Source organism: Pseudomonas sp. TKO26 (assembly GCF_003225665.1).
Classification (GTDB): domain Bacteria; phylum Pseudomonadota; class Gammaproteobacteria; order Pseudomonadales; family Pseudomonadaceae; genus Aquipseudomonas; species Aquipseudomonas saponiphila.
Window position 1 is genome coordinate 1 of the sequence record NZ_QKLN01000008.1, and the last position, 55,879, is coordinate 55,879.

General features: G+C 64.3%; 50 protein-coding genes and 3 pseudogenes (1 of these 53 cut by a window edge). 33 read left to right on the forward strand and 20 right to left on the reverse strand.

Annotated elements, in window-relative coordinates:
- Positions 1–261, forward strand: a pseudogene (locus DNK59_RS31990) (hypothetical protein); the annotation flags it as partial.
- A 102-nt stretch (positions 262–363) separates the two neighbouring features.
- Here the strand turns inward: DNK59_RS31990 and DNK59_RS13675 are convergent.
- Positions 364–1,857, reverse strand: a complete 1,494-nt coding sequence (locus DNK59_RS13675) for a CoA-acylating methylmalonate-semialdehyde dehydrogenase (protein ID WP_110723522.1) — start codon at positions 1,855–1,857, stop codon at positions 364–366.
- Between the two features lie 74 nt (positions 1,858–1,931).
- Positions 1,932–3,281, reverse strand: a complete 1,350-nt coding sequence (locus DNK59_RS13680) for an aspartate aminotransferase family protein (RefSeq protein ID WP_110723523.1) — start codon at positions 3,279–3,281, stop codon at positions 1,932–1,934.
- A gap of 124 nt (positions 3,282–3,405) precedes the next feature.
- Here DNK59_RS13680 and DNK59_RS13685 point away from each other — a divergent pair, with 124 nt between their 5' ends.
- From DNK59_RS13685 to DNK59_RS13715, 7 genes are all read left to right on the forward strand, one after another.
- Entirely contained in the window at positions 3,406–4,326 is a 921-nt protein-coding gene (locus tag DNK59_RS13685; protein ID WP_092319348.1) for a LysR family transcriptional regulator, read from the forward strand.
- Between the two features lie 130 nt (positions 4,327–4,456).
- Positions 4,457–5,851, forward strand: coding sequence for a nucleobase:cation symporter-2 family protein (locus DNK59_RS13690; RefSeq protein ID WP_110723524.1), 1,395 nt, complete (start codon positions 4,457–4,459; stop codon positions 5,849–5,851).
- Positions 5,852–5,938: 87 nt separating this feature from the next.
- The gene (locus DNK59_RS13695; RefSeq protein ID WP_092319344.1) at positions 5,939–6,607 is read left to right on the forward strand and encodes a TetR/AcrR family transcriptional regulator; all 669 of its coding nucleotides are present in this window, start codon (positions 5,939–5,941) and stop codon (positions 6,605–6,607) included.
- A 5-nt stretch (positions 6,608–6,612) separates the two neighbouring features.
- Positions 6,613–7,194, forward strand: a complete 582-nt coding sequence (locus DNK59_RS13700) for a YigZ family protein (RefSeq protein ID WP_110723525.1) — start codon at positions 6,613–6,615, stop codon at positions 7,192–7,194.
- A gap of 531 nt (positions 7,195–7,725) precedes the next feature.
- A complete protein-coding gene (locus tag DNK59_RS13705) occupies positions 7,726–9,291 on the forward strand; it encodes an ABC transporter ATP-binding protein (RefSeq protein ID WP_110723526.1) in 1,566 nt (521 codons plus the stop codon).
- Positions 9,292–9,302: 11 nt separating this feature from the next.
- On the forward strand, positions 9,303–10,409 hold the full coding sequence (locus tag DNK59_RS13710) for an ABC transporter permease (protein WP_110723527.1): 1,107 nt from the start codon (positions 9,303–9,305) through the stop codon (positions 10,407–10,409).
- The gene (locus tag DNK59_RS13715; RefSeq protein WP_110723528.1) at positions 10,409–11,335 is read left to right on the forward strand and encodes an ABC transporter permease; all 927 of its coding nucleotides are present in this window, start codon (positions 10,409–10,411) and stop codon (positions 11,333–11,335) included. Before DNK59_RS13710 ends, DNK59_RS13715 begins: the two co-directional genes overlap by 1 nt.
- Here DNK59_RS13715 and DNK59_RS13720 read toward each other — a convergent pair.
- Positions 11,332–11,769, reverse strand: coding sequence for a hypothetical protein (locus DNK59_RS13720; protein ID WP_110723529.1), 438 nt, complete (start codon positions 11,767–11,769; stop codon positions 11,332–11,334). The genes DNK59_RS13715 and DNK59_RS13720 overlap by 4 nt on opposite strands.
- A gap of 329 nt (positions 11,770–12,098) precedes the next feature.
- Between DNK59_RS13720 and DNK59_RS13730 the strand changes: the two genes are divergently transcribed.
- The 3 genes from DNK59_RS13730 to DNK59_RS13740 all read left to right on the forward strand — a co-directional run bounded on the left by DNK59_RS13730 (position 12,099) and on the right by DNK59_RS13740 (position 15,452).
- Positions 12,099–12,782, forward strand: a complete 684-nt coding sequence (locus DNK59_RS13730) for an SDR family oxidoreductase (protein WP_092319332.1) — start codon at positions 12,099–12,101, stop codon at positions 12,780–12,782.
- 189 nt (positions 12,783–12,971) lie between these two features.
- A complete protein-coding gene (locus DNK59_RS13735) occupies positions 12,972–14,330 on the forward strand; it encodes an 8-oxoguanine deaminase (RefSeq protein ID WP_110723531.1) in 1,359 nt (452 codons plus the stop codon).
- A 201-nt stretch (positions 14,331–14,531) separates the two neighbouring features.
- Positions 14,532–15,452, forward strand: a complete 921-nt coding sequence (locus tag DNK59_RS13740) for an SUMF1/EgtB/PvdO family nonheme iron enzyme (protein ID WP_110723532.1) — start codon at positions 14,532–14,534, stop codon at positions 15,450–15,452.
- Here the strand turns inward: DNK59_RS13740 and DNK59_RS13745 are convergent.
- Positions 15,449–16,537, reverse strand: coding sequence for a calcium:proton antiporter (locus DNK59_RS13745; RefSeq protein WP_110723533.1), 1,089 nt, complete (start codon positions 16,535–16,537; stop codon positions 15,449–15,451). The two genes, DNK59_RS13740 and DNK59_RS13745, sit on opposite strands and share 4 nt — an antisense overlap.
- A gap of 326 nt (positions 16,538–16,863) precedes the next feature.
- Here DNK59_RS13745 and DNK59_RS13755 point away from each other — a divergent pair, with 326 nt between their 5' ends.
- The 3 genes from DNK59_RS13755 to DNK59_RS13765 all read left to right on the forward strand — a co-directional run bounded on the left by DNK59_RS13755 (position 16,864) and on the right by DNK59_RS13765 (position 20,110).
- Positions 16,864–17,946, forward strand: a complete 1,083-nt coding sequence (locus DNK59_RS13755) for a BMP family ABC transporter substrate-binding protein (protein WP_110723535.1) — start codon at positions 16,864–16,866, stop codon at positions 17,944–17,946.
- Between the two features lie 66 nt (positions 17,947–18,012).
- Positions 18,013–18,978, forward strand: a complete 966-nt coding sequence (locus DNK59_RS13760) for a 2-oxoglutarate and iron-dependent oxygenase domain-containing protein (protein WP_110723665.1) — start codon at positions 18,013–18,015, stop codon at positions 18,976–18,978.
- Between the two features lie 178 nt (positions 18,979–19,156).
- On the forward strand, positions 19,157–20,110 hold the full coding sequence (locus DNK59_RS13765) for an adenosine deaminase (RefSeq protein ID WP_016966700.1): 954 nt from the start codon (positions 19,157–19,159) through the stop codon (positions 20,108–20,110).
- Positions 20,111–20,171: 61 nt separating this feature from the next.
- Here the strand turns inward: DNK59_RS13765 and DNK59_RS13770 are convergent, their stop codons facing one another.
- Both DNK59_RS13770 and DNK59_RS13775 read right to left on the reverse strand, forming a co-directional pair.
- Positions 20,172–21,548, reverse strand: coding sequence for an MFS transporter (locus DNK59_RS13770; RefSeq protein WP_110723536.1), 1,377 nt, complete (start codon positions 21,546–21,548; stop codon positions 20,172–20,174).
- Positions 21,549–21,671: 123 nt separating this feature from the next.
- The gene (locus tag DNK59_RS13775; RefSeq protein ID WP_110723537.1) at positions 21,672–22,580 is read right to left on the reverse strand and encodes a LysR family transcriptional regulator; all 909 of its coding nucleotides are present in this window, start codon (positions 22,578–22,580) and stop codon (positions 21,672–21,674) included.
- A 117-nt stretch (positions 22,581–22,697) separates the two neighbouring features.
- Here DNK59_RS13775 and DNK59_RS13780 point away from each other — a divergent pair, with 117 nt between their 5' ends.
- The 3 genes from DNK59_RS13780 to DNK59_RS31925 all read left to right on the forward strand — a co-directional run bounded on the left by DNK59_RS13780 (position 22,698) and on the right by DNK59_RS31925 (position 24,356).
- On the forward strand, positions 22,698–22,991 hold the full coding sequence (locus DNK59_RS13780; RefSeq protein WP_110723538.1) for a putative quinol monooxygenase: 294 nt from the start codon (positions 22,698–22,700) through the stop codon (positions 22,989–22,991).
- A gap of 30 nt (positions 22,992–23,021) precedes the next feature.
- Positions 23,022–24,035, forward strand: coding sequence for a zinc-binding alcohol dehydrogenase family protein (locus DNK59_RS13785; protein ID WP_110723539.1), 1,014 nt, complete (start codon positions 23,022–23,024; stop codon positions 24,033–24,035).
- A gap of 144 nt (positions 24,036–24,179) precedes the next feature.
- Entirely contained in the window at positions 24,180–24,356 is a 177-nt protein-coding gene (locus DNK59_RS31925) for a hypothetical protein (protein ID WP_177431243.1), read from the forward strand.
- Between the two features lies 1 nt (position 24,357).
- On the opposite strand, the gene DNK59_RS13790 is transcribed toward DNK59_RS31925, so the two are convergent.
- Together DNK59_RS13790 and DNK59_RS13795 are read right to left on the reverse strand one after the other, a co-directional pair.
- Positions 24,358–25,554, reverse strand: a complete 1,197-nt coding sequence (locus DNK59_RS13790) for a multidrug effflux MFS transporter (RefSeq protein WP_110723666.1) — start codon at positions 25,552–25,554, stop codon at positions 24,358–24,360.
- A 92-nt stretch (positions 25,555–25,646) separates the two neighbouring features.
- A complete protein-coding gene (locus tag DNK59_RS13795) occupies positions 25,647–25,844 on the reverse strand; it encodes a heavy-metal-associated domain-containing protein (protein WP_060837380.1) in 198 nt (65 codons plus the stop codon).
- Between the two features lie 145 nt (positions 25,845–25,989).
- Between DNK59_RS13795 and DNK59_RS13800 the strand changes: the two genes are divergently transcribed.
- The 3 genes from DNK59_RS13800 to cueR all read left to right on the forward strand — a co-directional run bounded on the left by DNK59_RS13800 (position 25,990) and on the right by cueR (position 29,323).
- A complete protein-coding gene (locus DNK59_RS13800; RefSeq protein WP_110723540.1) occupies positions 25,990–26,373 on the forward strand; it encodes a hypothetical protein in 384 nt (127 codons plus the stop codon).
- A 152-nt stretch (positions 26,374–26,525) separates the two neighbouring features.
- Positions 26,526–28,922, forward strand: coding sequence for a heavy metal translocating P-type ATPase (locus DNK59_RS13805; RefSeq protein ID WP_110723541.1), 2,397 nt, complete (start codon positions 26,526–26,528; stop codon positions 28,920–28,922).
- The gene (gene cueR, locus DNK59_RS13810) at positions 28,919–29,323 is read left to right on the forward strand and encodes a Cu(I)-responsive transcriptional regulator (RefSeq protein ID WP_092319308.1); all 405 of its coding nucleotides are present in this window, start codon (positions 28,919–28,921) and stop codon (positions 29,321–29,323) included. Before DNK59_RS13805 ends, cueR begins: the two co-directional genes overlap by 4 nt.
- A gap of 78 nt (positions 29,324–29,401) precedes the next feature.
- On the opposite strand, the gene DNK59_RS13815 is transcribed toward cueR, so the two are convergent.
- Entirely contained in the window at positions 29,402–30,298 is an 897-nt protein-coding gene (locus DNK59_RS13815; RefSeq protein ID WP_092319306.1) for a PA4780 family RIO1-like protein kinase, read from the reverse strand.
- A gap of 681 nt (positions 30,299–30,979) precedes the next feature.
- On the opposite strand from DNK59_RS13815, the pseudogene DNK59_RS32490 reads away from it, so the two are divergent.
- Together DNK59_RS32490 and DNK59_RS32495 are read left to right on the forward strand one after the other, a co-directional pair.
- Positions 30,980–31,819 (forward strand): annotated as a pseudogene (locus DNK59_RS32490) (cache domain-containing protein); the annotation flags it as partial.
- A gap of 261 nt (positions 31,820–32,080) precedes the next feature.
- A pseudogene (locus DNK59_RS32495) lies at positions 32,081–32,677 on the forward strand (methyl-accepting chemotaxis protein); the annotation flags it as partial.
- Between the two features lie 75 nt (positions 32,678–32,752).
- On the opposite strand, the gene DNK59_RS13825 reads toward DNK59_RS32495, so the two are convergent.
- On the reverse strand, positions 32,753–34,030 hold the full coding sequence (locus tag DNK59_RS13825; protein ID WP_110723543.1) for an acetyl-CoA C-acetyltransferase: 1,278 nt from the start codon (positions 34,028–34,030) through the stop codon (positions 32,753–32,755).
- A 133-nt stretch (positions 34,031–34,163) separates the two neighbouring features.
- On the opposite strand from DNK59_RS13825, the gene DNK59_RS13830 reads away from it, so the two are divergent.
- Complete coding sequence (locus DNK59_RS13830; protein ID WP_110723544.1) at positions 34,164–35,516, forward strand: 3-oxoacyl-ACP reductase; 1,353 nt, start codon at positions 34,164–34,166, stop codon at positions 35,514–35,516.
- Positions 35,517–35,518: 2 nt separating this feature from the next.
- Complete coding sequence (locus tag DNK59_RS13835; RefSeq protein ID WP_110723545.1) at positions 35,519–36,373, forward strand: MaoC/PaaZ C-terminal domain-containing protein; 855 nt, start codon at positions 35,519–35,521, stop codon at positions 36,371–36,373.
- 7 nt (positions 36,374–36,380) lie between these two features.
- Here DNK59_RS13835 and DNK59_RS13840 read toward each other — a convergent pair whose 3' ends face one another.
- A complete protein-coding gene (locus tag DNK59_RS13840; RefSeq protein WP_092319296.1) occupies positions 36,381–36,830 on the reverse strand; it encodes a DMT family transporter in 450 nt (149 codons plus the stop codon).
- Between the two features lie 414 nt (positions 36,831–37,244).
- On the opposite strand from DNK59_RS13840, the gene DNK59_RS13845 reads away from it, so the two are divergent.
- Together DNK59_RS13845 and DNK59_RS13850 are read left to right on the forward strand one after the other, a co-directional pair.
- Positions 37,245–38,828 carry a collagen-like triple helix repeat-containing protein gene (locus DNK59_RS13845; protein WP_110723546.1) on the forward strand — a complete coding sequence of 528 codons (1,584 nt, stop codon included), beginning with the start codon at positions 37,245–37,247 and terminating at the stop codon, positions 38,826–38,828.
- 190 nt (positions 38,829–39,018) lie between these two features.
- Positions 39,019–40,695, forward strand: a complete 1,677-nt coding sequence (locus tag DNK59_RS13850; RefSeq protein ID WP_110723547.1) for a ShlB/FhaC/HecB family hemolysin secretion/activation protein — start codon at positions 39,019–39,021, stop codon at positions 40,693–40,695.
- Positions 40,696–40,853: 158 nt separating this feature from the next.
- Here DNK59_RS13850 and DNK59_RS13855 read toward each other — a convergent pair whose 3' ends face one another.
- The 3 genes from DNK59_RS13855 to DNK59_RS13865 are packed head-to-tail and all read right to left on the reverse strand — an operon-like array spanning position 40,854 to position 41,795.
- Positions 40,854–41,267: a response regulator gene (locus DNK59_RS13855; RefSeq protein WP_110723548.1), complete on the reverse strand. Its 414-nt coding sequence runs from the start codon at positions 41,265–41,267 to the stop codon at positions 40,854–40,856.
- Between the two features lie 57 nt (positions 41,268–41,324).
- Positions 41,325–41,531 (reverse strand): Flp family type IVb pilin, encoded by a 207-nt coding sequence (locus DNK59_RS13860; RefSeq protein ID WP_047301497.1) that lies wholly within the window; start codon positions 41,529–41,531, stop codon positions 41,325–41,327.
- A 57-nt stretch (positions 41,532–41,588) separates the two neighbouring features.
- The gene (locus tag DNK59_RS13865) at positions 41,589–41,795 is read right to left on the reverse strand and encodes a Flp family type IVb pilin (protein WP_092319288.1); all 207 of its coding nucleotides are present in this window, start codon (positions 41,793–41,795) and stop codon (positions 41,589–41,591) included.
- 330 nt (positions 41,796–42,125) lie between these two features.
- Here DNK59_RS13865 and cpaB point away from each other — a divergent pair, with 330 nt between their 5' ends.
- Genes cpaB through DNK59_RS13890 form a run of 5 tightly spaced genes read left to right on the forward strand, consistent with a single transcriptional unit; the run spans position 42,126 to position 47,346 of the window.
- Complete coding sequence (gene cpaB / locus DNK59_RS13870) at positions 42,126–43,064, forward strand: Flp pilus assembly protein CpaB (RefSeq protein ID WP_110723549.1); 939 nt, start codon at positions 42,126–42,128, stop codon at positions 43,062–43,064.
- Between the two features lie 39 nt (positions 43,065–43,103).
- Positions 43,104–44,291, forward strand: coding sequence for a pilus assembly protein (locus DNK59_RS13875; RefSeq protein WP_110723550.1), 1,188 nt, complete (start codon positions 43,104–43,106; stop codon positions 44,289–44,291).
- Complete coding sequence (locus DNK59_RS13880) at positions 44,288–45,562, forward strand: CpaF family protein (RefSeq protein ID WP_092319282.1); 1,275 nt, start codon at positions 44,288–44,290, stop codon at positions 45,560–45,562. The genes DNK59_RS13875 and DNK59_RS13880 overlap by 4 nt, the downstream gene beginning before the upstream one ends.
- Before the next feature lie 16 nt (positions 45,563–45,578).
- Positions 45,579–46,460, forward strand: a complete 882-nt coding sequence (locus DNK59_RS13885; RefSeq protein ID WP_110723551.1) for a type II secretion system F family protein — start codon at positions 45,579–45,581, stop codon at positions 46,458–46,460.
- Between the two features lies 1 nt (position 46,461).
- Positions 46,462–47,346, forward strand: coding sequence for a type II secretion system F family protein (locus DNK59_RS13890; protein ID WP_092319278.1), 885 nt, complete (start codon positions 46,462–46,464; stop codon positions 47,344–47,346).
- 58 nt (positions 47,347–47,404) lie between these two features.
- Here the strand turns inward: DNK59_RS13890 and DNK59_RS13895 are convergent, their stop codons facing one another.
- Positions 47,405–48,196, reverse strand: a complete 792-nt coding sequence (locus tag DNK59_RS13895) for a response regulator transcription factor (RefSeq protein WP_110723552.1) — start codon at positions 48,194–48,196, stop codon at positions 47,405–47,407.
- Positions 48,197–48,321: 125 nt separating this feature from the next.
- On the reverse strand, positions 48,322–48,792 hold the full coding sequence (locus DNK59_RS13900; RefSeq protein ID WP_092319274.1) for a prepilin peptidase: 471 nt from the start codon (positions 48,790–48,792) through the stop codon (positions 48,322–48,324).
- 73 nt (positions 48,793–48,865) lie between these two features.
- On the opposite strand from DNK59_RS13900, the gene DNK59_RS13905 reads away from it, so the two are divergent.
- Together DNK59_RS13905 and DNK59_RS13910 are read left to right on the forward strand one after the other, a co-directional pair.
- Positions 48,866–49,315 (forward strand): TadE/TadG family type IV pilus assembly protein, encoded by a 450-nt coding sequence (locus DNK59_RS13905; protein ID WP_092319272.1) that lies wholly within the window; start codon positions 48,866–48,868, stop codon positions 49,313–49,315.
- Entirely contained in the window at positions 49,312–52,077 is a 2,766-nt protein-coding gene (locus tag DNK59_RS13910; protein ID WP_110723553.1) for an ATP-binding protein, read from the forward strand. The genes DNK59_RS13905 and DNK59_RS13910 overlap by 4 nt, the downstream gene beginning before the upstream one ends.
- Here DNK59_RS13910 and DNK59_RS13915 read toward each other — a convergent pair.
- From DNK59_RS13915 to DNK59_RS13930, 4 genes are all read right to left on the reverse strand, one after another.
- Positions 52,062–54,080 (reverse strand): pilus assembly protein TadG-related protein, encoded by a 2,019-nt coding sequence (locus tag DNK59_RS13915; RefSeq protein WP_110723554.1) that lies wholly within the window; start codon positions 54,078–54,080, stop codon positions 52,062–52,064. The two genes, DNK59_RS13910 and DNK59_RS13915, sit on opposite strands and share 16 nt — an antisense overlap.
- A 166-nt stretch (positions 54,081–54,246) precedes the next feature.
- Complete coding sequence (locus tag DNK59_RS13920; RefSeq protein WP_092319264.1) at positions 54,247–54,804, reverse strand: DUF4136 domain-containing protein; 558 nt, start codon at positions 54,802–54,804, stop codon at positions 54,247–54,249.
- A gap of 36 nt (positions 54,805–54,840) precedes the next feature.
- Positions 54,841–55,449 carry a DUF4136 domain-containing protein gene (locus tag DNK59_RS13925; RefSeq protein WP_110723555.1) on the reverse strand — a complete coding sequence of 203 codons (609 nt, stop codon included), beginning with the start codon at positions 55,447–55,449 and terminating at the stop codon, positions 54,841–54,843.
- A gap of 11 nt (positions 55,450–55,460) precedes the next feature.
- Positions 55,461–55,879: the 3' portion of a methyltransferase gene (locus DNK59_RS13930; protein ID WP_110723556.1), read on the reverse strand. It continues 331 nt past the right edge of the window; 419 of the gene's 750 nt are visible here — the last part of the coding sequence; the start codon falls outside the window, past its right edge — the gene reads right to left on this strand; its stop codon occupies positions 55,461–55,463.

Below are 55,879 nucleotides of genomic sequence, written 5' to 3' on the forward strand. Positions count from 1 at the left end.
ACTTCAACCACTTGCGCTTTCGATCTCTCGTTAGCGGGAGGCGAATTCTACAGCGTTACACGCTGCTGTCAACACCTCTTTTCAACCGCTTTCGACCGAGAGGATCGAATCGTTAACAAGGCGAAAAACACTGCCTTGCCAACTGCTTCTGGCTTCGATGAACTGAAGCGTAACCGCTGTCGAAAACCGCGTAACTCGTTGAATCTCAAGGAGTTTTCCGTTTCGACTGCGCCGGAAGTGGGGCGAATTATAGACCTGTAGAATCTGCCGTCAACATCTATTTTCATAAATCTGTCATATCGGTCGCAAAGCCCATAAAAGCAAAGGCCGGCCCATCAGGGCCGGCCTTTGTTGCCTCACTACTTACAAACTAGGGAAGGCGAACTGCGACGCTTCATGGCTGGCACGTTGCGGCCAACGCTGAGTGATGGCCTTGCGGCGCGTGTAGAAACGCACGCCATCAGGACCATAAGCATGCAGGTCACCAAACAGCGAGCGCTTCCAACCACCGAAGCTGTGATAAGCCACCGGCACCGGCAGCGGTACGTTGACGCCCACCATGCCCACTTCGATCTCGTCGCAGAACAGACGCGCCGCTTCACCGTCACGAGTAAAGATGCAAGTGCCGTTGCCGTACTCGTGATCGTTGATCAGTTGCATGGCTTCTTCCAGGCTGTTAACTCGGACGATGCACAGCACCGGCCCAAAGATCTCTTCCTTATAGATGCGCATCTCTGGAGTGACACGGTCGAACAGGCAGCCACCGAGGAAGAAACCGTCTTCGTGACCGGCCACGCTCAGGCCACGACCGTCCACCACCAGTTGCGCGCCCGCGGCAACGCCTTCCTCTACATAGCCACTGACCTTGTCACGCGCCTGCGCGGTAACTAGCGGCCCCATGTCCAGACCACAGGAAGTGCCGGCACCAATCTTCAGCGCCTTGATCTGAGGCACCAGCTTGGCAACCAGGGCATCGGCCACTTGATCCCCTACACACACGGCCACCGAAATCGCCATGCAACGCTCACCGCAGGAACCATAGGCTGCGCCCATCAGAGCACTGACGGCGTTATCCAGATCGGCATCGGGCATCAGTACCGCGTGGTTCTTCGCCCCGCCCAGTGCCTGGACGCGCTTGCCGCGCTTGGTGCCTTCGGCATAGATGTATTCGGCAATCGGCGTCGACCCTACAAAACTCAGCGCCTTGACTTCCGGCGCCTCGATCAGCGCATCCACCGCCGCCTTGTCACCATGCACCACGTTCAGCACGCCCTTGGGCAGACCGGCTTCATGCAGCAGCTCGGCGATCAACAGGGTGGAGCTTGGATCGCGCTCGGACGGTTTGAGGATGAAACAGTTACCGCAAACGATCGCCAGCGGGTACATCCACAGCGGAACCATGGCCGGGAAGTTGAACGGCGTGATACCAGCCACCACGCCCAGTGGCTGGAAATCGGACCAGGCATCGATGTTCGGCCCCACGTTACGGCTGTACTCGCCTTTAAGGACTTCCGGCGCAGCACAGGCATATTCGACGTTCTCGATACCGCGCTTCAATTCACCCGCCGCGTCCTCCAGCGTCTTGCCGTGTTCCTCACTGATCAGCTGGGCAATGCGTGCCTCGTTCTGCTCCAGCAGTTGCTTGAAGCGGAACATCACCTGGGCACGCTTGGCCGGTGGCGTATTGCGCCAGGCCGGGAATGCGGATTTGGCCGAGTCGATGGCTTGCTGGATGGTTTCACGACTGGCCAACGGCACTTTATGAATCGCCTTGCCGGTGGACGGGTTGAACACGTCACTGCTACGGCCGTTGTCGCTGACCAGTTCGCCGTGGATCAGGTGTTGAATCAGACTCATGCGGGGACTCCTGAAAGGGGGGAAGGCGCAGGCACGAAACGCTTCATGCCTGCTTCTATATAAGAAGGATCGAATCAGTCGAGCTTGTTCAGCACTTCGCCGACCGCATCGAACAGACGATCAAGGTCTTGCGGCTTGCTGTTGAAGGTTGGGCCGAACTGCAGGGTGTCGCCGCCGAAGCGCACGTAGAAACCGGCTTTCCACAGGGCCATGCCGGCCTCGAACGGACGCACGATCGCATCGCCGTCACGGGCCGCGATCTGGATCGCGCCGGCCAGACCGTAGTTACGGATATCGATCACGTTCTTCGCGCCCTTGATGCCGTGCAGCGCATTCTCGAAATGCGGAGCGACTTCAGCCACGCTCTGCACCAGGTTTTCCTTCTGCAAAAGATCCAGTGCCGCCAGGCCCGCCGCACAGGCCACCGGGTGCGCCGAGTAGGTGTAGCCGTGAGGGAACTCCACTGCGTACTCGGGAGTCGCCTGGTTCATGAAGGTCTGATAGATCTCGGAGCTGGCAATCACCGCGCCCATGGGAATGGCGCCGTTGGTGACTTGCTTGGCCACGCACATCAGGTCCGGGGTCACGCCGAAGCTGTCGGCACCAAACATCGAACCGGTGCGGCCAAAGCCGGTGATCACTTCGTCGAACACCAGCAGGATATTGTGCTGGTCGCAGATTTCCCGCAGACGCTTGAGGTAGCCCTGCGGAGGCACCAGTACCCCAGCGGAACCGGCCATAGGCTCGACGAAGACCGCTGCAATGTTGGAAGCGTCGTGCAACTCGATCAGTTTCAGCAGCTCATCGGCCAGGGCAATGCCGCCCTGCTCTGGCATACCCCGGGAAAACGCGTTACTGGCCAACAGGGTGTGCGGCAAATGGTCGACATCCATCATCGCCTGACCGAACAACTTACGGTTGCCGTTGACGCCGCCCAGGCTGGTGCCGGCGATGTTCACCCCGTGGTAGCCACGGGCACGGCCAATCATCTTGGTCTTGGTCGACTGGCCTTTCAGGCGCCAGTAGGCACGCACCATCTTCACCGCGGTATCGGCGCACTCGGAGCCGGAATCGGTGAAGAACACATGGTTCAGGTTGCCCGGGGTCAGGTCAGTGATCTTCTCCGCCAGCTTGAACGACAGCGGATGGCCGAACTGGAAGCCTGGCGAATAATCCAGGGTGCCCAGCTGCTTGGATACCGCTTCCTGAATCTCCTTGCGCGAGTGACCGGCGCCGCAGGTCCACAGACCGGACAGCGAGTCATAGACCTTGCGTCCCTTGTCATCCACCAGCCAGCTGCCTTCGGCGCCGACGATCAGCCGCGGGTCACGCTGGAAGTTGCGGTTGGCGGTGTAGGGCATCCAGTGAGCATCAAGCTTGAGCTGACTGGCCAGGGACTGAGGAGCGGTTTCCGGCATGTTCATGAGCAAAACCTCGCAAGGCAATGAAGCGGCATAGGAACAAAAGCGTTGTTGCGACTAAGTTGCCACGGCTATAAAGTCGGTGAAATTCAACTTTAATAACCTTCAGTCCGGCCTCCACTAAACAATGAGCAACCGTCGAACCGATCCGCTGGCACAAGTCAGCGACTTTGATATCCGCCTGCTGCGGATCTTTCGCAGCGTGGTGGAGTGCGGCGGCTTCTCGGCCGCAGAAACCGTGCTCGGCATCGGCCGCTCGGCCATCAGCCAGCAGATGAGCGACCTTGAGCAACGCGTCGGCCTGCGCCTGTGCCAACGCGGACGCGCCGGCTTTTCCCTGACCGAAGAAGGTCGCGAGGTCTATCAATCGACCCTGCAACTGCTCAGCGCCCTGGAAAGCTTTCGCACCGAGGTCAACGGCCTGCACCACCATCTGCGGGGCGAGTTGATCATCGGCCTCACCGACAACCTGGTCACCCTGCCCCACATGCGCATCACCCACGCCCTGGCGCAACTGAAGGAACGCGGGCCGGATGTGCAGATCCAGATCCGCATGATTGCCCCCAGCGAAGTCGAGCAAGGGGTCCTCGACGGCCGCCTGCACGTCGGCGTCGTGCCCCAGGCCAGCGCCCTGTCCGGGCTGGAGTACCAGCCGCTGTATGACGAACGCTCATTGCTGTACTGCGCGGTGGGCCACCCACTGTTCTATGTCGACGACAGGCAACTGGACGATCGGCGTCTCAACGACCAGGACGCCATTGCCCCGACCTTCCGCCTGCCAGCGGAGATCCAGGCCCATTACCAGGCGCTGAACTGCACCGCCAGTGCATCCGATCGCGAAGGCATGGCCTTCCTGATCCTCACCGGACGCTACATCGGCTACCTGCCCGACCACTACGCCGCTCTCTGGGTCCAACAGGGCCGCTTGCGCGCCCTCAAGCCCAAGTCGCGCTTCTATGACCTGAGCCTGTCTTCGGTCACACGCAAGGGACGACGCCCCCACTTGGTGCTGGAGAGCTTTCTGGAGAGCCTGGCGGCAACCCGCTGAGTATCCGCCAGCCCCCGGCAAAGCCGCGCAGTCAAAGGCCCGGGGCGATATTTCCGACAATAAACTAATCACTTGGACAGCTTTTTGCACAGGCCTGGGCATCCAGAATCCTCAGCCCGAGTTGCATGCCATGTCGTCCACCCCCTCCCGCCCCACTGAACTGATCTACGGCCTCAACGATCGCCCGCGCGCCCTCGCCGCGCTGCTGGCCGCCCTGCAGCATGTACTGGCCAGCTTTGTCGGCATCATTACCCCGCCACTGGTCATAGGCTCGGCCCTGGGCCTGTCGACCCACCTGCCCTACCTGATCAGCATGGCGCTGATGGTGTCCGGGGTCGGCACCTTTATCCAGGCGCGCCGCCCGTGGGGCATCGGCGCCGGAATGATCTGCCTGCAAGGCACCAGTTTCGCCTTCCTGGGTGCAGTGCTGGCGGCGGGTTTCCTGGTCAAGCACAGAGGCGGCAGCCCGGAAGACATCCTGGCGATGATCTTTGGTGTGTGCTTCTTCGGCGCCCTGGTACAGATCGTCCTCAGCCGCTTTATCGGGCAACTGCGCAGGGTCATCACCCCGCTGGTCACCGGCATCGTCATCACCCTGATCGGCATCAGCCTGATCAAGGTCGGCATCACCGATCTGGGAGGCGGCTTCAATGCCCCGGACTTCGGCGCCCCAGGCAATCTCGGCCTGGGCCTGCTGGTGCTGCTGACCATCATTGTGCTCAACCGCAGCGAGACCCCGTGGATTCGCCTCAGCGCCATCATCATCGGCCTGGCCCTGGGCAGCCTGGCGGCCTGGTTCAGCGGCAAGCTGGTGCCCCAGCCCCTGCCCGATCTGCCGTTGATCAGCCTGCCGCAACCCTTCAAGTACGGCTTCAGTTTCGACTGGAGCGCCTTTGTCCCCGTCGCCCTGATCTACCTGATCAGCACCCTGGAAACCGTCGGCGACCTCACCGCCAACTGCATGCTGGCGCGCCAGCCCATCAGCGGCCCCGCCTACATCAACCGGCTCAAGGGCGGCGTCCTGGGGGACGGCGTCAGTTGCCTGATCGCCGCCACCTTCAGTGCCTTTCCCAACACCACCTTCGCCCAGAACAACGGCGTGATTCAGCTGACCGGCGTGGCCAGCCGCTTCGTCGGTCTGTACATCGGCCTGATCCTGTTCTGCCTGGGGCTGTTCCCGCTGATCGGCGCGTTGCTGCAACAGATCCCCAAGCCGGTACTCGGTGGCGCCACCCTGGTGATGTTCGGCAGCGTCGCCGCCGCCGGGGTACGCATTCTCGCCCAGGCGCCCCTGGACCGGCGCAGCATGCTGATCATCGCCACCTCCTTCGGCGTCGGCCTGGGCATCGCCGCACAACCGAACCTGCTGCACCTGCTGCCCCAGGTGGTGCAGACCCTGTTCGACTCGGCGATCACCAGCGGCGGCCTCACCGCACTGCTCATGTGTCTGCTGCTGCCGGAGGGCAAAAGCCTGCCGAACGACATAAATCCGGCGCCGGAAAAACCCGGCCTGAACGCCCGCTGAAGCTTTTGTCGCACCAAGGCTTGTCTGATCCACGTGGGTGCGCTATCAACGCACAGGTTGCACCCACAGACTTGCTCGGAAACCTCCATGACCTTTGAAGTCCCCGCCCACAGCGCTCCTCACCCAGGCAAACCCGCCAGCCGCATTCGGCAGAAGAATGAAGAGGCCATCATCCAGGCCGCCGAGGACGAGTTCGCCCGTCACGGCTTCAAAGGCACCAGCATGAACACCATTGCGCAGAACGCCGGGCTGCCCAAAGCCAACCTGCACTACTACTTCACCAACAAGCTGGGGCTGTACATCGCGGTGCTGAGCAACATCCTCGAACTCTGGGACAGCACCTTCAACACACTCACCGCCGAGGACGACCCGGCCGAGGCCCTGACCCGCTACATTCGCGCCAAGATGGAGTTTTCCCGTCGCCAGCCCCAGGCCTCGCGGATCTTCGCCATGGAAATCATCAGCGGCGGCGAATGCCTCAGCGAGTACTTCAGCCAGGACTACCGCGCCTGGTTCCAGGGCCGCGCCGCAGTGTTCCAGGCCTGGATCGACGCCGGCAAGATGGACCCGGTCGATCCGGTGCACCTGATCTTCCTGCTCTGGGGCAGCACCCAGCACTACGCCGACTTCGCCACCCAGATCTGCCGCGTCACCGGCCGCAGCCGCCTGACCAAGCAGGACTTCGAAGCGGCCGGCAACAACCTGATCCGCATCATTCTCAAAGGCTGTGGCCTGACTCCCGCCCAGAAAGACTGACGCCCATGCCCTTTACCCTGGCCGGCCTTTGCGAATACCGCGAGGAGATTCGCAAAAGCCGCTTCATCACCTTCGCCGCGCCCATCAGCAGCGCGGCCGAGGCCCAAGCCTTCATCCAGCAGCACAGTGACCTCAACGCCTCGCATAACTGCTGGGCGTGGAAACTCGGCGACCAGTACCGCAGCAATGACGACGGCGAACCCGGCGGCACCGCCGGCAGACCGATCCTCGCGGCCATCGAAGCCCAGGACTGCGATCAGGTCGCGGTGCTGGTGATCCGCTGGTACGGCGGTATTCAGTTGGGCACCGGCGGCCTGGCCCGAGCCTACGGCGGCGGTGCCAACAAATGCCTGCAGGGCGCCGAGCGCATTGCCCTGGTCAACCGTGTGCCACTGCGCTGCGCCTGCAGTTTCAGCGAGCTGGCCCTGGTCAAGCTGCGCATCGCCGAACTGGGCGGATTACTGCTGGATGAAGCCTTTACCGCCAACGGCGTGGAGCTGCAACTGGCCCTGGGTGAAGCCTTGATCGACACCCTGCAACAGCAACTGGCCGACCTCAGTCGCGGACGCATCCTCTTGCAGCGCTGAACGCACCAAGCCGGCCCAGCCACCTTGTGCATAACCTCGACGCCCCGGGCGCAGTTGCCCACATCGGCTGTGCACCCGACTGTGGATAACCTGAGCACATAGCGCTGTAACCCTTCTGCAACGTGGCTTTGCGGGCATTGCTCAGTTTTCGTCCAAAAACCCCAGAGCCAGGCTTTTTGTACTGGAAAACAGCAGCTTAGGACGGTTTATCGCGGTTCGGAAACAACCGCCCCGGGCTTATGCCCAAGCCGGAGGCTTGCACACAATTACTGTGGAGCAAGCTGTGGATAACCCGTGCAAGGCTGCTCCAGCCCCTGACGCCGCAGGGCCTGCAGGCAACTGATCATTTTTCGCTCACCCGCCAGCGGACAAAAAAGGCGCCGTTTCAAGCACTTTGCCCCTAACTGGTGCTCGCCCCGGGTCTTGGCTCATCGCTCAAGGTGCATGCCAGAGCGGGCTCCAGGTTTTTCTGACCCCCTGGCCAGGAAATTGCTTTATCCACAGGCACACCGCCAAGCCGTCGAGCCAGCCATGCCCAATTCCGCCCTGCCCATTGACCCCACGCCGCGCCTGCAACTGCGCCAGATCAGCAAACGCTACCCCGGCTGCCTGGCCAACGACGCCATCGACCTGCGCATCGCTCCCGGGGAAATCCATGCCTTGCTGGGGGAAAACGGCGCCGGCAAGAGCACCTTGATGAAGATCATCTACGGGGTGATCCAGGCCGATTCCGGGGACCTGCTCTGGCAAGGGCGCCGTCAGTCCATCGCTCATCCGGCCCAGGCCCGGAGCCTGGGCATCGGCATGGTGTTCCAGCATTTCTCGTTGTTCGAAACCCTCAGCGTGGCGCAGAACATCGCCCTGGCCCTGGGCCGTGGCGAGGGCACGCCAAGCCAGCTGGAAGGCAGGATCCGCGAGGTTTCCCAGCGCTACGGCATGCCCCTGGAACCCCAGCGCCTGGTGCACAGCCTGTCCATCGGCGAGCGCCAGCGGGTAGAGATCGTGCGCTGCCTGATGCAGGACATCCGGCTGCTGATCCTCGACGAACCGACCTCGGTCCTGACGCCCCGGGAGGTCGACGATCTGTTCACGACCCTGCGCCGGCTGGCCGACGAAGGCTGCAGCATCCTGTTCATCAGCCACAAGCTCGCCGAGGTGCGCGCCCTGTGCCACAGCGCCACCGTGCTACGCGCGGGCCGAGTGGCCGGGCACTGCATTCCTGCGCAGTGCTCGGACCCGGAGCTGGCGCGGCTGATGGTGGGCGACGCCGCGGCGATGATCAGCGATCACCCCAAAGCCCAGGGCAGCCATGAGTTCCTGCGCATCGACCAGCTGAGCTGGCACAGCCCGGATCCCTTCGGCTGCTCCCTCAAGGCCATCGACCTGAGCCTGCGCAGCGGCGAGATCGTCGGCATCGCCGGGGTCGCCGGCAACGGCCAGGACGAGCTGCTGGCCCTGCTCAGCGGCGAGCAGCGCCTGGCAGCCGACGAGGCCCGACGCATCTGCTTTGCCGGCCAGGCCGTGGGCCACCTGTACCCCGATGCGCGGCGCCGCAAGGGCCTGGCCTTTGTCCCCGCCGAACGCCTGGGGCACGGCGCCGTGCCGGAGCTGAGCCTGGAAGACAACGCCCTGCTCAGCGCCTTTGGGCAGGGACTGGTGCGCCACGGCCTGATTCGACGATCCCGGGTCCGGGCCCTGGCCGAAAACATCATCCAGCGCTTCGGGGTCAAGACCGGCGACGCCCAAAGCCCGGCCCGCAGCCTGTCCGGCGGCAACCTGCAGAAATTCATCCTCGGGCGCGAAATCCTCCAGCAGCCACGCCTGCTGATCGCCGCGCACCCGACCTGGGGCGTGGACGTGGGCGCCGCGGCCAGCATTCACCAGGCGCTGATAGCCCTGCGCGACGCCGGCGCGGCGATCCTGGTGATCTCCGAAGACCTGGATGAACTGCTGCAGATCAGCGATCGCATCGGCGCCCTGTGCAGCGGTCGCCTGTCGGCGCTGAAGGACTGCGCCGACACCTCCCTGGTGGAAATCGGCGGCTGGATGGCCGGCGATTTCCCCCTGTCCCCTTCAGCCCCCGCTTCTGCGGCGTAACGGAGTCGCCCATGCTGCTTTCACTCGAACCCCGCGGACGGCAATCGCGCCTGATGCTCGGCTGCTCGCCCCTGCTGGCCGCGGTGCTGACCCTGGGCTGCGGCGCCCTGCTGTTCATGGCCCTGGGACAGGACCCGATACTGACCTTGCACACCTTGCTGATCGCTCCGGTCAGCGACCTGTATGGCGTCTGTGAACTGCTGGTCAAGGCGCTGCCGATCCTGCTGTGCGCCCTGGGCCTGGCGGTGGCCTACCGGGCCCGCATCTGGAACATCGGCGCCGAAGGCCAACTGCTGCTCGGGGCCCTGGCCGGCAGTGCCCTGGCGGTCAACCTCATCGAGCTGCAAAGCCGCTGGGCGCTGGTGCTGATCCTGCTCACCGGGACCCTGGCCGGGGCCGCCTGGGCCGGGCTCACCGCCTGGTTGCGCACGCGCTTCAACGCCAATGAAATCCTCACCAGCATCATGCTCAACTACATCGCCCTGAACCTGTTGCTGTATGGCGTGCACGGTCCCTTGAAGGACCCCGCCGGGTTCAACTTTCCCGAGTCGGCGATGTTCAGCGACTTCAGCCGCCTGCCGCTGTTGATGGAGGACGGCCGGATTCACGCCGGGGTGTATTTCGCCCTGCTGGCCCTGGTGGCGGTCTGGGTGTTGCTGCAGAAGAGCTTTGTCGGCTTCCAGATCAAGGTGCTGGGCCTGGACCCGCGCGCCGCCGGTTTCGTCGGCTTTCGCCAGAAGCGCCTGATCTGGCTGGCGCTGTTGATCAGCGGCGCCCTGGCGGGCCTGGCCGGAGTCTGCGAAGTCAGCGGCCCCATCGGCCAACTGGTGCCGCAAGTCTCCCCCGGCTATGGCTATGCAGCGATCACCGTGGCCTTTCTCGGGCGCCTGAACCCGATCGGCATCCTGTTCTCCAGCCTGCTCATGGCGCTGCTGTACATCGGTGGCGAAAGCGCGCAGATGAGCCTCAACCTGCCCCAGGCCATCACCCAGCTGTTCCAGGGGATGATGCTGTTCTTCCTCCTGGCCTGCGACGTACTGATCCTCTACCGGCCACGCCTGAACCTGCGCTGGGCACGCCGCGACACGCCCCTCAGCGCAACCGCCGGAGCCCTGTGATGGACATCGATCTGCTGAGCAATATCTTCTACGCCATGGTCCGCTGCGGCACGCCCTTGCTGTTGGTGGCCCTGGGCGAGCTGATCTGTGAAAAAAGCGGGGTTCTCAACCTCGGCCAGGAAGGCATGATGCTGTTTGGCGCGGTGGTGGGGTTTATCGTCGCCCTCAACAGCGGGCAGCTGTGGCTCGGAGTGCTGCTGGCGATGGCGGCGGGCATGCTGCTGTCGGCGCTGTTCGCCCTGGTGGCCCTGGTGTTCAACGCCAATCAGGTGGCCAGCGGACTGGCCCTGAGCATTTTCGGCGTCGGCCTGTCGAGCTTCGTCGGCTCGGCCTGGGTCGGCAAGCCCCTGGCCGGGTTCGAGCCCCTGGCACTGCCGTGGCTCAGCGACATCCCGCTGATCGGCCGCATGCTGTTCGCCCAGGACCCGCTGGTGTACCTGTCCTTCGTCCTGTTCGCCCTGGTGGCCTGGGTCATCCTCAAGAGCCGGATCGGCCTGATCATCCAGGCCGTCGGCGAAAACCCCGACGCCGCCAGCGCCATGGGCCTGCCGGTGCTGCGGGTGCGCACCCTCGCGGTGCTGTTCGGCGGCGCCATGGCCGGGCTGGCCGGGGCCTACCTGTCCCTGGCCTACACGCCGATGTGGGCCGAGAACATGAGCGCCGGTCGCGGCTGGATCGCCCTGGCCCTAGTGGTGTTCGCCAGCTGGCGCGTGTGGCGCCTGTTGCTCGGCGCCTACCTGTTCGGCCTGGCCAGCATCCTGCATCTGGTGGCCCAGGGCCTGGGGCTGGCGATACCGTCCAACCTGCTGGCGATGCTGCCCTATGCCGCGACCATCCTGGTGCTGGTGCTGCTGTCCCGGGACGCCGTGCGCACCCGCCTGTACGCACCGGTGTCCCTGGGCCAGCCATGGCAGGCGGGGCATTAAATGAGCGACGCACGCCCCACGGGAGCCGGCTTGCCAACGCAGCCTTTGACCGGCAGCAACTGCGCCACGCACCAGGCCAGTTCGACCAACAGGATCCCCCAGATCAACGCCGTGGCGCCGTGCATCAGGGCGTACACCTGCCAGCTGGCGAAAAGGATGCGTCCCACCGCGTCATAACGGCCAAACGCCTGCTGCGGATCGCGAATCCGCAGCACCGCCCACACACAGACAATCGAGCCCATCAGGTTGGCCATCAACAGGTGTGTCGGTTCGAAAGGCGGCAGGCTGCCCGCCAGGTGCAAGGCCTGGGCCGTGTCCTGCAGCAGCCCGTGCAGGGCCATGAAACTCCAGGGGGTGACAAAGGCCAGGGTCACCAGCAAGTCATACCAGCCGCTGGCCCGGACCAATGTCCGATACTGCTCGGTCGTCCACATAGATGTCGCTCCATCGATTCAAGGAGCGCGCAGGCTAAAGCCTGGAGTATGCTCCAGGGTCAAGCCCTTTCGAGCCCCATGCATGCGCATCGCAGAACTGGCCGCAGCCGGCGCCGTCAGCCGCGACACCCTCGGCTTCCGCCCGCGGCGCGGACCGATCGCGTCCCAGCGCCAAAGGTTGTCGCGACTGACCGCCCGAGAGGCTGCCATTGCGGCTCTGCATCAAGACCGTACAAGCGAACCGGGACACTTGCGCCAGAAGCGGCAACTGCGGCTCGGCCAAGCCTGTCCATTGAATCCGTGATCCTCATTTCTCAAGGAGCCTCCTCATGTCCAAGGCAAAAACCGCTCTGATCATCGGCGCTTCCCGGGGCCTGGGCCTCGGCCTGGTCCAGCGCCTGCTCGAAGACGGCTGGCAGGTCACTGCCACCGTGCGCAACCCGCACAAGGCCGAGGCCCTGCAGGCCCTGGGCAAGGTGCAGATCGAACAGCTGGACATGGACGATCAGCAAGCCGTGATCGCCCTCAGCCACAAGCTCAAGGATCAGGTGTTCGACTTGCTGTTCGTCAATGCCGGGGTCAAGGGCCCGGACAACCAGTTGCCGGGGCACGCGACCCTGGCCGAAGTCGGCCAGCTGTTCTTCACCAACGCCGTGGCGCCGATCAACCTGGCCCAGCGCTTTGTCGGGCAGATCCGCCAGGACAGCGGCGTGCTGGCGTTCATGAGTTCGGTGCTGGGCAGCGTGACCATGCCGGATGCTCCAGAGCTGGCGCTGTACAAGGCCAGCAAGGCGGCGCTGAACTCCATGACCAACAGCTTCGTCAGCCAGCTGCAACAGAAACTCACCGTGCTCTCGCTGCACCCGGGCTGGGTGAAGACCGACATGGGCGGCGAAGGCGCCGACATCGACGTGCAAACCAGCACCCGTGGGCTGATCGCCCAGGTCAACGCCTACACCGGCAAGGGCGGGCATCACTTCGTCAACTACAAGGGCGAAACCATCCCCTGGTAAAACCAGTACCCCGGGCCGCGCTTGCACAGCGCGGCCAAGGCTCTGGAACGGGGGGCATCATGCACGTTTTGTCCCCCGACCGATCTTTCGCTAGACTTCGCACCTCGCCCCTTGCGGCGACCCTGGATCAGCAGACAGGGCAACACTGAGCTGGCTAACCTGAACCCACTTTCAGAGGAGCCGGCCACCATGCCTGCGACCCGTACCTGGTTAAAAAATCCCCTGGCCATCTTCACCGGCAGTGCCCTCGACGCCCGTGGCGGCCTGGTGGTGCAAGACGGTCTGATCGTTGAAGTCCTGGGCCTCGGCCAGCAGCCTGCAAGCCCCTGCCAGCAGGTCTTCGATGCCCGCGAGCACGTCGTGCTGCCGGGCCTGATCAACACCCACCATCACTTCTACCAAACCCTGACCCGCGCCTGGGCGCCGGTGGTCAACCAGCCGCTGTTCCCCTGGCTCAAGACCCTGTATCCGGTCTGGGCCAGGCTGACCCCGGAAAAACTCGCCCTGGCGACCAAAGTGGCGCTGGCCGAACTGCTGCTCTCCGGTTGCACCACCGCCGCAGACCATCACTACCTGTTCCCCGACGGCCTGGAAAACGCCATCGACGTGCAAGTCGAGAGCGTGCGTGAACTGGGCATGCGCGCCATGCTCACCCGCGGCTCCATGAGCCTGGGGGAGAAGGACGGCGGCCTGCCGCCGCAACAGACCGTGCAAGAGGGCCAGGTGATTCTCGACGACAGTCAGCGCCTGATTCGCCAGTACCACGAGCGTGGCGACGGCGCGCAGATCCAGATTGCCCTGGCGCCCTGCTCCCCCTTCTCGGTGACCCCGGAAATCATGTCGGCCAGCGCCGAACTGGCCAACACCCTCGATGTGCGCCTGCACACTCACCTCGCCGAAACCCTCGACGAAGAAGACTTCTGCCTGCAGCGTTTCGGCCTGCGCACCGTGGATTACCTGGACAGCGTCGGCTGGCTCGGCCCGCGTACCTGGCTGGCCCATGGCATCCACTTCAACCCGGATGAAATCGCCCGCCTGGGGGCTGCCGGTACCGGCATCTGCCATTGCCCGAGTTCGAACATGCGCCTGGCCTCCGGTATCTGCCCCAGCATCGAGCTGACCGACGCCGGCGCGCCCCTGGGGTTGGGCGTGGACGGTTCGGCGTCCAACGATGCGTCGAACATGATCCTCGAAGCGCGGCAGGCGCTGTACATTCAGCGCCTGCGTTACGGCGCCGAGAAGATCACCCCGGAGCGGGTGCTGGGCTGGGCCACCCGGGGTTCGGCGAGCCTGCTGGGGCGCAGCGACATCGGCGAGCTGGCAGTGGGCAAGCAGGCGGACCTGGCGTTGTTCAAGCTCGATGAGCTGCGCTTCTCGGGCAGCCATGATCCGGTTTCGGCGCTGCTGTTGTGCGGCGCGGATCGGGCGGACCGGGTCATGATCGGCGGCAAGTGGCGGGTGATTGATGGCCAGGTCGAAGGGCTGGACCTGAAAAACCTGATCGCCGATCACAGCCAGGCGGCCCGGCAACTGATTGCCGGCACCTGATCGTTGACTCCAACGGCGAGGGAGCACATCCCTCGCCTGCGCGTTGAGCGCAATCGGCTCAAGGAAACATGTTAGTTTCCCACCCCCTCCAACGAGCCGTTAAAAGGACATTACGTGAAACAAAAGCACGGACTGGCGCTCTGCGTCGCGCTACTGATTTCGGGCTGTGGGAAACAGGAGGTTGTAGGCCCCGCCAGCAAAGTGCTCTCACCTGAAAAAGTTGCCGACATTGCTTCGACCATCAGCCGCAGATACCCGGACCTGTCCCCGCAAATCCACGATGCGGTGCTCAACACCGTCGTGCGCTCGATGGACAACATGGTGTTGATCGAAGGGGGCGAATTCCAGATGGGCGATTTCGGCTGGCCCCGGGGCTTCGACCCACAGGCCTTGTGCCAATGGCCCTGTGGCGTGGACCCGGCCAACATGGAGCGGATCAGTCTCGACATCGATGACGACTTCGTTCACCCGGTCAAATTGAGCAGCTACTACCTGTCCTCGCTGCAAACCACCTTGGGCGATTTCGATCTGTTCTTCCTGGCCCAAGGCAGGCCGCAATTCGACGCGGCACTGCGCAAACGCGAAGACATGAAACACCTCTACCAGGAAAACCTGCCCGCCCCGGCGTCTCGAAAATGGCAAGAGGCCAAGGATTATTGTGGCTGGCTGGCAGACCTCAGCGGCTATGCCGTGGATCTTCCGACCGAGGCCCAATGGGAATATGCGGCGCGCAACCGTGGCCAGCCGGTGATGTTCGCCACCGACAACGGCAATCTGGACTACGGCCGCAACTTTCCGGCGCCTGACGACAACGAAACCTTCGCCGTGGACAGGTTTGTGCCTAATCCGCTGGGCCTCTACAACCTCACCGGCAATGCCAGCGAATGGGTCAACGACTGGTACGACAAACACTACTACCGCGAATCTCCCGTGGAGAACCCGCAAGGACCTGAAACAGGCATTTATCGGGCGCAACGGGGTGCCAACAACAAGTTTGCCAACGACCCGACCTTTTCTCCTTCGGCCAGCACCGTGCGCCGTTGGCGTTGGGGCGCACTCGCGGCCTGGAATGCCCCTGGTGTCAGCTTTCGTTGCGCCATCCAGTCAGCCCGGCCGCTTTAAAGACCGAGCAGCGACAGCATGATGAAGGTCGCAAACAGCACGAAGTGAGTCATGCCCTCGATGGCGTTGGTTTCACCGTCATTGAGGTTGATCGCACTGACGATCAGGGTGATGAACACCATCACCGTCTGCACCGGGGTCATGGCCATCTGGAACGGCTGGCCGGTGTACAGGGCCATGGCTTCCATCACCGGCACCGTGAGGATCACCGTCGACAGGGACGCGCCCAGGGCCACGTTGACCACCGACTGCATGCGGTTGGCCAGGGCCGCGCGCAGGGCGGTGAGAATCTCCGGCGCGGCGGAAATCGCCGCCACCAGGATCGCCGTGATCACCGGCGGTGCGCCCGTGCCTTCCAGGCCCAGGTCCAGGGTCTTGGACATCACCTCGGCCAGGGCGCCGATCACCACCACGCCGAACACCAGGATGCCGACGCTCCAGGCCAGATTGACGGCGTGGGGTTGTTCCTGGGCCTCTTTACCACGGCGTTTTTCCGGGTAGCTGTAGCTGAAGAAGTAACTGTGCGGCCCGACCTGCATGCGCAGGAACAGGGTGTAGAGCACCACCATCGCGCCGATGGTAAAGGCCGAGTAGACCTTCCAGTCGGCCTCGGGAATGAACTCCGGCACCACCATCGACACGCCCATGGCGGTGAGGATCATCACGCTGTAGGTGCGCGCCGAATCGTCGTTGTAGGGCTGCTCGCCGTGCTTGATGCCACCCATCAGGGCCGCCAGGCCGAGGATGCCGTTGATGTCCAGCATCACCGCCGAATAGATGGTGTCGCGCACCAGGGTCGGCGAGGCTTCGTTGCTCATCATGATGGCCAGGATCACCACCTCCACCAGCACCGCGGCCAGGGTCAGGATCATGGTGCCGTAGGGGTCGCCAACCTTTTCCGCCAGCAGTTCGGCGTGATGGGCCACGCGCATCGAAGCGATGACGATAAAGCCGATCAGCAGCAACCCGGCCATCAGGGCGATGCCTTGGCCGCTATTGAGCAACAGGTGTTCCAGGGGATAGGCGGCCACGGCCGCCAGCAGCGCAAGCAGCAGAGACTGTTCTTGCTTGAGGGAAGTGAACATTGCAGTCCTTTGACGGGAATAAAAACGAGTACAGGAGATGAGTGAAAGACCGCTTCAGGTCACTAACGTTTCGTTACATGTTAGTGCACCAGCCTCAGGCGCTGCGCACCGGGATGGATCTTGCACAGTCCTTCGCCGGCAAGCCGGCTCCTACACCCGTGCCTGTCGGCGCTGGCTTGCCAGCGAAAAACGCGCGCCAAAGCCCCCGTCGAAACTGCCTCGCCGGCGCAACCGCCATCTTTGTTGTCCTCTTGGTCAGCTATTTGCATTGCCCTCCTGCGCTTGCCGACCCAGCCCCCCCTCACAACAAGATGGAGCTTCAATTCATGCATACACGCCCGTTGCACAAGCTGCTCTGCGCCCTGGCCGCCGCCGTCGGCCTGAGCGCCAGCCTCACCGCCAGTGCCGCCGATCCGCTGAAGGTCGGCTTCGTCTACATCGGCCCCATCGGCGACCACGGCTGGACCTATCAGCATGAGCAGGGACGCAAGGCCCTGGCGGAGAAATTCGGCGCGCAGATCAAGACCAACTACATCGAGAACGTGGCCGAAGGCGCCGATGCCGAGCGAGTGATCCGCAACATGGCCAAGGACAACTACGACCTGATCTTCACCACCTCCTTCGGCTACATGAACCCCACCCTGAAAGTCGCCAAGCAGTTCCCCAAGGTGACCTTCGAACACGCCACCGGCTACAAACAGGACAAGAACCTCGGCACCTACCTGGCACGCACCTATGAAGGCCGTTACGTCGGCGGCTTCCTCGCGGCGAAGATGACCAAGAGCAAGAAGATCGGCTACGTCGCCTCGTTCCCGATCCCGGAGGTGATCCGCGACATCAACGCCATCCAGCTGGCCCTGAACAAGTACAACCCGGGCACCGAGATCAAAGTGGTGTGGGTCAACTCCTGGTTCGACCCGGGCAAGGAAGCCGACGCCGCCAACGCCCTGATCGACCAGGGCGCCGACGTGATCTTCCAGCACACCGACAGCCCGGCGCCGATCCAGGCTGCCGAACGCCGTGGCGTATACGCGGTGGGCTACGCCTCGGACATGGCCCACTTCGGCCCCAAGGCGGTGCTGACGTCCATCGTCAACAACTGGGCCCCGCACTACATCCAGGCCACCCAAGGGGTGCTGGACCACAGCTGGACATCCCAGGACTACTGGGGCGGCCTGAAAGAGGGTACGGTTGAGCTGCCCCTCAGCGACCTGCTGCCGGCCTCGGTGAAAGCCGAAGCCGAGCAGATCATCGCCCGCATCAAGAGCGGCGAGTTCCACCCGTTTACCGGCCCGATCAAGGACCAGGCCGGGGTTGAAAAAATCGCCGCGGGAGTCAGCGCCAGCAACGCCGAACTGGCCTCGATGAACTACTACGTCGAAGGCCTGCGGGCGGACCTCCCGAAATAAGCTGGTCGTCGCTGCCGGACCATCCGGCAGCGACGACGGACCGCCAACCGGATGGGAGTCTATTTCATGAATCAACTGCCGATCATCGATATCAGCCCGCTGTATCAGGATGCCCAGCCAGGCTGGGAGCGTGTCGCCAATCAGATCGACCGCGCCTGCCGCGAGTGGGGCTTCTTCTACATCAAGGGCCACCCAATCAGCGCACAACGCATCGAACAATTGCTGGCCATGGCCAGGCACTTCTTCGCCCTGCCCAGCGCCGAGAAACTCAAGATCGACATCACCCAGAGCCGCCACCATCGCGGCTATGGCGCCATCGCCACCGAGCAGCTGGACCCGAGCAAGCCCAGCGACCTCAAGGAAACCTTCGACATGGGCCTGCACCTGCCCGCCGAGCATCCCGAGGTGCTGGCGAACAAGCCCCTGCGCGGCCCCAACCGCCACCCGCACCTGCCCGGCTGGCAGGCCCTGATGGAGCAGCACTACCAGGACATGCAGGCCCTGGCCCAGACCCTGCTGCGGGCCATGACCCTGGCCCTGGGCATCGAGCGCGACTTCTTCGACCGCCGCTTCCAGGACCCGGTCAGCGTGCTGCGGCTGATCCACTACCCGCCACGCCACACCGCCAGCAGCGAAGAGCAGCAAGGCGCCGGCGCCCATACCGACTATGGCTGCATCACCCTGCTCTACCAGGACGCGGCCGGTGGCCTGCAGGTGCGCAACGTCCAGGGCCAGTGGATCGACGCGCCGCCCATCGACGGCACTTTCGTGGTCAACCTCGGCGACATGATGGCGCGCTGGAGCAACGACCGTTACCTGTCGACGCCGCACCGGGTCATCAGCCCACAGGGGGTGGACCGCTACTCGATGCCGTTCTTCGCCGAACCGCACCCGGACACCCGCATCGAATGCCTGCCCGGCTGCCAGGACGCGGAACACCCGGCCAAGTACCCGGTGACCACCTGCGCCGAATTCCTGCTGTCGCGCTTCGCCGATACCTACGCCTATCGCCGCGAGCTGGAGCAGGCCTGATCGCCCATTCGGTCAGGTTTTGCCGAACAATGGCGCCGCCAGATGTAGAATGGCGGCTTTTTCGGGCCCGGTGAAAACCTGGCGATAGCCGCAACCGCGGCCCGTTCCCCCGAGAAGGGCACGGCCCCGGCAGCGCATCACTCTCGCAGCGCCCGCCTGCACCTGATGAGACCACACCATGTATGACTGGCTGAACGCCTTGCCCAAGGCCGAGTTGCACCTGCACCTGGAAGGTTCCCTGGAACCGGAACTGCTGTTCGCCCTGGCCGAACGCAACAAGATCGCCCTGCCCTGGAGCGACGTCGAAACCCTGCGCAAGGCCTACGCCTTCAACAACCTGCAAGAGTTCCTCGACCTGTACTACCAGGGCGCCGACGTGCTGCGCACCTCCCAGGATTTCTACGACCTGACCTGGGCCTACCTGCTGCGCTGCAAAGAGCAGAACGTGATCCACACCGAGCCGTTCTTCGATCCGCAGACCCACACCGACCGCGGCATCCCGTTCGAAGTGGTGCTCAACGGCATCGCCGCCGCGCTGAAAGACGGCGAGCAGCAACTGGGCATCACTAGCGGACTGATCCTCAGCTTCCTGCGTCACCTGAGCGAAGAAGAAGCACAGAAGACCCTCGACCAGGCACTGCCGTTTCGCGATGCGTTCGTTGCCGTGGGCCTGGACAGCTCGGAAATGGGCCACCCGCCGAGCAAGTTCCAGCGGGTCTTCGACCGCGCGCGCAGCGAAGGCTTCCTCACCGTGGCCCACGCCGGCGAGGAAGGCCCGCCGGAGTACATCTGGGAAGCCCTGGACCTGTTGAAGATCCAGCGCATCGACCACGGCGTGCGCGCTTTCGAGGACGAGCGACTGATGCAGCGCATCATCGACGAGCAGATCCCGCTGACCGTGTGCCCGCTGTCCAACACCAAGCTCTGCGTGTTCGACCACATGTCCCAGCACAACATCCTGCAAATGCTTGAGCGCGGGGTGAAGGTCACGGTCAACTCCGATGACCCGGCGTACTTCGGCGGCTACGTCACCGAGAACTTCCACGCCCTGTACACCGATCTGGGGATGACCCAGGACCAGGCCCGGCGCCTGGCGCAGAACAGCCTGGATGCGCGGCTGGTCAAGCCGTAACGCCTTTCGCCGGCAAGCCGGCTCCTACACCAACCGGTAGGAGCCGGCTTGCCGGCGAACCTCAAAGTCCCGCCTCGCTCAACGCCTCCAGCGTCTTGCCCCGGGTTTCCATCCCGAACAGCCAGACCACTCCCGCCGCAATCACAAAACACGCCGCCCCCAAGGCAAACACCCCACCCTGCCCAGTGATGGGAAACACCAGCCCGGTCACCAAGGGCCCCAGCAACGAACCGATCCGGCCAACGGCCGAAGCAAAGCCCGACCCCGTAGCCCGGGCCGACGTCGGGTACAGCTCGGGCGTATAGGTGTAGAGCACCGCCCACATGCCGAACAGGAAGAACTGCATAAGCAGCCCGGTGCCGATCAACAGGCTGACGTTGCCGCCAAACACCGCGCTCTGTCCGTAGAAGAACGCCATCACCCCACCACCGAGCAAGGTCACGATGCACACCGGCTTGCGCCCCCAGCGCTCCACCAGCCAGGCGGCCATGAGAAAGCCGGGAATCCCGCCCAGGGAAATCAGCACCGTGTAGTACACCGACTGGGTCACGGCAAAACCGGATGTCTGCAGCAAGGCGCTGAGCCAGGACGTCAGCCCGTAGAACCCCAGCAAGGCGAAGAACCACAGGCTCCAGATCATCATCGTGCGTTGCCGGTACAGGGGCGACCAGATCTGTTTCAGCGCGGAAAAAAAGTGCCCCGGCGCACTGTCGATGCGTGGCAGGCGCACCGGCTCCGGCAACTGCGCCGTGCCCAGGGAAGCCCGTACCTTGTTCTCGATGTCGCACAGTACGCGGTCCGCATCGGCATGCCGCCCGGCCTGCTCCAACCAGCGCGGCGACTCGGGAATGAAGAAGCGGATCACCAGCACGAACACCGCCGGAATCGCCAGCACCAGGAAGATCTCGCGCCAGCCGATCAGCGGCAACAGAAAGTACGACAGCACCCCGGAGGCCACGAAACCCAGGGGCCAGAAACCGTCCATCAAGGCGATGTAGCGTCCGCGGCGCTGCGCCGGAATCATCTCCGAAAGCATCGATTGGGCGATGGGAAACTCCATGCCCATGCCAATCCCCAACAGCACCCGGAACAGGGTCAGGCTGTCCACGCTCTGGGCGGTGGAACACAGGTAGCTGGCCAGGTCCCAGAGCACGATGCTCCATTGGAACACCGGCTTGCGCCCGAAGCGGTCGGCGAGCAGACCCGACAGCGAGGCGCCGAGCACCATGCCGAAGAAGCTGGAGCTGGCCAATAGACCGGCCTGGGCCGAGCTCAGGCCGAACTCGGTTTTGATCGAGCCGAGGAGGAAGGTCATCATCGCCAGGTCCATGGAGTCGAAGAAAAACGCCAGGGCGATGATGATGAAAATCACTCGGTGATAACCGCTGATGGGCAAGCGTTCCAAGCGCTCGGCGGCGCTGTATCCCTGTATGGCCATGCCCGTTCCCCCCGGTTGAATGCTGGACCGCTCGAGTGTGCGGGATCGAGGCCGGGACTGATTGCCGAGGGCGACCTGTTCGCGTCCGCCAGCGACGCGGGGGGTTCGCCGGCAAGCCGGCGCCTACGGGCGGCGTGCGCTGATCTGGGCGCAGCGCTCCTGGAGCATGTCCCGCAGCAGCTTGACCGGTTTGCTCAAGTGCGCGCGATGGGTGCACAAAAGGTTCAGCGAGGCGCCTTCGCAGCGCAGCTCCGGCAGCAGGATCTGCAGGCGACCGGCAAGCACATCGCCGGCCACGTCCAGCCAGGACTTGTAGGCAATCCCCTCGCCGGCCACGGCCCAGCGCCGCACCACATCGGCATCGTCGCTCAAGCGGTTGCCGCTGACGGTCAGGCTCACCTCGCGCTTGCCGTCATGAAAACTCCAGAGGTCATGGGCCCGGCTGTCGAGCATGTACAGCAGGCAGTTGTGCTGGGCCAGTTGCTCCAGCTGGCGCGGCTCGCCGTGCCGGGCCAGGTAGCTGGGAGCGGCGCACAGCACCCGGCGATTGTCCGGGGCGATCGGCAAGGCCACCAGGCTGGAATCCTCCGGCTCGCCGTAGCGCAGGGCGATGTCCACCGGCTGGCGGAACAGGTCGGCGATGCGGTCCCCCAGCAGCAGGCGCACGCTGAGCCTGGGGTGCTCGCGCTGGAATTCGTCGAGCCAGGGCAGCAGCAGGTTGCGGCCGAAGTCAGAAGGTGCGGACAGCTGCAACACGCCACTGACCTGATCCTGCCCGCTGGCCAACAGCCGCCGCCCTTCATCCAGATTGCTCAAGGCCGCGCGGGCGTATTCCAGAAAGCCCTCGCCCTCGGCGGTCAGGCGCAGGCTGCGGGTGGAACGGGCCAGCAGACGCGCGCCCAAGTGTTCTTCGATGCGCTTGAGGGCGGCGCTGGCCACCGCCGGCGACAGGTCCATGACCCGGGCCGCAGCCGACAGGCTGCCCAGGTCCGCGGCCCGGACGAACAATTGCAGGTCATCGAATCGCAGCATGGGTGTATGTCCGGACTATCAAAAAAATATTGAAAGAGACTGCTCTTTTAGCGGGTTTTATCTTCAGGAGAAATAGCCAATCATCCGCTCCATCGCCCAGCACCAGAGGAGAATCCCATGTCCCAAGCCTTTACCGCGATTGCGACCCTGATCGCCAAGCCCCAGCAGCAAGCCGTCCTCAAGCGCGAACTCAGCGCCCTGGTCCCGCCCAGCCGCGCCGAAGCCGGCTGCCAGTACTACCAACTGCATGAAGACGCCGCGCAGCCGGGCACCTTCTACGTACTGGAACGCTGGGACGATGAAGCCGCCCTGGAGTTTCACAACAACACGGCGCACTTTCAGAACTTCATCGCCCAGACCCGCGAGGCGATCGAGCACTTCGAACTCAAGCGCCTGCAACTGATCGTCTGACCCTCACTCTGCACTCAACAGGAATTCACCATGAAAGCCATCGCCTACTACGCATCCCTGCCGATCGACGACCCCAAGTCCCTGCAGGACATCGAACTGCCCGAACCGGTCGCCGGCCCCCGCGACCTGCTGGTGGAGGTCAAGGCCATCTCGGTCAACCCGGTGGACACCAAGGTCCGCCAGAACGTCCAGCCCGAAGGCGGCGCCGCCAAGGTGCTGGGCTGGGACGTGGCCGGGGTGGTCAAGGCCGTGGGCAGCGAGGTCAGCCTGTTCAAGGTTGGCGACCGGGTGTTCTACGCCGGCTCCATCGCCCGGGCCGGGGGCAACAGCGAGCTGCACACCGTGGATGAACGGATCGTCGGCCATATGCCCAAGAGCCTGGACTTTGCCGCAGCCGCGGCCTTGCCGCTGACCGCGATCACCGCCTGGGAGCTGTTGTTCGAACGCCTGCAAATCAGCCAGGAGCGCAACGATCAGGGCCAGAGCCTGCTGATTGTTGGCGCCGCTGGCGGGGTCGGTTCGATCCTCACCCAACTGGCCCGGCAACTGACCGGCCTCAAGGTGATCGGCAGTGCCTCCCGCGAACAGACCCAGGCCTGGGTCCGCGAGCTGGGCGCCCACGCGGTGGTGGATCACAGCCAGCCCCTGAGCGCCGAGCTCAAGCGCATTGGCATCAATCAGGTGACCCACGTCGCCAGCCTGACCCAGACCGACACCCACCTCGATGAGCTGGTGGAAGCCCTGGCGCCCCAGGGCAAGCTGGCCTTGATCGACGACCCGAAAAGCCTCGACGTGACCAAGCTCAAGCGCAAGAGCCTGTCGCTGCATTGGGAGTTCATGTACACCCGTTCGCTGTTCGAAACCGCCGACATGCAAGAGCAGCATGTACTGCTCAACAAGGTCGCCGAGCTGATCGACGCCGGCACCCTGAAGACCACCCTGGGCGAGCACTTCGGCCAGATCAACGCGGCCAACCTGCGTCGCGCCCATGCCTTGCTGGAGAGCGGCACGGCCAAGGGCAAGATCGTCCTGGAAGGGTTCTAAGGCCCTGGCGGGCGGTGGCCATCGTGCAGAAAAGCCCGCTGGTCGCCGTCAGTCCGAGAGTTGATTTCGGTCATATTCCTGACCGTATTCAGGTCTACACTGGCAGCCCTTGCACCGTTCTCTTTTAGCGTTAGGAGGTCAGCAATGAAGATCCTGATAAAAGAACTGGCACACCCTCAAGGCTCCCAGTGGCAGGTCCGTCTCGACCAGCACGCGGTGACTTTCCGCAGCGAGGCCGAGGCCCGGGCGTTCACCCAGACCCTGCAGGCACGCTTGCAAGCTCCCCACCAGATTCCCCTGGTTCAGCGCGCCGTCGGCTGACTCAAGGCTCGGCGGCTTGCAAGGCCCGGGCATTCTGCAAACGCCGGGTCACGACCGCCATGCTCACCGCCAGAACACCGCACAGGCAGATGACCATGGCCATCGGCATGGCGCTGCCATCGTGCAATACCCCCACCAGGTAGGCGGCAGCCGCCGCCACGCTGAACTGCAGGCAACCGAGCATCGCCGAAGCGCTGCCGGCCCGCGCGCCCTGGCCGTTCATGGCACAGGCCGCGGCGTTGGGAATGATGCAGCCCAGGCTGGCGATGCACACGAACAACGGCAGTAGCAGCGGCCAGAGCGCGCTGGTGTGCAAAGCACTGATGCCCAGCAGGGTCAGGCCTGCGGCCAGGTAGATCCATACCGTGCGGGCCAGCAGGAAGGCAGGGCCGCGCTTGGCCAGCAGGCGCGCATTGACCTGAGCCACCAGGATGAAGCCGCCTGCATTGATCCCGAAGAACCAGCCAAAGTGCTCAGCAGGCACGCCGTAGAGCTTGATGAAGACAAAGGGCGATCCGGCGATGTAGGAAAACATCCCGGCGATGGCGATGCCGCCGGTCAGGGCGTGACCAAGAAAGACCCGGTCCGCCAGCAGCAGGCCGTACTGGCGCAACGCTCCGGACAAAGGCAGGCGCGGGCGCGTGGCCGGCATGCTTTCCGGCAGGCCCAGGGCCACCGCCAATCCGGACAGGGCGCTGAACACCGTGAGCATGATGAAGATCGACTGCCAGCCATACAGGTTGACCAGCAGGCCACCGAGCATCGGCGCCAGGATCGGCGCCAGGCCCATCACCAGCATCAACTGGGAGAAGACCTTGGCTGAACCCACGGCGTCGCACTTGTCGCTGACCACCGCGCGGGAAATCACCATGCCGGCGCAACCGCCCAGGGCCTGGACAAAACGCGCACCGATCAGCCACTGCAGATTGGGCGCATAGGCGCAAGCCAGGGAGGCCAGGGTGAACAGCCCCACTCCGGCCAGCAAGGGCAGGCGCCGGCCGAAACGATCGGCCACCGGGCCATAGGCCAACTGACCGATGGACAGGCCGAGGAAATAGGCCGCCAGGGTCAGTTGGACGTGTTTTTCATCGGTGCCGAAAGCCAGGGCCATCGATGGAAAGGCCGGCAGATAGAAGTCGATGGCCAAAGGGCCGAAGGCACTCAAGGCACCGAGAATCAGGATTGTGCGCAGGTTCATGGCATCCAGGCGAGTGTGGGTCAGCGGGCGCACAGTCTAGCCGCGCTTGGACGCCTTGAACATTCCGATAGGTCGCTAACTATTAAAAAGACTCAGGCCACCTTGACCGCATAGCCTTCCTCGCTGATCAGGCTGATCACCTCTTCGTTGGACAGGCGACTCTCGACCCCCACTTCCTTGGCCGCCAGATCGACCCGCACCGTGGCCGCCGGATCCTTGCTTTGCAAGGCCTGAGTGATGGCCCGCACGCAGTGGCCGCAGGACATGCCTTGAACGTTGAATACTTGCATCACGCTTCTCCTGTATTGGGATGCACGCAGTCTTGTCCTTGCCACTGTGGCAAGGTCAAGTTGCGGATTGATCTGCCGGGCTGGAAATCGGCGCCGCGCTCCGCCAAGCTGCACGTCTTATGACATCACAGCAGGAGATTCAGCCATGCGCTGGTCCACTTTCAGCCTCATCGGCCTCCTTGGTCTGTTCGCGGCAGCGCCGCCGGCCCTGGCCGCCGGAGAAGACTACGGCGTCCTGATCATTTCCCGGGAGCGGCTGGAAGTCGCCACCTCCTGCGAGATCGGTCTGTACCTTCAGGACCAGCTCGCCGGCCGGCTGTTCCAGGAGCAGAGCGCCTCCTTCAACCTGCCACCGGGCAAGGTGTCCGTGCGCCTGAAACTGCTGCCGGGCCAGGCGCCGGGCTGCAACCCCGGCATGCTTGCCCCGGGTTCCCAGGACATCAGCCTGCGGGCCGGCGACGTGCTGAAGTTCCGCATCGCCAGCAACGCCTCGGGCATGTACCTCAAGCCCGCCGCCCTGGAATACTGAAGCCCCGCCTCCCCACACGCCTTGCGTCGGACCGCGCAAGGCGCGCTCCAACGCCCCCCTGGGACAAAATGAAGCACCCTGGCAATGCCCGCTTGACCTTGCCTGCATGGCAAGGTTGATCCTGTGGGCATCATTTACAGGGAGTGTCAGCCATGCCTGAATCAACCACCTTCGACCTGCCGATTGCCGGCATGACCTGCGCCAGCTGCGCCGGTCGTGTCGAGCGAGCCCTGGGCAAGGTCGCCGGTATCCGTGCGGTGAGCGTCAACCTGGCCACGGAACAGGCCCGGGTCGAGGCCCCCGGGGACAGCCTGCCGGCGCTGTTGCAAGCGGTGGAAAATGCCGGTTACAGCGTACCGGTGCAGTCCGTCGAATTGACCATCGGCGGCATGACCTGCGCGACCTGCGCCGGTCGCGTCGAACGCGCCTTGAACAAGGTTGCCGGGGTACGCAATGCCAGCGTCAACCTGGCCACCGAGCGCGCCCACGTCGAGCTGTTGGGCCAGGCCGACCCAACGCAGTTGATCAACGCCGTGACCCAGGCCGGCTACTCCGCCAGCCTGTGGCAAGCCGAGCAGAAACAGGGCGACGAGCAACAGCAGCACCTGCGCCGCGAACGCTGGAGCCTGGTGCTGGCAATTCTCCTGGCCCTGCCCCTGGTGCTGCCGATGCTGGTGCAGCCCTTCGGCCTGCACTGGATGCTCCCGGCATGGGCCCAGTTCGCCCTGGCCACCCCGGTACAGTTCATCTTCGGCGCACGCTTTTATGTCGCCGCCTGGAAAGCCGTGCGCGCCGGCAGCGGCAACATGGACCTGCTGGTAGCCCTGGGCACCAGTGCCGGTTATGGCCTGAGCCTGTACGAATGGGCCACGGCCGCCGCCGGCAGCATGCCGCACCTGTACTTCGAAGCCTCGGCGGTGGTGATCGCCCTGGTGCTGCTGGGCAAGTACCTGGAAAGCCGCGCCAAGCGCCAGACCGCCAGCGCCATCCGCGCCCTCGAAGCCCTGCGTCCGGAACGGGCGATCCAGGTCATCGATGGGCGCGAGCAGGAAGTCGCCATCAGCGCTCTGCGCCTGAACGACCTGGTGCTGGTCAAGCCCGGCGAGCGCTTCCCGGTGGACGGCGTAGTCATCGAAGGCCAGAGCCACGCCGATGAAGCGCTGATCAGCGGTGAAAGCCTGCCGGTGCCCAAGCAGCCCGGGGACAAGGTCACCGGCGGCGCCATCAACGGCGAGGGCCGCCTGCTGGTGCGTACCCTGGCCCTGGGAGCGGAAACCGTACTGGCGCGGATCATTCGCCTGGTGGAAGACGCCCAGGCCGGCAAGGCGCCGATCCAGAAGCTGGTGGACAAGGTCAGCCAGGTATTCGTGCCCACCGTCCTGCTGCTGGCGCTGATCACCCTGGTGGGCTGGTGGCTGTATGGCGCGCCCCTGGAAACCGCAGTGATCAATGCGGTGGCGGTGCTGGTGATCGCCTGCCCTTGCGCCCTGGGCCTGGCAACACCCACCGCGATCATGGCCGGCACCGGCGTGGCCGCCCGCCACGGCATCCTGATCAAGGACGCCGAAGCCCTGGAGCGGGCCCACGAAGTCAGCTCGGTGGTCTTCGACAAGACCGGCACCCTGACTTCCGGCACGCCGCGTATCGCCCATATGCAGGCCGTGGAAGGTGATGAAAACAGCGTGCTGCAACTGGCCGGCGCGCTCCAGCGCGGCAGCGAACACCCCCTGGCCAAGGCGGTGCTGGACCTGTGCCAGGAGCGTCACCTGCCAGTGGCCGATGTCAGCGCCAGCCAGTCCCTGACCGGACGCGGCATCGCCGGCACCCTGGACGGCCGCCAACTGGCCCTGGGCAATCGCCGTCTGCTGGAGGAGTCCGGCCTGAACCCGGGGAGCCTGGCCCAGGTGGCCAAGGACTGGGAGCACGAGGGCCGGACCCTGTCCTGGCTGATCGAACAAAACCCGCAAGCCCGGGTGCTGGGCCTGTTCGCCTTTGGCGACACGCTCAAGCCCGGCGCCTTGCAGGCGGTGCAGCAACTGCGCGCGCGGCAGATCAGCAGCCACCTGCTGACCGGCGACAATCGTGGCAGCGCCAAGGTGGTGGCCGATGCCCTGGGCATCGACGACGTGCACGCCGAAGTGCTGCCGGCGGACAAGGCCGCCACGGTGACGGCGCTGAAAAAGACCGGAGTGGTGGCCATGGTCGGCGACGGCATCAACGACGCCCCGGCGCTGGCAGCGGCAGACATTGGCATTGCCATGGGCGGTGGCACCGACGTGGCCATGCATGCGGCCGGCATTACCCTGATGCGTGGCGATCCACGGCTGATCCCGGCAGCCCTGGAAATCAGCCGCAAGACCTACGCGAAGATCCGCCAGAACCTGTTCTGGGCCTTCGTCTACAACCTGATTGGCATCCCGCTGGCGGCCTTCGGCCTGCTCAATCCGGTGCTGGCCGGCGCGGCCATGGCGCTGTCCAGCGTCAGCGTGGTGAGCAATGCGCTACTGTTGAAAACCTGGAAACCCAAAGACCTGGAGAACGCCGAATGAACATCGGCCAAGCAGCCCGAAAGAGCGGCCTGAGCGCCAAGATGATCCGTTACTACGAGTCCATCGGACTGCTCAGGCCGGCCCATCGCAGTGACAGCGGCTATCGCCTGTACGGCGACGAAGACCTGCACAGCCTGGCCTTCATCAAGCGCTCCCGGGACTTGGGCTTTTCCCTGGAGGAAGTCGGCAAGCTGCTGACCCTGTGGCAGGACCGGCAGCGGGCCAGCGCCGATGTGAAGGCCCTGGCGCGCCAGCACATCGACGAGCTGAACCAGAAGATCCGTGAACTGGCGGGGCTGCGCGACACCCTGCAAGACCTGGTGGAGCACTGTCACGGCGACCATCGTCCGGACTGCCCGATTCTCAAGGAGCTGGCGTCCGGCAGTTGCTGCGAGTCCTGAACCTGCGGCAGCGGCGACAAGCTGCCGGCTGGTTTGCGCGAATAAAAAATCCGGCCATGGCCGGATTTTTTTAGTCCATCACTGCATCCAGGGCGGAGGCGGCGGCTCTTCGGCTTTCCCCACCGGAGCCTCGTCCGCAGCACGCAAGGCCCGACGCCGTTCATCATCAAGACGCGCGGCTTCAATCTCGCGGATCACGCTGCCGACATCCGCCAGCTCCTCGGGATCGTCGAACTCGCCGGTCAGCACACTGCCCGGATGCAAGGTACCGGCCTCGTACAGGGCCCACATTTCCTTGGCATAACGGGTGCGCTTGAGCTCCGGAGCGAAACGTCCGAAGTAGGACGCCATGTTGCCCACGTCCCGCTCCAGCATGCTGAACGCGTGGTTGTTGCCCGCCGCATCCACCGCCTGGGGCAGGTCGATGATCACCGGACCGTCCGGCGTCAGCAGCACGTTGAACTCGGAGAGGTCACCGTGCACCAGTCCGGTACACAGCATCAGCACGATCTGGGAAATCAGGAAGGCGTGATATTCACGGGCCTGGTCCGGTTCCAGCACCACATCGTTGAGCCGTGGCGCCGCATCGCCGTATTCGTCGGCCACCAGCTCCATCAGCAGCACGCCTTCGAGAAAGTCGAACGGCTTGGGCACCCGCACCCCGGCGTTGGCCAGGCGGAACAAGGCCGCCACTTCGGCGTTCTGCCAGGCATCCTCGGTTTCCTTGCGGCCGAACTTCGAGCCCTTGGCCATGGCTCGCGCCTGACGGCTGTTACGGACCTTGCGCCCTTCCTGATACTCCGCCGCCTGACGGAAACTGCGTTTGTTCGCCTCCTTGTAGACCTTGGCGCAACGTAGCTCGTTGCCGCAGCGCACCACATACACAGCTGCCTCTTTACCACTCATGAGTGGGCGCAGCACCTCGTCTACCAGACCGTCTTCGATCAGCGGTTCAATGCGTTTTGGAGTCTTCATCAGCTTTTATTGTGGGTCCCTTGTTACCAAACACGCGAAAGTCACTCGTTATACGGCAATCCTCCCACCACGGGAAAGGCCCGCCGAGCCCCGAGCGACAGCAATGCACTCAATGTGCCAGATCAATCCATCGACGCCGCCGACGATCATAGCCAAGACTGCGGCGGCCAACGTCTTTGCACGCCCTCGCCGCCGGAGCCCGGCGACAAGTTTTTTTCCGTCGCCGGCTCAATATTGCCCGGCGCCAGCCGAAGCCCTCAAAGAGACAGGGAGTTTGTCCGACAATCCAATAAAGACGTCAGCCGCCGGCCAAGGTTCGACCGCCCGCGGTTCGACTTCAGCCACAGGGACGACAATCAGCGCCACCTCACAATCTGCCAATAATCCGCGAGTCGCCTGCACTTCGTGGTCATACAAAAAACTGGAGCGCGGATGAATATCAAACAGAAACTGACCTGGGCCTTCGCCGTCATTGCCTGCCTGCCCGTGGTGCTGGTGGCCACGCTGGTGGTGATCAACCTGCGCAGCGAAGCGCAAAACACCTTTGTCGACGGCAGCGGCCGCGAGATCCGCCAAGTGGCCAACGCCATGCAGCTGTTCTTCGAAGGCATCGGCCAGAACATCGATTACCTGGCGGCGCACCCCTTGCTCACCCAGGCCGGCGGCGACCTCAAGACCTGGATGAGCGCCGATGCCGCCAAGGTTCCGGAAGGCGAGCAGGACAAGCGCATCTTCGACCTGTTCGCCGCCATGGCCGCCAGCCATCCCGCTTATGCCTATGTGTCCTACGGCGTGAGCAACGGCGGCTACGTCTCCTGGCCCGCCGACCTGAAGCTGGCCAACTACGATCCCCGCGTGCGCCCCTGGTACAAAGCCGCGCTGGCCAGCCCGGGCAAGACCCTGCGCACCGATGCCTACTACTGGGCCCCGGACGATGCGGTGCTGGTCAGCACCGTGCGCTCCCTGGCCAACCAGCTAGGCTCCCAGGGCGGCGTGGTCGCGGTCGACGTGTCGCTCAAGCAGCTCACCGAAATCGTCAAGCAGATCAAGCTGGGCGAATCCGGCTACCTGATGCTGATGGAAAACAACGGCACGGTGCTGGTCGATCCCAAGCAGCCGGAGCACAACTTCAAGGCCCTGGCCAGCCTCGGCGGCGGATACGAGCAACTGGCCAAGACCGGCAAGGGCCTGGTGCAAGTGGAGCTGGGCGGCGAGCACTACATGGCCAACGTCTGGCCTTCCGAGCAACTGGGCTGGACCTTCATCGGCCTGATCAAGCAGAGCGAAGTCATGGGCTCGGCGACCCAGCTGACCTGGATCATCGCCGTGATCGCCGGGGTCCTGGCGCTGCTGTTCGCGGTGTTCGGCGCCAGCTTCGCCAGCCTCATCGTGCGCCCGATCCGCGGCGTGGCCAGCGGCCTGGAAGGCATTGCCCAGGGCGAAGGCGACCTGACCCAGAACCTGAACATTCGCGGCAACGACGAAACCGCGCAGTTGGCCAACTGGTTCAACCAGTTCCTGTCGGCGATCCGCAGCCTGATCCAGCACATCGGCCAGGCGGCGCAGAAGATTCTCGCCACCTCCCAGTCCTCGACCCAGGTGTCCAGCGACATGGCCGAAGCCGCCGGGCGCCAGCGCGAAGCGGTGGACATGGTGTCCACCGCGTTCCACGAAATGGTCGCCACGGCCAACGAAGTGGCCCGTTCCTGCAGCCAGGCCGCCGAGTCGGCGGACAGTGGCCAACGCCAGGCCCGGGAAGGCCAGCAGCAGATCGACGACGCGGTGCACAGCGTCGACCGCCTGAGCCAGGAGATCGAACAGTCGGCGCAATCGATGCAACAGCTGGAACGCGACAGCACCGATATCCAGTCGATCCTCGGCACCATCCGTTCGATCGCCGAACAGACCAACCTGCTGGCCCTCAACGCCGCCATCGAGGCTGCCCGGGCCGGTGAACAGGGCCGCGGCTTTGCCGTGGTGGCCGATGAAGTGCGGGCCCTGGCCAAGCGTACCGCCGACTCCACCGCCGAGATCGACGGGCTGCTGGGCAATCTGGCCAAGCGCACCAGCGCCGTGACCCAGCAGATGCACGCCAGCCTGGAAGTGTCCCAGCAGTCGGTGAACCGCATCGGCCTGGCGCGCAACAGCTTCGGGCAGATCCGCGAATCGGTGGACGTGATCCGCGACATGAACACCCAGATCGCCACTGCCGCCGAAGAGCAGCATCAGGTGGCGGAGGACATCAACCGGCACATCAGCCAGATCCATGGCGATGCGCAGTTGGTGGCCGAATTGGCCAACTCGGCGCGCCTGGATTCCCAGAGCCTGACGGGGTTGTCCAATGAGCTGGACGCCCTGGTGCGACGCTTCAAGACTTGAGGGCCCTTTCGCCGGCAAGCCGGGCTCCTACGGATGGGCGGCATATCTGTGTAGGAGCCGGCTTGCCGGCGAACCTCAGCGTTCGATGATCGCCGTCACGCCCTGCCCACCCGCCGCGCAGATGGAAATCAAACCGCGGCCCTGCCCCGCCACACTGAGCAACTTCGCCAGGTTGGCAACGATGCGCCCGCCAGTGGCGGCAAACGGATGCCCCGCCGCCAGGGAGCTGCCTTTGACGTTGAGCCGGGCGCGATCGATGGGGCCCAGGGGCGCATCGAGGCCCAGGCGGGTCTTGCAGTACTGCGAGTCTTCCCAGGCCTTGAGGGTGCACAGCACCTGGGCGGCGAAGGCTTCGTGGATTTCGTAGTAGTCGAAGTCCTGCAGGCTCAGGCCATTGCGCGCCAACAAGCGCGGTACGGCGTACACCGGCGCCATCAACAGCCCTTCGGCTCCCTTGACGAAGTCCACCGCCGCCGCCTCGCCGTCACGCAGGTAGGCCAGGATCGGCAGGCCACGCTCCCTGGCCCACTGCTCACTGCCCAGCAGCACCAGGGAGGCGCCATCGGTCAGCGGTGTGGAGTTGCCGGCGCTGAGGGTGCCCTGGCCGCTGTGGTCGAAGGCCGGCTTGAGGCTGGCGAGTTTTTCCAGGCTCAGGTCCGGGCGCAGGTTGTTGTCCCGGGTCAGGCCGAGAAAGGGGCTGAGCAGATCGTCATGCCAGCCTTCGGCATAGGCCGCAGCCATTTTCTGGTGGCTTTCCAGGGCCAGCTGGTCCTGTTCGCCGCGGCCGATGCTCCAGGTCTTGGCCATCTGCTCGCAATGCTCGCCCATCGACAAGCCGGTGCGCGGTTCGCCATTGCGCGGCAGTTGCGGCTTGAGGTGATGGGGCCGCAGTTGCAAGAGGAGCTTGAGCTTGTCGCCGAGGCTCCTGGCCCGATTGGCCTGCAGCAGGATCTGGCGCAGCCCTTCGTTGACCCCGATCGGCGCGTCCGACGTGGTGTCGACGCCGCCAGCGATGCCACAGTCGATCTGCCCCAGAGCGATCTTGTTGGCCACCAGCAATGCCGCTTCCAGGCCGGTGCCGCAGGCTTGCTGGATGTCATAGGCCGGGGTGGTGGGCGCCAGTCGCGAGCCCAGCACGCATTCGCGGGTCAGGTTGAAGTCCCGAGAGTGCTTGAGCACGGCCCCGGCCGCCACCTCGCCGATACGCAGGCCGTGCAGGTTGTAGCGCTCGATCAGGCCTTCGAGGGCGGCGGTGAGCATGGCCTGGTTGCTGGCCGTGGCATAGGGCCCGTTGGAGCGGGCAAAGGGGATGCGGTTACCGCCGATAATCGCCACGCGACGCAGCTGTGTCATGGAAAGCTCCCTGTTCTGTGAGTGCGACTGCGGTGAGTAGGTCCCCCTCTAGCGTAGGAGGCTTCTGGCTGATCGAACGACTCGGAGCCATTCATGGTCCACACTTTGAACCCCAGCCAATGGAGTGCGTTCCATGTCCGACCGTTATATCGACTTCGCCAATTCATCCATCGGCCAACGCCTGGTGGGCGCCCTTGGCCTGCCGTCGCCGGTGCGCCTGGAACGCTGGCAGGCCGGACGCCTGCGGCCCATCGAGGGTGCCTTGCTGGTGGGCGGCGGTGCCCTGGCCCAGCAGGTGAGCAGCCTGGCCCCGCGCCTGACCGACTCGATCTACAGCTACGGCAGCGATCCGACCCTGGCCACGCCATGGATTCCCGGACACGGCCCCAGGCTCAAGGCGGTGGTATTCGATGCCAGCGAACTGCGCCACAGCGATCAGCTCAAGCAACTGCGGGAGTTCTTCCAGCCACTGTTGCGCAGCCTTGAGCCTTGCGCCCACCTGCTGCTGCTCGGACGAGCCCCGGAAACCCTCGATACGCCCTTCGCCGCCAGCGCCCAGCGGGCCCTGGAAGGTTTCAGCCGCTCCCTGGCCAAGGAACTGCGCAACGGCGCCACCTTGCAGTTGCTGTATGTCGGCCAGGGTGCCGAGGAACAGCTGGAGGGTGCGCTGCGCTTCTTGCTGTCGCCCAAGAGCGCTTTCATTTCCGGGCAGGTCCTGCGCTTGCAGCCCTGCGCCGTCCAGGTCCAGGACTGGAGCCGTCCGCTGGCCGGGCGCAAGGCCCTGGTCACCGGCGCGGCGCGGGGCATCGGTGCGGCCATCGCCGAAACCCTGGCCCGTGATGGCGCCCAGGTGCTGTTGCTGGATGTGCCCCAGGCCAAGGTCGACCTGGAAACCCTGGCCGCGCGCCTCGGCGGGCAGGCCATCACCCTGGATATCTGTGCCGCGGACGCCGCCCCCCAGTTGCTTGAGCAACTGCCGGAGGGACTCGACATCCTGGTACACAACGCCGGCATCACCCGGGACAAGACCCTGGCCAACATGACCGCGGAGTTCTGGGATGCGGTGCTGGCGGTGAATCTCAACGCCCCGCAGGTGCTGACCCAGGCCCTGCTCGACAGCGGGCGCCTGCATGACCACGGCCGAGTGATTCTGCTGGCCTCCATCAGCGGCATTGCCGGCAACCGCGGGCAGACCAACTACGCCGCCAGCAAGGCCGGACTGATCGGCCTGGCCCAGTCCTGGGCGCCAGCGCTGCAGCCCCGGGACATCAGCATCAATGCCGTGGCCCCGGGCTTCATCGAGACGCAGATGACCGCCAAGGTGCCCTTCGCCCTGCGCGAGGCCGGGCGACGCATGAGTTCCCTGGGCCAGGGCGGCCTGCCCCAGGATGTCGCCGAGGCGGTGGCCTGGCTCGCCCAGCCGGGCAGTGGCGCAATCAGCGGACAAGCCTTGCGGGTCTGCGGCCAGAGCGTGCTGGGAGCCTGAAGATGAACAACCACTGGCACGATCTGCACCGGCCCGCCTCCCTGCCGCCGCTGTTTCTCAAGGCCGCGCTGCGGCGCGGGATCAAGAACACGCCGTTGCCGGAGCAGGGCCTGCGCTGCTGGATCAGCGTTGAGCCACGCCGGCTGGAGGCCTACCGCCAAGTCTGCGGTTACCTCGACAACGGCCTGCTGCCCGCCACCTATCCCCATGTGCTGGCCTTCCCGTTGCAGATGCAGTTGCTCACCGCCCCGGCCTTTCCTTTCCCCCTCCTGGGGCTGATTCACCTGGCCAACCGGATCCGCATTCTGCGGCCCATGGGCAATGTCAGCCGCGTGCGAGTCGCCGTCCGGGTGGGCAACCTGCAACCTCACGCCAAGGGCGCAATGTTCGATCTGCTGACCACGGTCGAGGATCTGCTGGGGCCGCTGTGGGAGGCCGAAAGCCGCATGCTCTGTCGGGGCGTGCAAGTGCCGGGCGAGCCCGGCGTCCTGTCGTCGATTGCGGGGCTGGGCTTGAACGAAGTCAGCCGCTGGCAGGCCCGGAGCGATATCGGCCGGCGTTACGCCCGGGTTTCCGGCGACTACAACCCGATTCATCTCAGTACCTGGAGCGCCCGCCTGTTCGGCTTCCCCAGAGCCATCGCCCACGGTCTGTGGAACAAGGCACGAACCCTGGCGGCCCTGAGCGACACCTTGCCGGCCGGCAATATCGAGGTGACGGTGCAGTTCATCAAACCGCTGCTGCTGCCCGGTGAAGTGCGCTTGCTGGCCAGCGCGGCGGGGTCTAGCGGTGAGCTGCAATTACTGGGCGACGGTGATCTGCTGCACATGCAGGGCGGCTGGCAACCGATCGCCTGACGCACGCTCAGCCTCGACGAATCAGCACCACGCCAGCGACGATCAGCAGCAGTCCGGCGATCTTGCCGAGGCTGACCGGTGCCTCGCGAAACCCCACCCAGCCAAAGTGATCCAGGGCCAGGGCCATGCTCAACTGGCCGGCCAGCACCAGAGCCATGAACAGCAAGGCACCGATCCGTGGCCCGGCAAATGCGGCGGTGGTGATGAAAAACACCCCCAGCAAACCGCCGCACCAGTGCCACCAGGTCAGGCCCCTGAGGGCGCTCAGCGAGGGCATCTCGCGCTGCGCCAGCACTAGGATCAACAAAGCCACGGTGCCGACGAAAAATGAAATCAATGCAGCGGCCAGCACCCCGCCGACCTGCTTGGCCAACTGACCGTTGATACCGGCTTGCAGGGCCAGAAAGGCCCCGGCGAAGAACGGCAGGCACAGCAGCCACCAGACTGGGCTAAGCATCACGGACTCCAAATGAATGTCGGGCGCGCATTATAGGCCAGGCTCAAACTGGAAGTCTGCGAAACCAACTAAGCACCGAAAAAGCTGCATAACCCTGGCCGCCCGCCCAAATAAAACCCATTAATTGTATATATATAACCTTAGTTTAACGCTCGACAAAAACGCCCAACAAAAAATGACAAATCTTTGATTAAAAACATTTTTTCAAACAATAAATCCCTGCACCCCATACTTTCAGACTAACTACTTATCAGGAGAAAAACCGCGAAACACAAGTCATTAATACCAAGTTCATAATTGTTCAAGTTCCTTCTTGCGCCTCTTATGTACGCAACGGACGAAAGTATCTCCAGCACAAGAACTGGAGAACTATCGAAGACAACGAACGTTGTAACAGGTGCAGGGATAACTATCATGAACACTCAGATTGGATGGAAAGCATGTACCGCACTGGCCTTGGTCCTGACTCTCGGCCTGACCGGCTGCAGCGGCGGTGGCGGTCACAAGAGCGGAGGTAGTAGCAGCTCATCTCCCAGCAGCACCAGCGGCAGTAGCGGTGGTGGCACTGGCGGCGGCACTGGAGGCGGAACCGGTGGCACTGGAGGCACTGGAGGCACAGGTGGTACAGGTGGCACCGGCGGCACTACCGGGCCCCTGACGACCAGCAGCCTTGTCTCCGACCTGGGCACCACCGTCAGTGGCGTCGGTACGGGTGTCAGCACTCTTGGGACCTCGCTGGCAGCCGTTCCCTTGGTCGGTGGCGTCGCACAAAGCGCGGTCGGCACAGCGGGCAACGTGGTGGATACCGTGGGCCAGGGTTTGACCGGCGGCCTCGGCCAGCTGGGCAGCGATCCCAAGGCCCTGAGTAAAACCACCGCCACCGTGGGCAATGTCGTCGGCGATGTCGGCACCGGGGTCACCGACCTCAGCGGCAAACTGGCCGCCACGACCCAGAGTGTTCCACTGGTCGGAGGCGTGGTGACTCGGGTGGCACCGGTGGTCGGTGGCGTCGGCGCCCGAGTGACCATGCTCGGCAATACCTTGAGCACGCTCACCAGCAACGGCCCGGTGGGCACCCTGACCGATGGCGTGGGCGACAACGTGCTGGTGCCCGTGGTCAGCCTGGCGGAAGGGGCGACTGGTCAAGCCGGCAGCGCGACAGGGCTCGGCGCACCGGTCAAGGGCCTGCTCAACGGCGTGGCCCAGGCGGTGGACAGCTCCGGCAACGCCGTCAACAACTCCGGAGACGGCAACCCCGTGACCGACCTGCTGGGCAATGCCCTGAGCAATACCAGCAAGGCCGTGGGCAGCGCCGGTGGCTATGTGGGCGGGTCGGGAAGTGGTTCCGGTAGCGGAGGAACTGTCGGCAACAACGGTCTGCTGGAAACCGTCGGCGGTGCCGTGGCCAACCTGAGCAACGGAATAAATACAGGAAACAGTAACGGTACAGTCAGTGCGGGCGGCGTCACCGGCAACGCAATTGGCGGCCTGATCGCCTCGGTAGGCGGTGCTCTGGGCGGCAGCGGCACCCCCAATCTGGTGGTCACCGCCCCCCTGGCCAGTGTCGGGGTGAGCCTGGGCTCGGCGCTGAACCCGGTCACCAGTTCGGTCACCGGCCTGACTCAGCAAGTGGGCGCAGCCACCGGGATAGGCGCTCAGGCCGGCAGCCTGCTGGGTCAAGTGGGAGGCGCAGTCGGCAATGTGGGCAGCACCATTGCAGGCAATAGCAGCGGCAATCAGGTTGGCGCTGCCCTGGGTGGCACCCTCGGTGCCCTGGGCGGAACTGTGGCCTCGGTCGGTGGCCTGGTCAACGGCGGCACAGCCCCCAGCGGCGGCCTGACCGGTGGACTGACTGGCGGCCTGACCGGCGGATTGACCAGTGGGTTGAATGTCGGAGCCAGCGCAAGCGGCAGCGCATCAACCGGAACCAGCGTCAATGGTGGTCTGGGTGGCGTACTGGGCGGCCTGACCGGGGCCCTGGGCGGCACCCCTAAATAAATTGCACCTGGCCGATTCGACGGCCTTACCTACAGCGCCTACGCTTGGTTGAGAGCGAGGGATTCAGAAGAATCTCTCGCTTTTTTTATCCAGAGCATGGCATCCCGACGTCTGATTCAAGACCCAGATCTTGAGCAATGCCGGGTATGAGGACTATTGGCGCCACCGCAGTTTGACCATGGAGTGTCCTATGCGCACATTGGCCAGTTTGTTGTTGATTGGATGCTGCACCTCCGCTTACGCCGACACCCTTCCCCGCTTTCTCAACAGCAACGACAGCATCAACAACCTGCCCCAGCCCAACTTGCCAGTGGACGCCTATCGTCCGGCTACTCCGCAGTTGCAGATGCCCGAGCAACCCGCCGCCCCCCAGGGGCAACAGCCCTTGATGATGGGGACCAAGGTCACGGTGCACCAGGTGCAGATCGAAGGCGGCAGCGTCTATCCCCTGGAGCAACTGGCGGCCATCTACCAGCCGCTGATCGGTCACGAAACCAGCTTCAGTCAATTGATCGAGGCCACCCGCGACATTACCCGGCGCTACCAGAATGACGGCTACCTGCTGTCCTACGCCTTCATGCCGCAACAGAGCTTCGATCAAGGCGTGCTGCGGGTGGTACTGGTCGAAGGCTATATCAAGGACTACCAGTTGCAGGGCGATATCGGCCCGGTGTCGGCCTACCTGGACAAACTGGTGAGCAAGCTCAAGGCCGAACGTCCGCTGACCCGCAAGACCTTCGAGCGCTACACCACCCTGATGAGCCGGGTACCCGGGGTGACGCTACAAGCGGTGGTGCCGCCGCCCGGGACCACTGACGGCGCAACCCGGCTGGTGGCGGTGGCCAGTCGCAAATCCATCACCACCACGCTGAACAGCACAGATGACAACCGCAACGGCCTGCAGGCCCTGGTGGGCATCATCAGCAATTCGCAAACCGCCTGGGGCGAACAGCTCAGCCTCAGCGGCCTGTTCCCCCCCGGCAAGGACAAGGAGCACTACTACCGCCTGGACTACAGCCAGTTGCTGGGCTCGGAAGGCACGCAACTGAATCTCTACGGCGCACGCTACCGAAGTGATCCGCGAAGCAATGTGCAATTGAGCAACGGCCTGGAACTTGAGCCCCACCGCGAGAACGACCGTTTTTCCATCGGCCTCAGCCACCCCTTCATTGCCTCGCCCAATCAAATGCTCAGCGTAGGAACACGCCTGTATGCGGTGAACGACAAGACCCGCTACCGGGTCAGCAACAGCCCTCTGACCCTGGAAGAGAAAACCGATATCCGCGCCCTGGCACTGGAAGGCGACTGGAGCAAATCCGATCCACGGCAACTGCGGATTCTCAGCGCCGGCCTGTACCGTGGCCTGGACAGCATGGGGGCCAAAACCAACAACGAACTCTATGACCTGGACTTCTTCCGCCTGCGCCTGGCGGGAGTACAGAGCGACCGCTTCTTCGACAACTGGCAAGGAGTGCTTTCCGGCGCCCTGTACTGGAGCAAGGACAACCTGCCCGACAGCGAACGAGCCAGCTTCGGCGGCCAGAACTTTGCTCGCGGTTACCCCGATGACCAGGCCACCGGCGACAAGGGCTGGGGCGTCGCCTACGAGGTGAACTACAGCTTCAACCGCGAAGGGCCCTGGGTCCGGGTGCTGCAGCCCTACGTGGTGCTTGACCGCTCGAAGACCTGGTTCAACCAGTTGCAGGCCAAGGGCAGCAATCTGTCGTCGGCTGCGGTGGGGTTACGCTTCGGCGATGCCAAGCACTACAACATCGCCCTGGAGGCGGCCAAGCCGATGTCCGACGAAGCCCTGGACACCTACAACCGCCGACCGCGCTATACCCTGAGCTTCAGCTACCAACTCTGAGCCGACCCAGCACCCAGGCCTGCCATTGCAGGCCTTTTTTGTGTCCGCAGGAAGCTTGGGCCACGGGCCTCGGCGAGCAGGTGCTTGAGTGGTGTTTGAAACAGGAGCCGCTGGCGCACCGGCACGCCCAAAGGCTTGAACCCGGCAGCCGTTGGCGTTCAGGGGCCGACGATATGCAACCGGGGTTGGGGAAACAGATTGTTCAGGGTTTCCAGCAGGCGCACGTGATAGATCGGCTTGCGAAACAGGTCGAGTACCTGCAGGCGCAGCAGATCGCTGACGTCGTCCATATCGGCATGACCGGACATGACGATGACCGGCAGGTGCTGTCGCGAGGTGTGTTCACGCAGGCGCTTGATCAATGACAGGCCGCTCTCCTCCGGCATGCGCAGGTCAGTGATGACCAGTGCGATATCCGGATGGCGGGTGAGGTGCTCCAGCGCCAGCTTCACCGAAGTTGCGGTGAAGCAACAGAAGCCCTCTCCTTCCAGCAGCTCGGTGAGTTCCAGCAGCGCCTCTTCTTCATCGTCGACCAGAAGCAACTGCTGGCGTTGGGGGGAAGCATTATTCATCGACATTACCTTGAACTGACTGTCCGACGACCTTCACAGCAGGAACAATCGCCGGTCTCAAGGCACGGGGCGGGTAACCGTGGCCCCTCCCATGGCAACGAGGATGTTGTTGAAGATGGCCAGGACCCGATCACCCATCGGTGTCACGAACACCACCACGACCACGGCAACCATGGCCACCACAATCGCGTACTCGATCGCCGAGGCGCCGTGGGTTCTGGCCAGGAACAGACGCGCGCGAAGCAACAGGTAGTCAAGCAGCATGAAGCACCTCCGATTTATCGATCGCAGCCATGACAGGCGAAGCACTCATGCGTCGACTCAAGGCACTGGACGGGTGACCGTGGCTCCTCCCAGGGCAACCAGAACGTTGTTGAAGATGGCCAGTACCCGATTACCCAGGGGGGTCACGAAGGCCACCACGATCACGGCGACCATGGCCACCACGATCGCGTACTCGATCGCCGAAGCGCCATCGGTACGGTCAAGAAACAGGCGTGCCCTGAGCCACAAATATTGAAGGATCATCCCAGTTCTCCTATGCGCCAGACGGCGCCGATGCAAGCGCACCGGAACACAAATCCCCGGTGCAACTTGAGCATTGTCAACAAAGTAGCGACCAGCAACTGTAAGAACGGATTAATGACTAAGTATTAATTGGAAGCCTGACGCCAAAAACTCTCCTCCAATTGAGAGCTACCTGCTTTTGTGTGCAATTTTTCCACGAGTTAATGGCATTTCGTCCTAGCTCTACTACCTTCACATAGCGAAATAGTTGCATGTTCATAGCTGCCTGGTTGCGAAGTTGACTCGTTTGCAAGCGCCGACTGGTAATGCAGCAGGATAGGGAGAGCCTTTATGAACAGCCGCGTCACCATGGGTCTGGCTGGACTTCTGCTGCTGGGTGCGGTGTTTTTCGGTTACTGGGGGCTGGTACTCAGCCGCCAGCCTGCGCCCGCCCCCGCGCCAGCACCGGCAGCCCCGAGCATGGTTGAAAAAACCACCACCAGCGCCGAAGACCAGACCCGCCAGCCGGTGGTGGTCGTGGTGCGCGATGTACCGCCTTTCGTTCCCCTCACCGCCGCCGATCTGGCGCTGGAAAAACTGCGCACCGCACCCGCCGGCAGCCTTAGCGCGATCGACCAGGCGGTGGGGCGCACGCCCTGGCGGCAGTTGAGTGCCGGGACCTGGCTCAATGCCCAGAGTTTCGACAGCGGTGGGGCCCTGGCCCGGATGATTCGCCGCGACGAACGAGCGCTGGCCGTGGCGGTGGACGAAGTGATCGGCGCCGCCGGACAACTGAGCCCGGGAGACTATGTCGACGTGCTGCTGTTCCTGCGCCAGGACACCACCAATCTGCAGCAATCGGCGCAGATCGCAGTCCCCGCGATGCGGGTGCTGGCGGTCGGCGAACAACTGGGGCTGACCAACGACGGACAGCCCGCCACCCCGGCACTGAACAACGAAGAAAAACTCAAGCAGGATCAGCGCCGGATCGCCGCTCGCACCGTGGTTCTGGCCGTCCCCGAACAACTCTTGAGCCGCCTGATGCTCGCGACCCAGGTCGGCGTGCTGCGCCTGGCGGTTCGCAGCAGTGAGGAACAGCGCCTGGCTCAATACTGGGCTGGCGACCAGAGCGCGGTCAGCCACCTCAATGCGGCCAACAGCAATTTGTTCCAGTTCACCCAGTTGGCGCTCGGCAACGCCCCCCGCAGTCAGGTTGCCCAGCAAAACGGCGCACCACGGTCGGCGGTGGAGGTGATTCGCGGCAACCAGATCACTCAACAAACGCCCTGATCAGGCGAGGATTCTCGACATGCGCAGCGGGCTATCACCATGAGTCAAAGCCTGAACCAGACCTTTCTTGCCATTACCCGCAACAGCACCGACCTCGAGTGGCTGCAAGGCGCCCTAGCCCCCCTGGGCCAGGTGGTGGGCGCCGACGGCAGTCTCGACGAACTGCTGGCGCTGGTGGACGTGACCTTCGCCAACCTGGTGTTCGTCGGCCTCGACCGCGAGCACGTGGTGGCCCAGGCCGCGCTGATCGAAGGCGCCCTGGAAGCCAAGCCGATGCTGGCGATCGTTGCCCTCGGCGACGGCATGGACAATCAGCTGGTACTCAACGCGATGCGCGCCGGAGCGCGGGATTTTGTCGCCTACGGCTCACGCTCCAGCGAAGTCGCCGGGCTGGTGCGGCGCTTGAGCAAACGCCTGCCGGCGGTCACCCCCAATACCCAGCTGGGGGGCCTGACCGTGCTCTACGGGGTCCAGGCCGACGGTGACGGCGCCCTGCTGGCCGGGCATATGGCCCTGGTGGTGCAAAAGAGCGGCCAGCAGACCCTGCTGCTGGACCTCGGCCTGCCTCGGGGCGACAGCCTGGCCTTGCTGGGGCTGGAGAGTTCCTTCCACTTCGGCGATGCCCTGCGTCACCTGCGGCGTCTGGATGCAACCCTGATCGACAGCGCCTTCACCAGTGCCGAGGCCGGCTTGCGGATTCTCGCCTACGCCCCCCACGACGAGCCTCTGGAGCACACCAGCGCCGCTGAGCTGTACATGTTGCTCAGTGCCCTGCGCCAGCACTTCCAGCACATCGTGGTGAACCTGGTGGGGCAGCCGGACAGCGAGGCGCTGCGCACCTTTGTCAGCCATTGCGACAAGCTGATCTGGTGCACCGACCAGAACGTCCTCGACTGTCGGCGCAACCTCGCGGTGCTCAACCACTGGCGCGAAAAGGGCCTGAAACTCGATCACGCACGCCTGCTGGTGGACCGCTACCTGAAAACCGTCGCGCCGGACTCGGAAACCCTGGGCAAGACCTTCGGCCTGGAAGTGATCGCAGTGCTGGCCTACAGCCCGGAAGTGCGCCTGAACGCCAAGAACCAGGGCGTGACCCTGTTTGAAATGGCCCCCCGCGAAGCCCTGACGCAAAGCCTGAAAACCCTGGGCGAGCGGCTGGCCAAGCGCTCCCAGGGCCTGCCTCAGCCCAAGGGCGGCTGGCTCAATCGAATCATGGGGGGCAAATGAGCGGAGAAAAGCTCTTCGGCGCCTCGAACCGCACGGTGACGGGCAACAGCGATCACGAAGGCCTGAAACTGGTGCTGCATCGCTACATCATCGATGCCATCGAAGAGTCGGGCAGAAACCTGCTGGAGAGTTCCCGGCAGAACCTCTCGCAGTTCGTCACCGACAAGGTGGCGGAGTACATCGCACGCATGCACCTGGCGATCTCCCGCTATGAAATGGAGCGGCTGGCCGAGGAAATCGTCGATGAGCTCACCGGCTTCGGCCCCCTGGAAGTCTTGTTGCGCGATCAGGCCGTCACCGAGATTCTGGTCAACGGCCCGCACCGGGTGTTCGTCGAACGCGAAGGGGTGCTGCACCAGAGCGACTTGCGCTTTATCGACGCGCACCACGTGGAGCGGGTCATGCAACGGATTCTCGCGCCCCTGGGCCGGCGCCTCGACGAATCCTCGCCCATGGTCGATGCGCGCCTGCCCGACGGCAGCCGGGTCAACGCGATCATTCCCCCCATCGCCCTGGACGGCCCCTGCCTGTCCATTCGCAAGTTCCGCAAAGACATGCTCAAGAGCAGCGACCTGATCGCCACGCAGACCATCGACCTGGCGATCTTCGAATTCCTTCAGGACGCCGTGGGCAAGCGTTGCAACATTCTCATCAGCGGCGGCACCGGCACCGGCAAGACCACCCTGCTGAACATTCTCAGCCAGTTGATCAACCCCTATGAACGCCTGGTCACCATCGAAGACGTGGCCGAGCTGCAGTTGGGGCATCCCCACGTGGTGCGCCTGGAAACCCGTCCGCCCAATGCCGAAGGACACGGTGAGGTCAAGGCCAGCGACCTGATCCGCAACGCCCTGCGGATGCGCCCGGACCGGATCATCCTCGGCGAGATCCGCGGCGTCGAAGTGCTGGATGTCCTGACGGCCATGAACACCGGCCACGACGGCTCCATGAGTACGGTGCACGCCAACAACGCCCAGGACGCCCTGCTGCGCCTGGAAACCCTGGTGGGCCTGACCGGGCGCCAGGTGGCCGAACGCACCCTGCGGCAGATGATCTGCGCGGCCCTGGACGTGGTGATCCAACTGACCCGCCTGCCCGACGGCCGCCGCTGCGTCAGTGAAGTGGTGGAGGTGGTGGGCATCCGCGATGACATCTACGTCACCAATACCCTGTTTCGCCTGAACCGCCGCAACGGCCTGGGCTTCGAGCGCGAGGCGCTGAACCCGGCGGGCGACAAACTGCGCCGCGAAAGCGGACTGGGCATCAACTGAACCGTCGAGGTGGCCCATGATCGGCCTGCTGCTGACCTTGATCTGCCTGTTGCTACTGGGGCTTTCCGGGTGGCTGTTCTACCACGGCGTGCGCAAGACCGAGCGCGAGCGGGTGCTCAGCCGCCTGGCTCAGGGACAACCCGAGCTCAACCCGCGGCGCCGTTCATGGACCGGCCTGGAGCAGGCCTTCGCCCGCGCCGGCCTGGGCCAGCCCACTGAGCGCCTGGGCCTGTGGCTGGCCATCTGGGCGGTACTGGCATTGCTGGGTTACCTGTTGGGAGACTGGCTTGGCTTGCTGGCTTGCGTGCTGGTGCCGCCGCTGTTGCTGCGCCTGTCCGTGGCCTGGCTGTATCAGCGCCGGCTCAAGCGCATGATCGAACAACTGCCCGCGCTGCTGGACCACAGCGTGCGCAGCCTGAAGTCCGGACGCACCCTGGCGGATGCGGTGCTGGGCGCCATCGAGGCCAGCAACGATCCGCTCAAGCAAGCCATGGGACGCATCCAGCGCAACGTGCAGTTGGGGGTCAACCTGCCGGACGCGGTCAGTGATTTCGCCGAGTTCTACGAACAGGATGAGCTGCGCATGTTCGCCCTGGGCCTGAAGGTCAATCACCGCTACGGCGGCAACGCCAGCGAGTTGCTGGAGAACCTGATCAAGCTGATTCGCGAGCGCGAACAAGGTGCCCGGCAGTTGCGCGCAATGACCGGGGAAACCCGCATGACGGCCTGGGTCCTGGGCAGCCTGCCGCTGCTGCTGGTGAGCTACTTCATGCTGACCAATCCGGGCTACATGCTGGGCATGTGGCACGACCCTTCCGGCCAGGCCATGCTGATCACCGCGGTGTGCCTGCAGATCTTCGGGTGCCTGGCCCTGTGGCGCATGTTGAGGAGTATCTGAAATGCTTCTGCTGGCTGCTGCGCTGCTGTTTCTCGGGGCCTTGCTACTGCTCAGCAACGGTCTGCTGACGCAACGTCGACGGGAGCGCCAGATAGCCCAGCGGCTGCAGGGCCACATGAGCCGCGACAATCGCCTGGGCAGTTGGCTGCGACTGCTGGGCGACAGTCGTTTCGGCCAACGCGCGGTGAACATGGACAGCGAAACCCAGACCCTGCTCAATCGCCTGGGCTGGCGTCGCGCCGCGCAGCGTTCGCTGTTTGCGGCCTGCCAGATCGGCACCCCGCTGCTGGCGGTGTGCCTGGTGCTCTTCATTCAAGAGGTGGCGTTTCCCGAAGCCCAGAGCCACTGGCTGACACCGATGCTCGCGGCCGGCGCCGGCTACCTGCTGCCCAAGCGGGTCTTGGCCTACGCCGCCCAACGCCGGCAAAAACATATCGCCCTGGAGATCTCCACCTTCATTCCCTTGCTGCGCATCCTGTTCGAGTCGGGCATGGCGGTGGAGCAAGCGCTGCGGGTTCTGAGCAACGAAGCCGGGAAACTGCTGCCGGAGCTGACCCACGAACTGCGCCTGATCCTGGCACGGGTGGATTCAGGCCTGGAACTGGGTCAGGAACTCAATCAGACCGCGACCCTGCTGGCGGTGGACGAGTTCACCGACACCTGTGTGATTCTCCAGCAACTGATCCTGCAGGGCGGCGGGGCGATGAAATCCCTGCAGGCGCTCAAGCAGTTGCTCGACGACCGGCGCCTGACCCGCTTGCAGGAATACATCTCGAAAATGTCGGCCAAGATGTCGGTGGTGATGATGCTGTTTCTGTTTCCCGCCCTGTTGATCGTGCTGGCCGGGCCCGGCTTCACCGCCATTGCCCGGGCCTTTGCCTACTGAACAGGGAAGGAGTACCACCGCCGGCGGCGAGTGGCTCGCCGCCGCAATGCCGACAGCTTCAGTGGGCGGTGACTCGCTGGCGCAGTCCCGAGTTGCTCGGCGACAAAGCCAGGGCCAGTTGCGTGCGGTTGTGCATGTGGGTCAGCCGCAGGACCTGGGAAACATAGAGCTTGACGGTGTTTTCGGTGATCCCCAGCTCACAGGCGATCTGGTAGTTGGTCTGCCCCTTGCCTACCAGTCGCGCCACATCCAGCTGGCGTGGCGACAGCTGGTTGAAGATCGCCGGCACCTCGATCGAGTCCGCGTCGCCACTGCCCTCGTCCAGGGACTCCTCGGCGCGGCTGGCGGCTGGCTTGCGCCGGACCTTGTCCAGATCCTGGTACAGGTCGTCGATGGATTCGGAAAGAAACTGCAGCTTCTGGTTCAGATGCCCCAGATGCAGGTTCTTCTGCCGCTCCTGCAAGGCGACTTCCTGACGTTGCAGACCTTCGAGGAGCTCATCCAGGTCGATGGGTTTCTGGTAGTAATCGGCGATGCCGGCACGCATGGCCTTGATCACGTCCTGCTTGTCGGACTGCCCGGTGAGCATGATGGCTTCGAACACCCGTTGCCTGCCGGCTAGGCGCTGCAGTTCCTGCACCAGTTGGATCCCGTCCATATCGGGCATGTGCAGGTCGCAGAGCACCAGGGAAATGTCCGGGTCCCTGTTGAAGCAATCAACCGCCTGGCGGGCGGACTCGCAAGGAACACAACGGTAACCGCTGTTTTCGAGAAACTCGCAAAGCTCTTCGACAATAAGCGGCTGATCATCAACCACGAGCACTTTCATCTGGGAGGTAAGTTTGTTCACGTGCGACTCCGTGCGGGCCAATCGCCGATTGACCACTCCTGTCCTGCCCGCAGGATCCGGGCAGCCACGACATAAAACCTAGACCTACTTTCCGACTATGTACATAGCATTAATCGGCCAGGCGACTAGTGGATCACGCTCACAGTTAAGACCATTCCAGCCAGGACAAAGGGCGCGAATGGGTATTTTTTTGACAGCCCCGTGACGGATGTCTCCCCTTGCGGTTCAAGCCCTTGTTCTGGCGCGGCGCGGAGCCTGGGAACAATCAGCAGCCACAGCAGGCTGCAGAACCCGGCGCCAATAAAGGCCCCCAGCAGATGCTCGGGATCGCTGGCCAATCCCAGGGCGGCCATCAATTTGACGTCCCCCGCCCCCATCCGCCCCATGGCATACCCCGGCAGGGTGAGCAGCAGGGCCAGCAACAAGGCCCAGCCGCCCTGGGCAGCCGCAGCGCCCAGCCAGGTGCTGCCAGTCCACAGCAGGTAGCCGCTGGCCAGCAGCGCGGCGCCCAATGTCAAGGTGTTGGCGATATGCCGTTGACGCAGATCCTGTACCGCGCAGAGCGCCAGCCAGATCCACAAAAGCCAGAAATGCATCAGCTGCAAAGCTCCTTTTAGCGGATTGATTCTATGCTCAATGGACACAGTGACTGTCAGGGTAGACGCACTCATGAAACCGGGCCTCCCCAGCAAGCACCCCAGCAAGCAAAAGGGCGCTGCAGCAATCGAGTTCGCGGCGGTGTTCGTGATCTTCTTCGCGGTGTTCTACGGTCTGGTCAGCTACAGCCTGCCGCTGTTGATGATGCAGTCCTTCAACCAGGCCACCGCCGAGGCCGTGCGCCGCGCCATGGCGGTCGACCCCAACAGCGCCAACTACGCCACCACGGTGCAGAACCTGGCCAACAGCGTGGTGCAGGCCCAGACCCTGTGGATTCCGTCCCTCTTCAACTTCGCCGCCACCGACTACAGCGCGGTGTACACCAATGGCGTGCTCACCGTGCGGATCGACTACCCCACCGCGAAGCTCACCCAGGTGCTACCGCGCCTGGTATTGCCGGTGGTAGGCCCGGTCCCCAACTTGCCCACGACCCTGTCCGCCCTCTCGAGCGTGCAATTTTGAACTCCAGCGACAAGCTGCTCGGGCGCCTGCTGGGCCGCCAGCCAGAGCCCGCCGACGAACCCCAGGCCCAGCTGCCGGCCCAGGCGGTCGGCCTGCAACTGGTGCTCGACCCCAAGGGCCGGATCCTCACCAGCAGCGGACCACTGCGCCATGCCCTGGCACAGTTGCCACCCTCGGACGAGCCCCACCACCTGCTGGACTACGCCCTGCCCGGCTGCGCCCTGGCCCTGGAGGGGCACCCCGCCGACTGGAGCGCACAGGTGCTGGATCTGGACCTGCGCGGACTGGGCGGCAAGACCCTGCACCTGCGCGGCTGGGTCCAGAGCTGTGGCAGCCAGTGGCTGCTGCAACTGCTGGATATCGGCGACCTGGTCCAACAGCGCCAGCAGGCCCTGAGCCGGGAGCAATGGCAGATCTTCGCCACGCAGATCAACGAGCAGATCCGCCTGTGCACCCTGAGTCGGCTGCCGGACGTGCTGCACGATCAACTCGCCGACCTGGCCCGCTACAGCCACATCCCTTGCGTGGGCCTGGCCTTGCTCGATGACGAGGAACAAACCTGGGTGCTGCACAGCGGCTACCACGCCCACGATGCCCCCCGGCTGTGGCAAGACGGCCAGGTCCTGGGCAACGGCCTGGACAGCCTGAGCGGCAATGCCCCGCTGCACCTGAATCACATCCAGGGCCTGAATGAACACCCGCGCCTGCAGGGGATCTTCGGTCATCGCGAAGGCTTCCTGGTGCCCTATCGGGACGCTCACGGTGTCGCCGCCTGGTTGCTGTGCGGCTGCTATGCCGTGCAGCAGCAGGCGCCGCACCTGCTGGAACGCGACTGGCTGATGCTCACTGCCGCCCTGGCCGAGCCCTTGCTCGGCCGCTTGCGCGAACAACACAACCACCTGCATCTGGAACGCCTGGAGGCACTGCAGGGCTTACTGGGCGCCGGCTGGTGGGAGTTGTGCCCGGAGACTGCCGAAATCCAGCTGGCCAGTCAGCTGGTCGCCAGTCTGCAGTTGCCCGACTCCCACAGCAGGCTGCCGGTCCAGGACTGGCTGGAGCTGATTCACCCTGCCGACCGCAGCGAACTGGCCAGCCGCCTGCACGCCCTGACCCTGGGCAAGCCGCTGCTGCTCTGCGTGCGCCTGCCCGGGCCTGACCCGAGCCTGCCACCACGCTGGTACCGCTTGCAGGGCCAGTCCCTGGGACGAGGGAAACAACAGCGGTTCCTGGGCTTCATGCTGGACATCAGCGATATCAAGAACCAGCAGCAACAGGCGGCTGCGGCCCATGCGCGCCTGGACAATCTGATTGCCAGCTCACCGGCGGTGATCTACGTCCAGCGCTACGTGGAAGGCGCTCTGCAACCGAGCTTTTTCAGCGCCAGCCTGCAACCGCTGCTGGGCTGGAGCCTGGAAGACTGCAGCGCAGCCAGCCTGGCGGACTGGGTGCACCCCGAGGACCAGGACCTGTATTTCCAGCGCTGCCGCCAGTTGTTGCGCGAAGGCAGCGTCCACGCCCGCTACCGCCTGCGCGACCGCCATGGGGTTTTCCATTGGGTCATGGATGAAGCCAAGCTGCTGCGCGACGACCTGGGGCTGCCGGTGGAAGCCGTCGGCCTGTGGCTGGACGTCACCGAGGCGACCCTGGCCGCCGAACAGATGCGCCAGAGCGAGGAACGCTATCGGATCCTGGTGGAAGACTCACCGGCGATGATCTGCCGCTACCGCCCGGACCTGACCCTGACCTTCGGCAACCGGCCGCTGGCGGCTTACCTGGAATGCACCGCCGAGGAACTGCCGGGGAGCAATCTTGGGCAATGGCTGTCCGCCGAACAGCGCGAAGGTTTCGAGCGGCGGATCCAACGACTGAGCCCGGAGTTTCCCCTCAGCACCGCCGAGATCTGCCTGCAGTTACCGGGCCGTGAACACGCCTGGTGGGTCTGGTCCGACCGCGGGGTCTTCGATGAGCAGGGCCAGTTGCTGGAGATCCAGGCCGTGGGCCGCGACAACACCGAAGTCCGGCGAGCCCAGTTGCAGCTCATGCAAAGCGCGAAAATGGCCACCCTGGGGGAAATGGCCACCGGCCTGGCCCACGAAATCAATCAGCCGCTCAACGTGATGCGCATGGCCATCGTCAATGTGCTCAAGCGCCTGAACAGCGGCGAAGTCCAGGTCGACTACCTCACTGACAAACTGCATCGCATCGACACCCAGGTGCAGCGGGCCGCCCGGGTGGTGGATCACATGCGGGTGTTCGGCCGACGTTCGGAGGTGGAACAGCAGCCCTTCAACCCGGCCCAGGCCATCGAGGGCACCCTGTCCCTGCTGGCCGAAGGCATGCGCGGCAAAGGGATCGAACTGCGCATCAGCGAGCTGGGGTTCGAGGTGCAGGTGCTGGGCTTCGTCGACCAGTTGGAGCAGGTGCTGATCAACCTCATGGTCAATGCCCGGGACGCGCTGCTGGGCCAAGTGCAGCGGCCTGACTTCAAGCCCTGGATTGCCGTGCATGGCCAGCGCGACGAACAGCGGGTACGCCTGTGGGTCGAGGACAATGGCGGCGGTATCGACCCGCGCCTGCTGGAGCGGATCTTCGAACCCTTCTTCACCACCAAGCCGGCGGGGGTCGGCACCGGGCTCGGGCTTTCGGTGAGCTACGGCATCGTCGAGAACATGGGCGGCCGCCTGAGCGTCAGCAACGGCGCGGACGGCGCGCGCTTTTGCATCGAACTGCCGATTGCCCACGCGGATCAGATCACCAGGTAGGCCCGGCCAGTCTGCCCGCAGGTCAGGTTAGCGCCGACCTCAACATCCATCAGGTTGATGCCGAGGGTCGCCAGCAGGCTGTTGAGCAGCGGATCGAGCAAGGGGCTCAAGAGGTTGCTGATCAGCGGCATGATCAGGCTGGTCACTCCATTGATCAGGCCACCTGCCCCAGCCACCAGCGAGCCCAGCAGATTGGCATTGACCGGCTGGTAAACCTCCAGGCTGATCCCGGCAATAGCGCCCGACAGGCTGTTGACCAGATTGTTGGTCGGTGCCGCGTTCTGGTAGCTCGGCGCCTGATTGACGTTGGGCGGCGTGGGAAACGGCGGCGTGCTGCTGGCGTACAGCAGGTCGCGCCCGACATTGGGCCCGGTCTGGCTGAGCCCCAGCGCACTGTCGACCTTGAGCCCGATGCCACCGGCGGCGAACGCCGTCCGTGCCGGTCCGCAACTGCCGATGCCGAGGATCTTGTGGCAGGTCCAGATGCCCAGGTCGACGATCGGCACCGGCGTCACCACCGGTTCCGTCGACGAGGAGAAGGCGGTACTGGGATCGATCTGCCCTATCTTGATATCGGCCAGTGACGACTCGCTGTGCACCGTGAGGCTTTTGCTGCCGGCATTGTCCGTCGGGCAGCTGTAGTTGGTGACGTAGGCCTTGGCGCCCCCCAGTTCCAGGTTGATGTCGATGCGCGCCGTGGGCAGCACCTCGGGATCGACCTGCTGGCAGCCGGCGCCCAGCAGGCAACCGACGGAGTTGATGGTGGCCGCCAGGTCCAGGCTCAGGACACTGTTGAGGGTCGGCGTCAGCGAACTCACCAGGCCCAGCAGGGCGTTGGTCATGCCGGTGATCCCGGACAATCCGCTCAGGTTGACCGACACCAGGGTGCGCACCTGGGCCGTGCGCACATAGATGCGGTTGGCGCCCAGCGGATCGAGGATCGCCAGCCGGGGGTCGCCGACCGCCGAGAACTGCGGCGGTTCTATGACCTTGACCTTGATGGTGACATTGGCCAGGCCCAGCAGGTTGGCCGGCACCACCGCCGCCACCGCGCTCTTGCTGTTGGCCAGCTGGATCATCGCTTGCATCAACTGAAAGAGTTGCAGATTGGCGTCCAGGGCGGTGCTCGCCGCACCGCTCTGCAGCTTGAGGATGTCCCCCAGCTTGAGCTGCGGTATCTGGCTGCTCACCGCCACTTGCAAGGCCCCCAGGGCCGCCAGCACATCGGCCGTCGCGCCATTGGCCTGGACCACCGTGGCGGCGGTCTGGATCAGCCGGGTCAGGCTGGCCTGAGTGTTGAGCAGCTCGCTGTAGTTGCCCGCGGCAACCCCCAGATCGATGGCCAACTGGTCGAGGTAGCGCAGCAGGTTGATGTCGCTGTTGAGCAGGCCATTCCAGCCCACGGCGCTGATGTTGAGGCTACCGCCCAGCATGTTGCCCACCAGGGCATTGAGCAGTGGCGAGTTGGCGCTGTTGACGGTGACCAGCGTGCTGCGAATGCTCAGTTGCGCCCGCGGCGGGGTGGGCGCGGCGGCAACCGCCGTGGCGCTGAGCTGGGTGTTGAGGTTGATCGGCCCCGGGGTGAACAGCGCCCCGATTCCCGACGCCACGCTGATGGGCACCGTGTGGGTCGCCACGACCCGCACCGCCGCCGATTGCGTCGGGTCGGCATTGAAGGTACGCAGGCTGTTGGCCCCGGTGGTCAGGGAGCCGCACGCGGTGGTCAGGGTACTGCCGGCGTCGACGGTAAAACCATTGCGGGTCGCGCTCTGTCCGGCATAGGTCGCGGCGCTGAGGCCGGCCTGGCAGTTGCCGCCCCGGCTCACCGCCTCCAGGGCTGCGTTGTCGGCGACTCGCTGCAACTTGCGCTGTTCCATGTACAGCCGGCCGCTGTCCACCACCACGAGCATCAGCAACAGCGCCAGTCCCAGGGTCACGGCAGCCATCAGACCAATGGCTCCGCGCTGGCGACGCGGGCCGGTAAAACGCTTCAGGGAAGACATCGGGGCACTCCTTTCCCGGTTCGCAGCCGAGCGCGCACTCCATCGATGCACAGCAGTGTAGTCAAAGGCCGGACCGTCGCTGGCAAGGTGCCAGCTCGCCTGACTGGCGGCACAGGGCTGTGCCGTCAGTCACTGTCGAGGCGTGAATCGCGCTGGGCTCAAGCCCCTAGTGCGGCGGATAGTTCTGCAAGATACGCATCACCGTATTACGCACCGCTGCGCTGCGATCCACCGGGCTCGGCGAGCTGCTGAGCAACTGCTCGTCGCTGCCGCGCCAGACCAGCTTGCCGTCCTGGCCGTCCAGCAGGTCGATCTGGATGGTCGCCACCTTGTAGGTGATGTTGCGCGTCTCGTTGTACATCGGCCCGCCCCAGTAGCCATTCCACGGGCCGCCCCAACCGCCACCGTAGTTGGTGGTGACCTGCTGCTGGCGGTCCTCGACGATCAGGTAGGCCTGGACCTTGAGATCGGCCCGGGCTGCGCCCTGAACCGGGCGCAGGCCACGCTGGTCCAGTTGCTCGGCCACGGCCTGGCGGATGCGCTGCTCGGTCAAGTCGCTCTTGATCCGCGGATCATCGGGGCGGTATTGCAGGGCGGGTTCTTTCCAGCTCCAGCTGCGGTAGGCGCCAAAGTCCCGGCTGGCGTCGAAATCATGATTGACCTGGTTGGCGGCACAGGCGCTGAGCAAGGCGGCACAGACCAGTAACGCGATTCGATGGAACATGCTGTTTCTCCGATTCAAGAACAACCACCGGTGGCCCTAACTGGGAGGATAGGCCGCCATTGCCTTTTGCACCGCCTCACGCAAGGCATCGGCTCGCTCGCTGAGGCTGCCACGGCTGCTGGTTTCAGCGCTGGCGCTCCATACCGGCTGGCCGCTGGCGCCGTCATACAGATTGACCCGAACCACCACCACTTCGACCTCGTAGGTGCGCACCACCGGCACGCTGCCGTACATGCCGTAGCCCGGGCCATAACGGTTATAACCGCCGTAACCGCCATAGCCGTAGTCGTCCTGGACCTGGCGCAAGCGCTTCTCCAGGTGCAAGTCGGCACTGACCCACAGGTCCGCCGGCCGCTTGTCATGCACCGGACGCAATCCCTGCTGGTCCAGCGCGTTGCTCACCGCCTCGGCAATCTGCGCCGAATCGGCCCAGGCCGAGCCGTTGGGCAGGCGCCCATTGAGCCAGGCCCAGTTGCGGTAGCGTCCATAATCGCGCGGCGCCGCCGGGTAGGCGCTGCGATCGAAGGTATTGGCCGCTTGCGGCGGCGCCGGCGGCAGCGGGTTGCTGCTGGCGACGTAGGGGTTGCTGCCCTGACAGGCGGCAAGCCCCGAACACAGGAAGATCAGACCCAGGCGGCGTTTCATTGCGCACTCCGTTAGACCGGCCGGCACAGCCAATGCAGATAACGCCCAAGGCCGGCGAAACTTGGGTGTCGGCGGTGAGCCAGTTCCATTTCCAGCAGGTCCGTCAGCTCGGCCCGAGCCTGGAACTCCACCGGCATGTAATCGTGGAAAACCCGCACTCCGCTCTGGGTTTCGACTCGCCACAAGCCATCAAGTTGCGCCGCCAGCTCGCGCGGATCAAGCGGTTGTTGCGGAGTCAGGCTCTGCTTTTCACCGGCCATGTCGTTCTTGCGCATCTTGCGGAAGTGGCCCTTGAGCAGGTTGCGGTAGACCAGCGCATCGCGGTTGTAGAAGGCCAGGGACAACCAGCCATCGACGCGGGTCAACTGGTGCAGTACCGGCAGGATTGCGTGGGGCTCGGCCAGCCATTCCAGCACTGCATGGCAGAGCA

Excerpts from the sequence above, each read along its gene's own strand:
- DNK59_RS13730 (WP_092319332.1), top strand. The coding sequence starts at position 12,099 with ATGTCCAAGGCAAAAACCGCTCTGATCATCGGCGCTTCCCGGGGCCTG.
- DNK59_RS13875 (WP_110723550.1), top strand. The coding sequence starts at position 43,104 with ATGAGTCAAAGCCTGAACCAGACCTTTCTTGCCATTACCCGCAACAGC.
- DNK59_RS13845 (WP_110723546.1), top strand. The coding sequence starts at position 37,245 with ATGAACACTCAGATTGGATGGAAAGCATGTACCGCACTGGCCTTGGTC.
- DNK59_RS13710 (WP_110723527.1), top strand. The coding sequence starts at position 9,303 with ATGCTGCTTTCACTCGAACCCCGCGGACGGCAATCGCGCCTGATGCTC.
- DNK59_RS13795 (WP_060837380.1), bottom strand. The coding sequence starts at position 25,844 with ATGCAAGTATTCAACGTTCAAGGCATGTCCTGCGGCCACTGCGTGCGG.
- DNK59_RS13890 (WP_092319278.1), top strand. The coding sequence starts at position 46,462 with ATGCTTCTGCTGGCTGCTGCGCTGCTGTTTCTCGGGGCCTTGCTACTG.
- DNK59_RS13685 (WP_092319348.1), top strand. The coding sequence starts at position 3,406 with ATGAGCAACCGTCGAACCGATCCGCTGGCACAAGTCAGCGACTTTGAT.
- DNK59_RS13675 (WP_110723522.1), bottom strand. The coding sequence starts at position 1,857 with ATGAGTCTGATTCAACACCTGATCCACGGCGAACTGGTCAGCGACAAC.
- DNK59_RS13770 (WP_110723536.1), bottom strand. The coding sequence starts at position 21,548 with ATGGCCATACAGGGATACAGCGCCGCCGAGCGCTTGGAACGCTTGCCC.
- DNK59_RS13880 (WP_092319282.1), top strand. The coding sequence starts at position 44,288 with ATGAGCGGAGAAAAGCTCTTCGGCGCCTCGAACCGCACGGTGACGGGC.
- DNK59_RS13760 (WP_110723665.1), top strand. The coding sequence starts at position 18,013 with ATGAATCAACTGCCGATCATCGATATCAGCCCGCTGTATCAGGATGCC.
- cpaB (WP_110723549.1), top strand. The coding sequence starts at position 42,126 with ATGAACAGCCGCGTCACCATGGGTCTGGCTGGACTTCTGCTGCTGGGT.
- DNK59_RS13865 (WP_092319288.1), bottom strand. The coding sequence starts at position 41,795 with ATGATCCTTCAATATTTGTGGCTCAGGGCACGCCTGTTTCTTGACCGT.
- DNK59_RS13735 (WP_110723531.1), top strand. The coding sequence starts at position 12,972 with ATGCCTGCGACCCGTACCTGGTTAAAAAATCCCCTGGCCATCTTCACC.
- DNK59_RS13705 (WP_110723526.1), top strand. The coding sequence starts at position 7,726 with ATGCCCAATTCCGCCCTGCCCATTGACCCCACGCCGCGCCTGCAACTG.
- DNK59_RS13745 (WP_110723533.1), bottom strand. The coding sequence starts at position 16,537 with ATGTTCACTTCCCTCAAGCAAGAACAGTCTCTGCTGCTTGCGCTGCTG.
- DNK59_RS13785 (WP_110723539.1), top strand. The coding sequence starts at position 23,022 with ATGAAAGCCATCGCCTACTACGCATCCCTGCCGATCGACGACCCCAAG.
- DNK59_RS13690 (WP_110723524.1), top strand. The coding sequence starts at position 4,457 with ATGTCGTCCACCCCCTCCCGCCCCACTGAACTGATCTACGGCCTCAAC.
- DNK59_RS13765 (WP_016966700.1), top strand. The coding sequence starts at position 19,157 with ATGTATGACTGGCTGAACGCCTTGCCCAAGGCCGAGTTGCACCTGCAC.
- DNK59_RS13700 (WP_110723525.1), top strand. The coding sequence starts at position 6,613 with ATGCCCTTTACCCTGGCCGGCCTTTGCGAATACCGCGAGGAGATTCGC.
- DNK59_RS13860 (WP_047301497.1), bottom strand. The coding sequence starts at position 41,531 with ATGCTGCTTGACTACCTGTTGCTTCGCGCGCGTCTGTTCCTGGCCAGA.
- DNK59_RS13900 (WP_092319274.1), bottom strand. The coding sequence starts at position 48,792 with ATGCATTTCTGGCTTTTGTGGATCTGGCTGGCGCTCTGCGCGGTACAG.
- DNK59_RS13855 (WP_110723548.1), bottom strand. The coding sequence starts at position 41,267 with ATGAATAATGCTTCCCCCCAACGCCAGCAGTTGCTTCTGGTCGACGAT.
- cueR (WP_092319308.1), top strand. The coding sequence starts at position 28,919 with ATGAACATCGGCCAAGCAGCCCGAAAGAGCGGCCTGAGCGCCAAGATG.
- DNK59_RS13780 (WP_110723538.1), top strand. The coding sequence starts at position 22,698 with ATGTCCCAAGCCTTTACCGCGATTGCGACCCTGATCGCCAAGCCCCAG.
- DNK59_RS13840 (WP_092319296.1), bottom strand. The coding sequence starts at position 36,830 with ATGCTTAGCCCAGTCTGGTGGCTGCTGTGCCTGCCGTTCTTCGCCGGG.
- DNK59_RS13695 (WP_092319344.1), top strand. The coding sequence starts at position 5,939 with ATGACCTTTGAAGTCCCCGCCCACAGCGCTCCTCACCCAGGCAAACCC.
- DNK59_RS13925 (WP_110723555.1), bottom strand. The coding sequence starts at position 55,449 with ATGAAACGCCGCCTGGGTCTGATCTTCCTGTGTTCGGGGCTTGCCGCC.
- DNK59_RS13720 (WP_110723529.1), bottom strand. The coding sequence starts at position 11,769 with ATGTGGACGACCGAGCAGTATCGGACATTGGTCCGGGCCAGCGGCTGG.
- DNK59_RS13830 (WP_110723544.1), top strand. The coding sequence starts at position 34,164 with ATGTCCGACCGTTATATCGACTTCGCCAATTCATCCATCGGCCAACGC.
- DNK59_RS13905 (WP_092319272.1), top strand. The coding sequence starts at position 48,866 with ATGAAACCGGGCCTCCCCAGCAAGCACCCCAGCAAGCAAAAGGGCGCT.
- DNK59_RS13715 (WP_110723528.1), top strand. The coding sequence starts at position 10,409 with ATGGACATCGATCTGCTGAGCAATATCTTCTACGCCATGGTCCGCTGC.
- DNK59_RS13680 (WP_110723523.1), bottom strand. The coding sequence starts at position 3,281 with ATGAACATGCCGGAAACCGCTCCTCAGTCCCTGGCCAGTCAGCTCAAG.
- DNK59_RS13920 (WP_092319264.1), bottom strand. The coding sequence starts at position 54,804 with ATGTTCCATCGAATCGCGTTACTGGTCTGTGCCGCCTTGCTCAGCGCC.
- DNK59_RS31925 (WP_177431243.1), top strand. The coding sequence starts at position 24,180 with ATGAAGATCCTGATAAAAGAACTGGCACACCCTCAAGGCTCCCAGTGG.
- DNK59_RS13850 (WP_110723547.1), top strand. The coding sequence starts at position 39,019 with ATGCGCACATTGGCCAGTTTGTTGTTGATTGGATGCTGCACCTCCGCT.
- DNK59_RS13790 (WP_110723666.1), bottom strand. The coding sequence starts at position 25,554 with ATGAACCTGCGCACAATCCTGATTCTCGGTGCCTTGAGTGCCTTCGGC.
- DNK59_RS13825 (WP_110723543.1), bottom strand. The coding sequence starts at position 34,030 with ATGACACAGCTGCGTCGCGTGGCGATTATCGGCGGTAACCGCATCCCC.
- DNK59_RS13805 (WP_110723541.1), top strand. The coding sequence starts at position 26,526 with ATGCCTGAATCAACCACCTTCGACCTGCCGATTGCCGGCATGACCTGC.
- DNK59_RS13775 (WP_110723537.1), bottom strand. The coding sequence starts at position 22,580 with ATGCTGCGATTCGATGACCTGCAATTGTTCGTCCGGGCCGCGGACCTG.
- DNK59_RS13885 (WP_110723551.1), top strand. The coding sequence starts at position 45,579 with ATGATCGGCCTGCTGCTGACCTTGATCTGCCTGTTGCTACTGGGGCTT.
- DNK59_RS13755 (WP_110723535.1), top strand. The coding sequence starts at position 16,864 with ATGCATACACGCCCGTTGCACAAGCTGCTCTGCGCCCTGGCCGCCGCC.
- DNK59_RS13815 (WP_092319306.1), bottom strand. The coding sequence starts at position 30,298 with ATGAAGACTCCAAAACGCATTGAACCGCTGATCGAAGACGGTCTGGTA.
- DNK59_RS13800 (WP_110723540.1), top strand. The coding sequence starts at position 25,990 with ATGCGCTGGTCCACTTTCAGCCTCATCGGCCTCCTTGGTCTGTTCGCG.
- DNK59_RS13835 (WP_110723545.1), top strand. The coding sequence starts at position 35,519 with ATGAACAACCACTGGCACGATCTGCACCGGCCCGCCTCCCTGCCGCCG.
- DNK59_RS13915 (WP_110723554.1), bottom strand. The coding sequence starts at position 54,080 with ATGTCTTCCCTGAAGCGTTTTACCGGCCCGCGTCGCCAGCGCGGAGCC.